The organism is Pseudomonas sp. B16(2017), from assembly GCF_002113205.1.
GTDB classification, from domain to species: Bacteria; Pseudomonadota; Gammaproteobacteria; order Pseudomonadales; family Pseudomonadaceae; genus Aquipseudomonas; species Aquipseudomonas pharyngis.
The window spans coordinates 57672-114188 of the sequence record NZ_NEKA01000012.1 but is presented as its reverse complement, the minus strand read 5'-3'; the positions used below and the strand labels follow the sequence as shown (position 1 = coordinate 114188).

Below are 56517 nucleotides of genomic sequence, written 5' to 3'. Positions count from 1 at the left end.
CCGCAAGGTGTGGCCCGCGCACTGGGCACGCGATTCTGCGTGCGCACCGAAGGTTCGCGCAGCCAGGTGTCGGTGCTCGAAGGCCAGGTTCAGATCACCCCGCAACTGCTCAAGCAGAGTGCGATTCTTCAGGCGGGCGAGCGCCAGCGCTTCAAGCTCAACAGCTTCGACAGCGCCGAAACCTTCGACACCGCCTCCCTGGCCTGGGACAAAGGCATGCTGCTGGCCAGCAACATGCGCCTAGACGAATTGCTCGGCGAGCTGAGCCGCTATCGCCGGGGCGTGCTGCGCTGTCATCCGGACGTCGCGGCGATGCGCGTGTCCGGGGCGTTTTCCCTGCGCGACACCGACGCCAGCCTGCGTTTGCTCAGCGATACCCTGCCACTGAACATCAACAGCCTGACCCGTTATTGGCTGTCGGTGGAACCGCGTGTCTGAGCCCTCGGAAAATATTTTCCGTATTCACTGATACCTTTTCGCGTCTCGTCCGGTGAGTGGATAGACCTTCCGATTCCACGCCCCCGACAGGAACACCGAATGACCGCAATGCCATCGCCCCGCCCCGCCACGTTTGCGCTCAAGGCCCTGAACCTGAGCCTGGCCCTGGCCCTCAGCGCACTGCTGCCGAGCGCCGCCCACGCCGCCGACAGCGTCAGTGAAAGCGCCAGCCGCGCCGTCAACATCGGCCCCGGCCTGCTCAGCCATGTGCTGGCGCAATTTGCGGTCAGCGTCGGCGTGCCGCTGTCGTTCGATCCGGCGCAACTGGGCAATCGCCAGAGCCCGGGCCTGCAAGGCAGCTACACCGCACAGAGCGGTTTTGCCCGGTTGCTGGAAGGCAGCGGTTTCGAGCTGATCAGCACCGGCCACAACGGTTACACCGTGGCGCCGAAAGTCGCGGCGGACGGCGCGCTGGAACTCGGCGCCACCAACGTCAGCGCCCTGCGCGACGACAGCGGTGATACCTACGGCGGCGAACAGGTCGCGCGCCGCGCGCAGATCGGCATGCTCGGCAACCAGGAGGTCAACGACCTGCCCTTCAGCGTCACCAGCTACACCGCCAAGACCATGGCCGACCAACAGGCCCAGACCGTTGGCGATGTGTTGCTCAACGATGCCTCGGTGCGCCAGTCCAACGGCTTCGGCAACTTCTCGCAGATGTTCATGATCCGCGGCCTGCCGCTGGCCTCCGATGACATTTCCTATAACGGCCTCTATGGCGTGCTGCCCCGGCAGATCATTGCCGTCGAAGCGCTGGACCGGGTCGAACTGTTCAAGGGCCCGAATGCATTCGTCAACGGCGTGACCCCGAGCGGCAGCGGCATCGGGGGCGGGATCAACCTGCAACCCAAACGCGCGATGGATACGCCGACCCGCAGCGTCACCCTCGATTACAGCGCCGACGGTCGGGTCGGCGGGCATCTGGATCTGGGCCAGCGTTTTGGCGAGGACAACCGCTTCGGCGCGCGGGTCAACCTGATGCAGCGCGAAGGCGACACCGCCGTCGATGACGAAGACCAGCGCTCGTCGCTGTTCAGCGTCGGCCTGGACTATCGCGGCGATCGCCTGCGGGTCTCGACCGATTTCGGCTATCAGAAGCAGGTCATCAACCAGGGCCGCTCGGTGGTCTATGTCGATTCGAGCCTGACCAAAGCCCCCAAGGTGCCGCACGCCAACGCCAGCTATGCCCAGAGCTGGAGCTATTCGCAACTCGAAGACACCTTCGGCATGGCCCGCGCCGAATATGACCTGAACGACAATTGGACCGCCTACGTGTCCGGCGGCGCCAAGCACACCCGCGAGAACGGGGTTTACTCGTCGCTGACCGTCACCGACCTCAACGGCAGCGCCCGTGGCGGCATGCTCTATTCGCCCCACGACGAGGACAACCAGAGCGCCATGGCCGGGCTCAACGGCCGTTTCGAAACCGGCCCCGTCACGCACCAGTTGAACCTCGGCTGGGCGGGCATCTGGGGCGAGCAGCGCTCGGCGTTCGAAACCATCGGCACCGCCGGGCGCTACAGCACCAACCTGTACAACGTCACCGACAAACCGCGCCCGGCGCCCACCTCGTTCGCCAGCGACATCAACGACCCGCGCATCACCGGCAAGAACACCCTGCGCAGCGAGGCGATTTCCGACACCCTCGGCTTCGTCGATGACCGCATCCTGCTGACCCTCGGCGTGCGTCGCCAAGAGCTGAAAGTCGACGGCTGGAGCACCGCCACCGGCGCCCGCACCTCGAGTTATGAAGAGTCGATCACCACCCCGGTCTACGGCCTGGTGATCAAGCCGTGGGAGCATGTGTCGTTCTATGCCAACCGCATCGAAGGCCTGGCCAAGGGCCCGACGCCGCCGACCACCGCGATCAATCGCGACGAAACCTTCGCCCCGGTGCGCAGCAAACAGATCGAGGCCGGCGTGCGGCTGGACATGGGCAGCTACGGCGCCAACCTCGGCGTCTATCGCATCGAGCAACCGTCGAGCTACACCCAGGACGGGATCTTCCGGGTCGACGGCCAGCAGACCAACAAAGGCGTGGAACTCAACGTCTACGGCGAACCGCTCGACGGCCTGCGCCTGCTCAGCGGCGCAACCGTGATGAAAACTGAACTGGAAGGCAGCAGCAACGGCGTGAATGACGGCAATCGCGCCGTCGGGGTGCCGCGCTTCCAGTTCAACCTCGGCGCTGACTGGGACATTCCGGGTCTCGAAGGTGCCGCACTCAGCGCGCGCATGCTGCGCACCGGCGGCCAGTACCTGAACGCGGCGAACACCCAGAGCATTCCGGCGTGGAACCGCTTCGATCTCGGCTCGCGCTACGCCTTCAAACTGGATGAAAAGCAGATCACCCTGCGCGCCAATCTGGAGAACGTCGCCAACGAAGCTTACTGGGCCTCGGCCAACGGCGGTTACCTGACCCAGGGCACACCGCGCACGCTGAAGGTGTCGGCCACCGTGGACTTCTGACCGCTCGTCATCCGGCCGGCACCAAGGGTTCGGCGCGTTTGACCAATATCAGGTAATCCCCTTTCCGGAGACAGACCATGATGACGCGCAAACTCACCTCGCTGTTGTTGATCGGCCTGCTGGCCACAGGCTCAGCCGCGACATTCGCCGCCAACGACGGCGCCGATGCCACGGGCACCAAATCCGGCACCACCAATGGCTCGCCGATGCCACCGGACAATACGCCGGGCTCGCCGTCCGGCGGCAGCGGCGCGGGGGGCGGCACCGGCACCAACGGCGGTGCCAGCGGTTCAGGCTCGGGAGCAGGAGGTGGCACTGGTTCGGCCGGTGGCGGCACGGGCGGTGCCGGCGGTGGCACTGGCGGCTGAACGAACAAGAGCAGGCCGTGGTGAACGCCATGGCCTGTGTCTGAACCCTATCGTTTTTTGTCAGCGATCCGAACGTAGCAATTCGCCGAAACCGACGTCCATCGACAACACGGCCGCGCGATTGCGGCCGGCGTTTTTGGCCTGATACAGCGCCGCATCGGCGCGCTGGATGAACAGCTCAGGGCTGTCGTTGCCCAGTGGAATAAACGAGTAGCAGCCCAGGCTCACCGTCAGATAACCGGTGGGCGAGCCGCTGTGGGTGATGTGTTTGTCCATGACGCTGCGGCGGATCTGCCCGGCAATCGCCAGCGCGCCGTTGATGTCGGTGTCCGGCAGCAACACCGCGAACTCTTCCCCGCCATAGCGCACCGCCAGATCGGATTTGCGCTGGCAGCAGTTCTTCACCACCTGCGCGACCTGCGTCAGGCAATGGTCGCCGGCCACGTGGCCGTAGGCATCGTTGTAGCTTTTGAAGAAATCGATATCGAGCATGATCAGGCTCACCGGGCTCGACTGCCGCGCGCCCCGGGCAAACTCCACCTCCAGCGAGCGCTCGAACAGACGCCGGTTGGCCAGCCCGGTCAGGCTGTCATGGGTGGCGATCTGCTCCAGCGTCCGCTGGGCCTTGCGCAGGTTTTTCTCGATCCGCTCACCATCGCGCACCTGATGAATGAACACCCAGCCGAACAGCCCGACGCCGAGCATCACCAGCGCCACGATGACGCTGGACTGGAACGCCCGGTCATACCAGCCCTGGAGGATCGTGTCCCGGGACGAAGACGCCGCGACCACCAACGGGTAGCTTTCCAGCTGCCGGTAACCGTAAAGACGGGTGACACCGTCGACCACCGAATCGATCATCGCGGTGCCGGCGGACGCACTGGGCAGCAACTTCTGGTAGATCTCGCCCTTGGCCAGCGAGGTGCCGATCAGGGCCTCGTCGAACGGCCGCCGGGCGAGCAAGGTGCCGTCGGTCAGACCGAGGAACATGGTGCCGTTGTCGTCCAGGCTGAAGCTTTTGAAGAACCGGTCGAAGTAGGACATCTTGATCCCGGCCAGCAATACGCCCTGAAAATTGCCGGCGTGGTCGTTGACCCGTTTCGAGATCGGGATGATCCACTCGCCGTTCTCACGGCTGCGGATCGCCGGGCCGATGTGCGCCACGGCCGAGACGTTCTGCTGGTGAAACTTGAAGTACTCGCGATCGGCCACGCCATGGCCGCGCGGCAGATCCGCGAACGAGGTAATCACCCACTGCCCTTCGCGGTCGAACAGGAACATGCCGTGCAACTGCTCCAGTTGCTGCACCCGCCGCGCGAGGGTTTTCTGCAAACGCGGCTTCTGCTCCGCGCCATAGCCATCGTCCTGAACCCAGTCGACCAGGCTGGTCAGCACCAGATCCGCTGCCAGAAAAGTGTCTTCAGCCTGCTGCGCCATGGCCCGGGTCAGGTTGGCCGACGACACCTGCGCGTTGGCCAGATCCTGGCGCCGCGACTGTTCGATCTGCAAATACAACAGGCCGGACAGGCTCAGACACACAGCCACGATGAACAACACCGCCGCCTTGCGCAGGGGCAAACGCTTGAGGGTGCCGCCGGGGGCCTGGTGCGGATCGTGAATGGGGATAGGCAAAAGCGTGTCCTGGGCAGGTACGACAGGGGCAAAAGCCCGAAACCCTTGTTTTTGTGAGCGTAGCCCACCGGGTTGTGTGGGGCAACCAAGTGCCACCGAGACAATCCCGACCCTGTTGCTATCGGCGCGCAGGGCAATTGGATGACCTGCGACGCGAATTATTTTTGCCTGCCCGTTTTCCTCGCTTTTACCCCCGGCTCGCCAACCGCCGCATTGCACTGTGCAGATGCGCCCGCGCACTTTCCGGATCGCCCTCGCGCATCTGCTCGTAAGCCCGTTGCGCAACCGCGTGCGGCACCGGTTTCAACTCCCGTTGCGTGGCCATCGCCAGCAGTTGCACCTGCGCGGCACGCTCCAGGTAATACAGATCGTCCCAGGCTTCGGCGATGGTCGGCGCCGCGACAATCACTCCGTGGTTCTTCAGGAACAGAATGTCGGCCTCGCCCATCACCTCGGCAATCCGGTCGCCTTCACGCTCATCCAGCGCCAGCCCGTTGTAATGCTCGGCCACCGCCGTGCGCCCGTAGAACTTCAGCGCGGTCTGACTCAGCCACAACAGCGGCGGCCCCTCCAGCAGGCACAACGCTGTCGCGTTCGGCATGTGCGTATGGAACGCGACCTTCACCCGAGGCAGCCGCTGGTGCAGGCGCGCGTGAATATAGAAAGCAGTCGCTTCCGGCTGACCCTCGCCGTCCACCACGTTGCCGGCGAAGTCGCAGACCAGCAGGTTATGCGCCGTCACTTCGGAAAACGCATAGCCGTACGGATTGACCAGAAACAGGTCATCGTGCCCCGGCAACATCGCCGAAAAGTGATTGCAGATCCCCTCCTCCAGCCCGTGCAGCGCCGCCAGTTGAAAGCACGCCGCCAGCTCTTGGCGAGCAGTGATGATGGCTTCGCTGTCGAGGTTCAACGAGCTGGAATGCGCGGGTCGGGTGCTGCCGGTCAGGGTATGGGCCATGGCGAAACTCCTTGATGACGGGCGAGGTTTCTTACCAGCCAAGGGACGAGAACAGCGGGAGCACTTCGTCCAGCGTGTTGAGGATCGCGTCGGGCCGATAGTCCGGCAGCAACTGACGACCGGTGCCGCGATCGATCCAGACGCAACGAAAATGCATATCGCGGGCCGCCGTGTGGTCGAGCATCGGGCTGGCGCAGATGTGCACCACCTGATTGCGGCTGACGCCCAATTGCTCATGAGCGTAGTCGAACAGCCGCGGCGCCGGTTTGTAGGCACCGGCCTGTTGCGCGGTGATCACCCGGTCGATGTGGCCACCGAGTTGAGCGACGTTGCCGGCGATGATGTCGTCATCGGTGTTGGAGACGATGCACAGCTTGAAACCCTGGACCTTGAGCTGCGCGAGGGTCTCAACGACTTCGGGAAACGGCGGCATCTGCGGGATCGCAGCGGCCAGGCGCTGGCTGTCCTGGCTGGCACTCGCCAGGCCCAGTTCTTCCAGGGCCAGTTGCAGGCCGAGAGTGCTCAGCTCGCGGAACGAGCGGTGCGGCGGTGTCTGTTCCAGGCGATGTTCGTGGCGGTCGTAGACCTCGATCAGGCGCCCGGCGTCGACCCGGTGTTCGCCCTTCTCGCTGAGGATCCGCTCGGCCACGGCGCGCAGGCCTTCGTCCCATTGAATCAAGGTGCCGTAGCAATCGAAGGTCAGCCATTGCGGGCGCGGTGTGTTGATCAACGTCATGGGGGCATTCCTCTGCAAGTGAGGGCTTCAGCTTATGAACTCGGGGTGATAGTGTGAAATTAAATAAATAGCCGACCGTCAGTTGCCAAACAAATATCGAGGCCGCCGCCATGCTGGATCTGGAACTGCTGAAAACCTTCGTCTGCGTGGTCGATGAAGGCAGCTTCACCCGCGCCGCCGAACGCGTCCACCGCACCCAATCCACGGTCAGCCAACAGGTGCGCAAACTGGAAGACCTGGTCGGTCACGCCCTGCTGTTGCGCGACCGCACCGGGTTGAACGTCAGCGTCACCGAGCACGGCGAACTGCTGATTCATTACGCCCGCCGCCTGCTGGCCTTGTCCGCCGAGGCCAGCGAAGCCCTGGCCAGCGATCTGGATCTGGAAATCCTGCGCATCGGCATGCCCGAAGACTTCGACGCCCGACGCATGGCGCTGATCCTCGCCGGCTTCACCCGCAGCCACCCGCAAGCGCGACTGGAAACCGTCAGCGGCATGAGCCTCGACCTGCGCCAACGCCTCGACAGCGGCGAAATCGACATCGCCCTGATCAAACGCGAACCCGACAGCGGCCCGGCCTGGGCGACCTGGCCGGAACGACTGGTTTGGGTCAAGGGTGCTGAGTTCGACTCATCCAGTGGCGTGTTACCGCTGGCGCTGTTTCCCCAGGGCTGCCTGTACCGACAACGGGCGATCCGCCTGCTCGACGTGGCGCAACGCCCCTGGCGGGTGGCCTTCGGCAGCCACAGCCTGACCGGCATTCAAGCGGCGGTGGCCTCAGGGCTTGGGGTTTCGGTGCTACCGGCGTCGGCGGTGTTGCCGGAACATCGGGTGTGCACGGACTTGCCGCCGCTGCCACCGACGGAACTGGCGCTGGTCAGTCGCGAGGGGGTGTTGAGTGGATTGCAGCGGGGGCTGGTGGAGTTTTTGCGGGGAGAACTGGGGGTGGATGCGGGGGGATTTGCTTGATCCCCCCGATGGGCGCTGAGCTCAGGGCTTGTTGACTTCGCGCAGCAGGTCTGCGACCGGGAGGTTCATGGTGTTTGAGTAGTAGGGTTTGTAGCCCCAAGCGGTAATGACGACTTTGCAGGGGACCTGGAGCTTTCCGGACAACAGGCCATTCAACTCCTGAGTTGAAAGAAATTCCTGAGTTGAACCGTTATTTACGGTCTGCCTTAAAGTTGCACTCGTCACGTAGTTGTATTTCCCACCTGCCTTGTTGGCCTCATCTACATCAATCAGTCCGTACGCCGAATACCTGAAGCGGTTAGTGATAGAGAAGTCCTGATCGTCACCCAGCGCACATTTCAGAGTTGTCGAAGCGGCGCCTTCCCTCATTCCTCTCCCAAACAGATCCAAAAGATTTACATCAGAGCCGTAGTAAATTTCGTAATACAGGCCGTTGGGCTTTCTCTCTATCGCCAGAAAATTGAGATTTGCAGGCTGGACCGTATGGTTTTTAGCGCAGGCTGAACACAAGGTAATCAGTAGAAGTAAAAGAGCGTTTTTCATATCAGCAAACGTCCTTGTTGATAGCTTCAAACATAAGGTCACTGGCTGACTTTCCCTGAGCGATGGGCCTGGTGAACATCGCTGGGGCATTGGCGTGGTTCGTATCCATATTCACATTGACATTGGGTCCACTGACCACTTGCCACTTCTCTCCAAAGTCGGCTACCGAATCGGACTGATCGGGCCTCGAGGGTGTGGCTTTGATATTGATCCAATAATCGGCCACCGGCGTCGGTTTCTCTCCGTATATATCAGATCCCAGCCACACCAGAGTGCCCTCCCCCACAGGATCCAGCGTTACCAACATATTGATCCTGTATCCCCACTCAGACATGACACGGGTCAAGTGGGCTCCGTTCCATCCACCCAAACTATGGCCCACTATATAGATAGGGCAGGATTTATAAGGAATCAGGTTCAGAACATATTTCTGAATATCCTTCTTCCCCCGAACCTCGTTGTACCCAAGCCACTCGGATTTATACTTGCCCTCTTTTTCCAGCTTACCGTTTCGATCATCAAAGCCAGATTTAGCTTGGTTAACGTTTTCAAAGGGGCCGGAAAAGTAATAGCTCTCCTTGTCACCCGCCCCGCCGATAAAAAAAACAATCGCCTTGGTACTCTCCACCGGAACAGCCTTCACACTGACATCCTTCTTGTCCGTCAGCGTATGTTCCTTGTGCAGCTTGTAATTGTTGCCTTTCTCGCACGTAACCGTTTCCGCACCCATGCCTCATTCCTCCAGAAACAGTTTGATGGTTTCCGGAAGATGCGAACTGATCGTGTGGGTAAAACCGGCGGCGTCAGACATGCCGTGCTCCATCCGACCGTCCGCGCGCTGAATCATGTACGGATGATTCGGCATCGGTTCGCCGGTCGTGTCGTTCACCAACTGCAACTTGTCGGTGAAGTGCACCGGCATTGGCAGCAGGCCGCTGAAGGGAGCGTTCACCACGGTATCGCCGATGATGACGGTCCCGGAGCCGCCCACCACCACATTCCCGTGACCACCGGTGCTGTCCAGGGTTGCGGCGTTCAGGCCATTGATAAAAACCGTCGAGGCAACGCCACCGGTAATCGGACTGCCGCACGCCGACTTGTCGGTCATTCGTGCAGCGGGCAGCCCGTCGAAATTCACATTCGGCGAACCGCTGACAATCGGGTTGGTGCCATGCCCCGGCAATGGGCAAGCCGTCGGGTCGGTCACTCGGGCAGCGGGTTTTCCGCTCATGAAAAAGCTCCTTGCAGTATCGCGTCATCATCCGTGGGGCGCGCAGCATGAACAAAGTCCTTCCATTGATCAAACCCGATTGCAAAAAAAACAGGCGCCTAAAAAGGCGCCTGTTTTTTATGACCGGTAACCGCTCCGGTCAACGCGATGGCGGTACTCGAATATCCCCCGCCCGGCACTGGGTTTTCACGCCCTTGCCGCAGGCGCCGAATTGCAGGTCCTTGCCCATGCACACGCGCACTTCCGAGAGTTCCGGGCCGTTGCAGATGACGGCGATGCCGTCTGACGGGATGCCCGGATTGCTCTTGCGGAACAGATCGGCAATTTCCTGCGCTTCGAAGTAATAAGAGCTACTGAACGGTTGCAACTCTTGCGGGATGTTCACCGCGGCCACGGCCTTGTCCGCTTCGTCCAGATAGCCCATCGCGCCGAGGCCGCTGCAGGTGCCGTGTTTGCTCCATTCGTGATCGAGCAGTTTCTTGGTCGGGAACAGCGTCAGGCCTTTAGCTGTTTCGGCGGCCGACAGGTTGGTCAGCGGTGGGCAGGATTGCGGCCAGCCGCCCTTGGCGTATTGCGGCCACAGGCCATGCAGGACAAAACCGTAACCCTTGCCGGTGCATTGCGGGTCATCCTTGTGGGTCAGGCAAAAGGTCGGCGACCAGGACAACGTCAGGAGGTAGTAATCGAATACCCCCGCCACCGATTCCGCCTTGCTGGCAGACGACTGGCGTGCCGAACTCAGGCCGATGCTACCGACCGTCAGCGCAATCAGCGCCATAATTGTAAAAAGCTTTTTCATGTTCCCGTTCCTTGGGACGCGTGCGTCCGTGGTTTCTGTGGTCTGACCATCACTTGGCCAGACGCTGATTGAGTCATGCCCGTGTTGCAGGCGCATGACGCAGGGCAAAACGTGCATTACTTTGAAAGGACTACGATGAAGTTGAAATCACCACAGGGAACCGACATGAGTAAAGCAGACGAACTCGCCGCGAAACTCAAACAAACCCGGCACACCCATGCTGACGAAATCACCTGCGCCGAACTGGAAATCGATTGCTGGCCGGCTCAGGTCTACGCCTTGTATCACCGTATCGAGGGCTGGTTGCAACCGGTCACCGAAGTAGGACTGAAGATTCGGCGCAATCCTACGCATGTTTGCGAATCTTCTTCGGATGGCGAGACCCACGACTACGCCATCGACCAGTTGATCATCGAAGCCAACCACCACAGCCTGACGTTCGATCCCATCGCCCGCTTCACCGAAGACGGCGCAGGGCGCGTGCAAATCGTCCTGCCGGGGCGCGAAGCATCGCTGCTGCGCACGGTCGATGAGCACGGTGAAAGCCATTGGTGGTTGCAGACGCTCGAAACCGGGCAACAGCTGGATGCGATTGCGTTGACGGAAAACAACCTGCTGCTGGTGGTCCAGGAAGGTCTCGGTTTGTAGGTTGAACCTGACACAACTGTAATCCGCGCCTCAGCCAGCTGAAAGCTGCCGCTGGTTAGCCTCCCCGTCATTGGTCAAACGGGGACTTCCAGCGCATGCCTTCCACCACCTCAAGACGCACCTTCGTCAAAGGCCTCGCCGCCGGCGGTCTGCTCGGCGGCCTCGGTCTGTGGCGCACGCCGGTCTGGGCCTTGAACAGCCCCGGCCAGGTCAACGAGTTAAGCGGCACCGACTTCGAGCTGTTCATCGGCGAAACCCCGGTCAACTTCACCGGCCAGCCTCGCACCGCCCTGACCATCAACGGCAGCCTGCCCGGCCCGCTGCTGCGCTGGCGCGAAGGCGACACCGTGACGCTGCGGGTGCGCAACCGGCTGAAGGACAGCACCTCGATCCACTGGCACGGCATTCTGCTGCCGGCCAACATGGACGGCGTACCGGGCCTGAGTTTCAAGGGCATTGAGCCGGGCGGCGTGTACGTCTACCAGTTCAAGGTTCGCCAGCACGGCACCTACTGGTATCACAGCCATTCCGGCTTGCAGGAACAGGCCGGCGTCTACGGGCCGCTGGTGATCGACGCCCGGGAACCGGAGCCGTTCCAGTACGACCGCGACTACGTGGTGATGCTCAGTGACTGGACCGACGAAGACCCGGCCAGCCTGATGAATACCCTGAAAAAGCAGTCCGACTACTACAACTTCCACAAGCGCACCGTCGGCGACTTCATCCATGACGTCGGCGAAAAAGGCTGGGGCGCCACCGTCGCCGATCGCACGATGTGGGCGCAGATGAAGATGAATCCCACCGACATCGCCGACGTCAGCGGCGCCACGTACACCTTCCTGATGAACGGCCACGCCCCGGATGACAACTGGACCGGCCTGTTCCGTCCCGGCGAAAAACTGCGGCTGCGGCTGATCAACGGCTCGGCCATGACCTACTTCGACGTGCGCATCCCCGGATTGAAAATGACCGTGGTCGCCGCCGACGGCCTGCACGTCAAACCGGTCAGCGTCGACGAGTTGCGCATCGCCGTGGCGGAAACCTACGACGTGATCGTCGAGCCCGCCGCCGACGCCTACACCCTGTTCGCCCAGGCCATGGACCGCACCGGTTATGCCCGAGGCACCCTTGCAGCGCGCGCCGGATTGTCGGCCCCGGTGCCGGCGCTGGACTCGCGCCCGCTGGTGACCATGGACGACATGGGCATGGGCGGCATGGGCTCTGGTGGAATGAATCATGGCTCCATGGACATGGGCAGCATGGATCACTCAAGCATGAACATGGGCCCGATGCAGGCGCACCCCGACAGCGAAAAGGACAACCCGTTGGTGGACATGCAAGCCATGACCACCGCCGCAAAACTCGACGACCCCGGCCTCGGCCTGCGCAACAACGGTCGCCGCGTGCTGACCTACGCCGACCTGCGCAGCACGTTCGAAGACCCGGACGGCCGCGACCCGAGCCGCACCCTCGAGCTGCACCTCACCGGCCACATGGAGAAATTCGCCTGGTCGTTCAACGGCATCAAGTTCTCCGACGCCGAGCCGCTGCTGTTGAAGTACGGCGAGCGAATCCGCCTGGTACTGGTCAACGACACGATGATGACCCACCCCATTCACCTGCACGGCATGTGGAGCGATCTGGAAGACGAAAACGGCAATTTCCAGGTGCGCAAACACACCATCGACATGCCGCCCGGCACCCGTCGCACTTACCGCGTCACCGCCGATGCGCTCGGCCGTTGGGCCTATCACTGCCATCTCCTGTACCACATGGAAATGGGCATGTTCCGCGAAGTGCGGGTGGAAGAATGAGGATGCCGACCATGACTCGATTTGCCGCGCTTTCGTTGTCGCTTCTGTCGATGGCTCCGGCATTCGCCGCCAGCGACATGCAGGGCATGGATCACAGCCGGATGGGCGATCTGCAAAGCATGGACGACGGCATGATGCAGCCCGCCGCGCCGACCGAAAGCCGCACACCGATCCCGGCACTGACCGACGCCGACCGCGCCGCCGTGTTCACCAGCCACGCCGGACATCAGGTCCACGACAGCGCCATCAACACGTACTTCCTCGCCGACAAACTCGAATGGCAGGACGCCGACGACGCCAGCATCCTGGCCTGGGATTTGTCCGGCTGGATCGGCGGCGACATCGATCGGCTGTGGCTGCGCTCCGAGGGCGAACGCAGCAACGGCAAGACCGAAGACGCGGAAGTCCAGGCGCTGTGGGGCCACGCGATTTCGCCGTGGTGGGACGTGGTCAGCGGCGTGCGCCAGGACTTCAAACCCGGTGCTCCGCAAACCTGGGCCGCATTCGGCCTGCAGGGCATGGCGCTGTACAACTTCGAAGCCGAAGCCACGGCGTTCCTCGGCGAAAACGGCCAGAGCGCGCTGCGGCTGGAGGGCGACTACGACATCCTGCTGACCAATCGCCTGATCCTGCAGCCGACCGCCGAACTCAACGTCTACGGCAAAAACGACCCGCAACGCGGGATCGGCTCGGGCCTCGCGAACACCGAAGCCGGGCTGCGCCTGCGCTATGAATTCCGCCGCGAATTCGCGCCCTACATCGGCGTGACCTGGAACCGCACCTACGGCCACACCGCCGATTACGCACGGGAAGAAGGCGAGGATCGCAGCGAAGCGCGACTCGTCCTCGGCGTGCGGCTGTGGTTCTGAATCCCATCAAAAAAACAACACTGAGGTCTTGCATGCGCACATTGGAAATCTCCCTCATCCTCGCCAGCGGTTTGCTCCTGAGCACCCTGGCCCAGGCCCATCCGAAACTGGTGTCGTCGACCCCGGCCGAAGGTGCCGACGGCGCGGCGCCCGGCAAGATCGAACTGCATTTTTCGGAGGATCTGCTGACCCAATTCTCCGGCGCCAAACTGGTGATGACCGAAATGCCCGGCATGGCTCATTCGCCGATGCCGATGAAGGCCAAAGTCAGCGCAGGCAGCGACCCGAAAACCATGCTCGTCACCCCGCTCACGCCCTTGCCGGCCGGCACCTACAAGGTCGAATGGCGCGCGGTGTCGTCGGATACGCACCCGATCACCGGCAACGTCACGTTCAAAGTGAAGTGAGCGATGGCTGAACTGATCAACATCCTCCTGCGTCTGGCGCTGTATGTGGATTTGCTGCTGTTGTTCGGGCTCGCGTTGTTCGGGCTGTACAGCGTTGACGCGGTGCTGCGGTTTCGGCCGCTGCTGCGCGGGATGGCGTTGATCGGGGCACTGCTGTCAGTGGCGGGACTGGTGCTGATGACCCGCGCCATGAGTGGCGAAACGGAGTTCGCGGCGCTGTGGCCGCACCTGCAAATGATGGTGCTGGAAACCGACGTTGGGTTGGCGTGGACGCTGCGGATGATTGCGCTGATCGCCGTGGTGATCTGGCCGGGATTGTGGCTGGCATCGATGGCCGGCGCCGTCGCCCTCGCCTCCCTGGCCTGGAGCGGACACGGGGCGATGGATAACGCGTGGCACCTGCTCAGCGACATCCTGCACCTGCTCGCAGCGGGGGCGTGGCTGGGCGCCATGCTCGCGTTGATCTTGATGTCGCGGCTCGATGCACTGTGCAGCGAAGCGCGCATTCGTTCGCTGGCGGATTCCGTCAAACGCTTCGAAGGCGTCGGCGCGGCAATTGTGCTCATCCTCTCGATCACCGGCGTGGCGAATTACCTGTTCATCGTCGGCCCGACACTGGGCGAAGTCCTGCTCGGCACCTACGGTATTCTGCTGGCGATAAAGGTTGTGTTGTTCGGGGGAATGTTGGTGTTGGCCGCGTTGAACCGCTTCCACCTCGGGCCTTTGCTTGAGCAATCGTTGCGCGCCGGCCAGCATCAAATGGCGGCCAACGCCTTGCGCCGCAGCGTGGCACTGGAGCTGATGATTGCGCTTCTGATCGTGGGACTGGTGGCGTGGCTGGGCACGTTGAGCCCGGAACCGGGGTGACACCCGGCAAACCCATTCACTACACTGGCCCGCACCTCCACTGCACAAGCCCGATCACAATGACAATTCCAAAAAGCACGATGATCTTCTGCGGCCTGCTGGCCATGGCCGGCGGCGCCCAGGCACAAGAACCGGCCTCGCACCTCGACACCATTCAGCAACAAGGCCAGTTGCGCGTCTGCACCACCGGCGACTACAAGCCCTACACCTTCAAACGCCCGGACGGCGGATTCGAAGGCATCGACATCGCCATGGCGCAATCCCTGGCCGACAGCCTCGGCGTCAAGGTCGAATGGGTACAGACCACCTGGAAAACCCTGATGCCGGACATGCAGGCCGGCAAATGCGACATCGGCGTCGGCGGCATCTCGGTGACCCTAGAGCGCCAGAAAAAAGCCTTCTTCAGCAACACCCTCGACGTCGACGGCAAGATCCCGCTGGTGCGCTGCGCCGACCAGTCCAAATACCAGACCATCGACCAGATCAACCAGCCAAACGTGCGCTTGGTCGAACCCGCCGGCGGCACCAACGAAGCCTTCGTCCACGCCTTTCTGCCCAAGGCGCAACTGGCGTTGCACGACAACGTGACCATCTTCGAGCAACTGCTCGACAACAAGGCCGACGTGATGATCACCGACGCCTCCGAAGCCCTCTATCAGCAGAAACTCAAACCCGGCCTGTGCGCCGTCAACCCGAGCCAGTTCATGCAATACGGCGAAAAAGCCTACCTGCTGCCGCGCGACGACATCAGCTGGAAACTCTACGTCGACCAGTGGCTGCACCTGAGCAAAGTCACCGGCAAATACCAGAAAGTCCTGAGCGAATGGATCGCCGTACCAGCAGCTCAGTAACCCTCAATCGTCATGCATCAGGCCGGAGCTGTACTGGTTGAAACTGTTACCGATATTGCTCCCGCCGAACTTCAACGTATTCACGTTCCGCGCCTGCGGCGACTGACAGTCGCTGGAGAAACAACTGGTGGTGGTCAAGCCACCGGAGCCGGAGCAGGCGGTTAGAACCGAGATGGTGGCGACGAGCAGCAGCGCTTTGAGTGGATTGTTCATGGTGGGTGGCGCTCGGGTGGGGTCGGGAACTTGTAGAGGGATCGTAGGCCTGTGTGGGTGGCGGGAAGATGAAACTTGCGGGGGTTTCAGCGTGGGTTCAGGTTCGGCCTTTCACAAAGGTTTACATCGGCTTTTCAGTTCGCTCGGTATAGTTTTTTGCAACTTGAGCAACCCAGAGAACCCGCAATGCCGTCGACCAGCCACTTGGTAAATCCTGACCTGATAAAGATTCGACGGCTGTTCACAACGCCCCTCGCCAGCATCCAGTACCCCGATGCCGCAAAACTTAATTCCCAACTGAAAACCATCATCACAACCCGCATGGCGCAAGATCGCAGCGGCGCCCAGCGCAGCAACGACGGCGGCTGGCAGTCCGCGAACGACTTCCATGAATGGGGCGAAGAAGCCAGCGACGCTCTCGTGAAGTTCGCCAAAGCGTTCGCCGTGCAAATGACCGCAGTGCACAGCGAACAATTCGGACTGACCGAACCGAGTTTCGAATGGAAACTCAACGCCTGGGCCAACGTGAATACCGCAGGCCACAGCAACGCCCTCCACGGACATCCGGGCGCCTTCTGGTCAGGCGTCTACTGGGTGGACGCCGGCGGCCGAGAAGACGACCCGACCGTCGGCGGCGACCTGGAATTCGCCGACCCACGCGGCATGGTCGCCTCCACCTACAACCCCGCACTGCGAATGCGCGTCGAAGACTGCATAACCGCCGGCTTCAGCAGCACCTGCGCCGCCAGCAGCGGCACCTTCATCATGTTTCCGTCGTGGTTGATGCACTCGGTTCGACGGTTTGAAGGGACGAGGCCGAGGATTTCAGTTGCGTTTAACTTTGGTGCCTGAGGCACAGAAAATCAGCCCTCCGCGACAGAGGGCCGCAACGACCTACTTCGGCTCGACGTTATCCAGCGCCTGATTCACCGCCAACGACCCCAACATCACCAACTGCGCAATGCCGATGGCGGTTTTGCGGTGGGCGGGTTCCAGGGTGGCGGCGAAGTTGTTGAGCATTTCGGAGGCTGATCCCAAGGATTCGCTGGCGTTGGCGAGCAGGGATTCGGTGTCGTAAGCCGGGTTGGCGAAGTACATCGGGTCATGTTGGGTGTGGCTGCCCATGATCCGTTGCTGTGGGGTGAGGTAGTGATCGAGGGCGCGCTCGGCGGCTTCGTTCAGGGTTCGTGAATCGGGGAATTTGTAGGGGGAGACTGGATCGGTTTCTGGTGGGTTGGGTGTTGGTTTGAACATGGAGTAACTCCCGACGGATAAGAGGTTAGGAGCCACCACCTTCGCTACCAAACTAGGGTGGAGGCCATACGCAGGTTGGTAGACCGGCCGTCAGGAACCCCGGCGCATCCGAAGATGCCCTGCGCATGACCACCATAAAACGAAGGCGCTGAAAGCCTCCGCAAGACAGTAGTCTTGTGCTTCTGACGGAATCCGGGCTACCAAACCCGATCACTGGATTTCAGTGACCCAGGAACGATAGAACCCCCGTGCTAGAGGCACAAGCCGGCGGATTCTGTCTTAGGTGTAGGGGGTGGCGCAAGGTGGTGTAGGGTTTGGATGACTACGACAAGGCTCATTTAAACGATCGAGTTTTTTGTTTAAAACAATGCTACGAATTTGAGGTCGTCAAATCGCACCCATCCATCGCGCAGTGCCAACTGTAGCGCCGCCAAGTCAAGTTTGCGCTGATCACATGGGATTAACTGTTGAAAATCATCAGGAGAAATAGGCACCCCAATATAAGGTTGAGTGCCAAGTCTCAAAAGGCAGCTTTAGGAGTTCACCTTTCTGATTTAGCAATGTATATAGACATTCATCGGACGAGAGCGGAAGCTGATCATAAAAAATATAGGCCGATGACGAAGGTGGGCGCAGAGAATAACATACCTGCACCCAACTCTAATTAACCGCGAGCAGCCAGCAGTTGAATCACCTTGGCATGCTCACCCCTCGCCCACTCTACGTACGAGTCCACATCATATCTGGCGGACTTCATAAGTCTTACAGATGATGTCAGAGCCTCCTCAAATGCTTCGTCGCTTCTAAGATGCTGATCCACATCGAGAATATTAGATATCGATTCAATGACCGATATCCTGCATTTACTAACAGCGACGGCAGCATCCTCGCTTTGCTGGTTAACACCACCCGCAGCCAGTCCAAAAACGTCAACAGCCTTAGTTGGTATCTTGGAGCACCAAAACCCGAACGATATCATGTCACATGTGGACTTCGGGTCTAGCTTAACATTATAGCCGAACAGCTTAAGCATTTTAGACTTATAGGCCGGAGCCTGAGATGCCAATGCGCTAAGAACCCACTTTCCAATTCCAGCACTCACCAAATTATTAAAAGAAACACTGTCAATTTTTGATGTGTCAATCTTCTGACCAACGAGAACTTCCGCGCCAAAAATATTCAACTCTATACATTTATCATAAACAGCTCTATCTAAATCAAAAATACCTTCTAGAACTTTTACAAACTGCTTAAATGTATCAGCATGCACCATATCCTCATTGGTGCGAGTGGTAATAAAAAACAGCCAATCTTCAGTCCTATTGTCAGCTTGGTACCTCAGGAGCTCAAAAAGCGCTTCATAGTAGTTACTTTGAGATTCCATAGGTGGAGACTCCAAAAAGCTTCCACACAGATCAATATTTATTACATCATAAGTTGGCGCTTGCTTAATAATACTTTGGTACGCAATCGAACTCTTATTTGACAATCTTTCGAGCTTATCTTGATGAACACCAGAAGAGGGATCGACAAATTCTAGTCCACGCAGCTCATCAAGAGATATAAGCTGATCCATTGTCGACTCTTTATCCTCAACCGGAATTGCATTCAGACCGGTGAATCTAATACGCACAGCCTTTTCCGCGCAAGTCGAATACAAAGCTCTTACATCGAGTAAATCAGGACCAGGCAGACTCAGATATTCCAATGAACGAGCTTTTGACTTCAAATCAAGCGAGTCTATCAGGCTAGCGATTACCTTATTCCATTGATTACTACGAATAAATTGTTTGCGTGGTTTATGCCAAGGCAAAAACTTCTTTTTAAGAATCACCTTCGCATGGCTAACATCTTCGTAACCAAGCCCCGAATCCAACTCGTCACCGCGATCCATGCTTATCATTTCTTAACATCCAAAAGAAATATATTACCGATGGCACTGATTAGTTTTTCTACTTCAGTTGAAGTCAAACTTGAAAGGAGACCGTAAGACTCTAGGATATTGGCAACAGCAATAAGCTTATCTTCGTGAAGCGCCATTCGCGCCTTCTCGGTACTGGATACGGGCCGTGCACCCAAAAAAACAACGCCGCGATCAATATTAATAGTGCCGGGAGAGTCTAAGAGAGACGGCTGCTCACCCTTCGAAGACGAATAAAATTTTACCGACTTAGTTTCAGTAAAAACTTGAACTACGGAATTGATATCCTCCTTGATTTTGTCAACCTTCTCTTTATTTTTTACTGCAGCGCTACCCTTACTTAACGACTTATTCTTGCTCATAAATTGACGAAGAGCGTTGTGCATCCACTTCTTCAAATATTGATAGTGTGGATGAGCAACGTTATACGATTCTCGATCGATATTTAGTGCAGGATCCAGCCCCTTAATAGCAAATACTTCACCGGTTAACTGCCGAAGCCGCGTCTGCTCGGAAATCTGATAGTCGAGAAAGCTTGCGTCAAATAGAGTACCCGTTGCCCCGTTGATTCTAATTAAACAGCCATTATGCTCCAACGGTACTACCTTGTGATTCCAGAGCATGTAATACTCAAATTCGAGCTCACCGCCTCGATAGCTTTCTGGAACGCTACTTAACGACGGGCTTGCGCCGCCGACAAACATTAGCTGTCCTTTCTTATTATCAACTTCTCCAGCAATAGAAATTGGCCTACGCAATTCAACATCATCAATAAAAACATCAAAAGGCAAGTCACTTTCGGTACGCTTCGCACACAACTTAAGCTTTGACTCAAGCGTTTCACCAGGCAATAAATCTACCTTAGTAGCAGAGCTTCCTCGCCCTCCATTGCTAATAATATAGACATCAACATTATCAGACGCGCTGACATCAAATGGATGCTTCTCGATATAACGCACTGGAACAGAGAGACTAATTGACCATATCATTCTTAAGTAAGAATCTACGCATTCTTTGAGCTTAACGTTTCCGCGTTTAGCATCTACAGTCAACTCCGATACCTTAGAGACGAATTTCTTAAATTTTTCTAAAGGTGTATCTGTTGGCAACCAAGGCAATACTGCGGTGGTGATAAGCTTTTCACTGTCTGATGGATCTACTTCACCTATGTGAAAGTCGGGAACTCGAGGCAAGTCCTGTAAGTCTTCTTCAAGATCAAACTCGACTTCTTCAGGCTCTTCCTCTGCCTGCCGCTGATACTGAATAGCGTTCCAAGTTAGCTTGGACTGCAAACTTTCTCTTACGAAGGGTCTTACCTTCAGCAACGTAATTTCAGTGCCAGAATAATCCAAATCTTCCGCAGGAACATAAGTAATTTCGGCCCGACCTGTAACATACGTATCCTCATCCACGTCTGCAACCACTTCGGATTGAGGCCTAAGTATAATATCGCAGACCAAACGCTTATTTGCACCCTTAACTTTGGAAACTATCACAATATGGTGGGTGATTTGTGAGACGGAAAAAAGCCCGATACCCAATTTCCCGATTAGACGCCGACCATTTGGACTAAGATTTTTATCAGCCTCGCTTGTAACCTCATGATCCTTACCGTCATTGCTTCTTTTTAGACTTCCACCGATATTACAAATAATATGCGCTAGAGTATTTTCATCTAAACCGTGCCCGTTATCACGGACCACTATTTGGGAAAACCGAGGCGCATCTGTAAAAACTCTTACCTCGGTTGCATCAGCGTCATAGGAGTTCGCGATTAATTCCCGTATCGCAGAAGCGGGTTCGCGATAAATCCCATCTGTAATGCGAGCAAACACACGCTCGTTAGTTTTCAGCGTCGCTACAACGGGCTCATCATAAAGTTTGGTTTTCGATAATTGACTACGAAGAGAAATCTCCTCTTCGGAAAGTTTACTGTTCTCAGCTACGTCTTCCATAACATACTCGCTTTACAGTACTTGTTCGATTATTGATTGTGCGATCCTTTCAGCAACTGGTGGCGGAACCGCATTTGAAACCTGCTTTACTTGTTGACTCATATTCCCCTCAAGCACGTAACTGAAAGGAAAACCTTGTAACTGAAGAGCCTCATAGATGCTCAAGCGGCGTTTGCCATTGGGATGTACGTGTATCTCTCGATTCCCATAAGCAACCGTTCGACTAGGCTTGCACCAATCTAATTGGATAAAGGAACGCCCGCCTGTTGGCATAACCCCCGTCTCAAACCTCTTCGATTTAGGTCGAGATGTCCAATGATTTTGGTGATAAGGAATCGACTCCGCTACTAACTTACTAGAGAGATAGACGGGCTCAGGGAGATCACTTATTACATCTTTGACAACTTTCGCCTCAAGTGGAGATGGGGCGGGAAATTTAAAATCTTCGATGCCCGCATTTTTACAGATGCCGACAATGAATAATCGACGACGCGCCTGAGCCACTTGATAATTACTAGCATTGAGTTCTTGCTCATAAATATCAAAGTGCTTAGATAACTCCGCACGCAGACCACTCAGAAAGCTCTCATTCTTCCGAGCGCGTATTTCAGGAACATTTTCAAAAACAAAGAACTTCAACCCAAACTTATGATAGAAAGAGTTAACTATGGCAGCATATTTTAAAGCCAACTGATTCCGGGGATCGTCTGCATGACGCCCTACGTTGCCACGCGAAAAACCCTGGCAAGGCGGACCGCCAATTATTCCAGTGATCTGCTGGGTCTCACCGCAACTTTCCGAAACAGAGTCACATAGCTGTTCAACACTGGTATCCAGAAGATCGATAACGCGGCCAAGTTTGCCAGAGTGATTTCTGTTATACGTTTTGATTGCTGCGGAGTCATAATCTGCAGCAAAGCAAACCTCAAATCCCGCATTAATGAAGCCTAAGTCAAGACCTCCTGCCCCACAAAACAGACTAACAACTTTGTGATTATTAGATGAAAGGCTATTGCCTTCAGTCTTATTTTTTTCTATAGCCATTGATGAGACTGAAGCCTTCATTAAAAACCTGCCAAAAAAATTACAGCCTTATACCACAAGACGATATATCCCCTCAAACGACATCGCAAAGAAATGGGGACCGAAGGACTGATGTATTCACCAGCCTCAGCACCTGCCAGCCCACTCTTCCGATGCTCCCAAGCCCCTCCTCCTCCCATTCCTGATAAACTCCCCCACCTCCCAGCCACACCGATTCCGTACCCCCAAATGCCCCCAATCACCGCCACACCCGCCCCACTCTCCCGCCGTTTCTCCGTCGCGCCGATGATGGATTGGACTGACCGCCATTGCCGGTTCTTCCTACGCATCCTGTCGAAAAACGCCCTGCTCTACACCGAGATGGTCACCACCGGCGCTCTGCTCAACGGCGATCACGAGCGTTTCCTCCGTCACAACGAAGCCGAGCACCCGCTGGCGTTGCAGTTGGGCGGTAGTGTTCCGCTGGACCTGGCCGCTTGCGCGCGCATGGCGCAGGAGCACGGTTACGACGAGGTGAATCTGAACGTTGGCTGCCCGAGTGATCGGGTGCAGAACAATATGATCGGTGCGTGCCTGATGGGGCATCCGCAGTTGGTGGCGGATTGTGTGAAGGCGATGCGTGATGCGGTGTCGATTCCGGTGACGGTGAAGCATCGGATCGGGATCAATGGGCGGGACAGTTATGGGGAGCTGTGCGATTTCGTCGGCACGGTGCGGGATGCCGGGTGCACCAGTTTTACGGTGCATGCGCGGATTGCGATTCTGGAGGGGTTGTCGCCGAAGGAGAACCGTGACATTCCGCCATTGCGTTATGACGTGGCGGCGCGGTTGAAGGCGGATTTTCCGGAGCTGGAGTTCATTCTGAACGGCGGGATCAAGACGATGGAGGCCTGCCATGAGCATTTGCAGACCTTTGACGGGGTGATGCTGGGACGGGAGGCGTATCACAATCCTTATCTGCTGGCCGAGGTGGATCAGCAGTTGTTCGGCAGCAGCGCGCCGGTGATCAGCCGGGCCGAGGCGCTGGCGCAGTTGCGGCCTTATATAGCCGAGCATTTGCTGGCCGGCGGCGCGATGCATCACATCACCCGGCATGTGCTGGGCCTGGGCACCGGGTTTCCGGGGGCGCGCAAGTTTCGTCAGTTGTTGTCGGTGGATATCCACAAGGCCAAGGATCCGCTGGCGTTGCTGGATCAGGCGGCGGAATTGCTGGCCGGGCGTTGAGGCCCGGCCTGCGTGGCTGAGGGTCAGGCGGCTGCGGCCGCCGTCCAGTTGACCCAACCAAATTGCCAAGTGGCAAGGATCAGCAAGCCGAAGCCGATCCTATACCAGGCGAAAGTGGCGTAGCTGTGGTTCGCAATGAACTTCAGCAGGCCGCGCACGGCGATCATCGCGAAGATGAACGCTACGACGAAGCCCAGGGCGAAGACCGGCAGGTCGCTGCTCTGGAACAGTTCGCGGTACTTGTAGCCGGAATACACTGCGGCACCGACCATGGTCGGCATCGCCAGGAAGAACGAGAACTCCGTGGCGGCTTTGCGTGAAAGGCCGAACAGCAGACCGCCGATGATGGTGGAACCGGAGCGCGACGTGCCTGGAATCATCGCCAGGCACTGTACGCAACCGATCTTCAGCGCGTCGGCCCACTTCATGTCGTCCACATGGTCGACGCTCACTACATGATCGCGCTGCTCGGCCCATAACATCACGATACCGCCTACGACCAATGCAACGGCAACGGTGATCGGGTTGAACAGGTATTCATGAATCGTGTCGGCGAATAACACGCCGAGAATGACCGCCGGGAAAAAGGCGATCAGCAGATTGCGGGTAAAACGCTGGGCATTGCTTTGGGTCGGCAGGCCTTTGACGATCTCGAAGATCTTCGGGCGAAACTCCCAGACCACGGCCAGAATGGCGCCCAGTTGAATGATGATGTTGAACGCCATGGCGCGTTCACCACCGAACTCCAGCAAGTCGGCAACGATAATCTGGTGGCCCGTACTGGAAATGGGCAGGAACTCGGTCAGGCCTTCTACCGCCCCAAGAATCAGCACCTTGAACAAGGTCAGTAAATCCATTAATCCTCCGTCAGAGCGCTCTTTGCGGGCGCCCTGTTAAATGCATTCAGGCATTGAGTATCTGAAGTAAAACAATTGGCAGATGAACACCCATTGCCCGACTCGGGGACGGAGAATATGTCTTATCAAAAGCCACACTCAAGGCATGTTAATAAACGTCCGTGTGTGAACTTGTCGACGTTATAGCCAAAAGACAGGCCTCCCCATAAAATGTGACCCACCTCACACTGCTCTGATACGTATGCAGTTGAGTGATGGCCAAGGGACATAAAAACAGCTCGCGATAATTACAAAATGGTGGCACCATTCCATATTGCCACCATCTAACAGCCTCAATTCCGTTAGTTCACAGCCCCGAAAAAATCAACTAAAAGCTTGAATCGCTTAATTATTGTTAGAAAACTCGGGAGCCACGTCTAAAATTCGTCCAAATGTTACCAATTGTCAGTCACAGATGAGAACCGGTGCTTTAACATCCCGATGTCAGCACCTTTTCGAGTCAATGCATGATGCTCACAGGTAACTTAGCGACTAGAAGCCCGCGCCGCACAAGCGACGAACCAGGTGTTCTCACCCTGGGTCGTACCCGTGGCGTGGCTGAACACTTTAGCGCGCTAATCGCGAAGCATGTGCAGAGCGGTATGGCTGTTGAAGCCGACGCCTACATTAGTTCATATCAGCACAACGAATATCACGGCCTGTATCGGGCGATCTTCATTATCATCGACAGCCCTCAGGCACTCGAAGATAACCTTGCGCTGGTGCAAAACCTGCGCAACGACAACTTGAAGCCGATTATTTGTGCAGTGATCACAGGTCGCGGCGCCCACAACAAGATCAAGTACTTTCTGGCCGGTGCCGACTTCTGTATCAAACTCAATACCTTGTCCGATGAAAGCGCGGAACTGCTGGGTGAGTTCTTCGACAGCGAAGAATGGCAGCGGGATATCAGCCTGGTGCTGGACCCCACCCGCATCTGCCTCTCGGACACCAGCAAGAAACTCGATATCTCCTTTGCCGAAATGAAGATCCTGCAAGCCTTTGCGCAGACCGGCAATCACATTCTCAGCCACGATGAAATCGCCAGCATCATGGGGCTGAACACCCAATTCTACGACCCTCGGGCGCTGGAAAAATCCATCAGCCGCTTGCGTGGGAAAATCAAGGACGTGTACGGTACGAACGCCATACAGAGCATTCGCGGGTATGGCTATCGTCTGATGAGGGGGTTGATCTCAACCCCTTGATTCAGGGAAACACTCTTTTGCAGCATACGAGGGAACGTCTGATGCAACGCTTCAAACATCCGCTTTCTCATAGTTTTAACCGCGTCACATATCTAATAAAAAGCTGTCAATTGCATGAGCGCTGCAACACTTAAACATAACAATAAACCATTACTCTAACGCAGACCGAGTGGAACTTATCGAGGCCATCTTTGGGCCCAGACCCTGCCTGATCGATTAATTCCGAGGAAAACATTGCTCGCCTGCCATTATTTTTTCGCCAAATTTGGTGTGTACTTTAGGAGAGAGACATGGAAACCAGCACGACCCTCCCAAGAAAATACTTTGTTGTCGTGACTAACAGCTCAGCGTCGCAACGCGAACTCGAGAGCATTCTCTCCAGTGAGCGTTTCAATTCGTTTGGCACGTCTCAGGCACAAATGTTTATTGAAGGTGTTGCTTCGCCCTCTTCCACTCCGATGCTGATGGAGTTCACTTACCCACGCGGCACAAGGAAGCATGTCGCACGTAGCATCGAACATGATACCCAGCGCATATTGGCCACCCTCGAATCGGAATGGCTGGCAGCACAATCGGCGCATTCATTCCACAATTCCACGGCCATGTCCGAAAACCCCGCTGATACTTCCCGAACGATCGAATCCGACGCGCCCTGCACCGAAGCCTGGCATCTGGACAATGATCAGGGTGCATTGACGAAAGAAGGCGTCGAAATCAGTCTCACCGGGCTTGAAACCGCACTGGTCCGCAAGATGCTGCACCATGAAGATCGCGTTGTCAGTCGCGACGATCTGATCCTCAGCATCGGCCGCGAGCCGGAGCAATACCGGGGACTGGAAATGTGCCTGAGCCGTCTTCAAGACAAATTCAAGAACGCCAGCAACGGTGAACGATTGTTTCGTGCCGTGCGCAATCGCGGTTATTGCCTGATCCAGGAAGTTGTTGCCTAAACAACATCCCCCACTACAAGACAAACAGATACAAGTGCGATTACAAAAATAAAAAAGCACTCTGTTTGGTTTCACCCCTCCCTGGTTATACCCGCCTCCTGACCCACCTACGATAGCAAACACAATATTGATTATTCACCCCCTGCCTTTCGACCTTTTCTAACGTTTGCATATTGGAAATTTAAATAAGTTGGCACTGTGCCATCTTGTTAGAACTCGTCAGACAGCATCCCCGGCAATAACTTAGTCTATTGACTGACGACAGTTCCGCATTCCGGCGTTGTTACCTCAGGACACTGACTCAAACAACAATAACAAGTCTGCTTAACAACTCGGTTTTCTACTGTCGAAACCTGAACGGACGTCTTTTGGGGATATCGTATGGATCTTTCTCTTCGTATCAATCGAAACACCGGCCTCAAGGGACTGACCTTTTGGGGCCAATGGGCGCTGGCACAGAGTTTCATTGTTTCCCTGTTGTTCATACTGGCCGAACAGCACACGGGCACCGTCGAGTTCTACTATCGGATGTGCACGATCCTGGCCGTACTGGCCTCGGTGCCGGCTTATACCTTCAGCGGCGCGTATCGAAAGCGAGACAATTACCTGACCGGGCTGGGTCGACTGTTCATGGGCTGGTTCATGACCATGGCCGGGCTGGCGTTCATCGCCTTCATCTGCAAGGCCGATGCGCTGTTCTCCCGCCAGGTCATTCTTGAATGGGCGGTGTACGGTTTCCTCGGTCAGGCGCTGTTGTACGCACCGCTGCATGCGTTCTCGAAGTTCTACCAGCGGTCGCGCAAAAGCGAACACAAGACCCTGATCGTCGGCACCGGCGAACTGGCTCTGGGCCTGGCAAAGAAGTTGAGCCAGCATGAAAACCTGCCGCTGGTTGGTCTGGTCAGCAACGGCGATACCCCGTCGCTGGAAGCGGACGCCCCGCGCGTTGTCGGCGCTCAGGACGAACTGCTTGAGCTGATCCAGAACCACGACATCCGCCGCCTGTACATCACGCTGCCGCTGTCGGAAGCCGCCAAGATCGAGGCGATGTATGTGGACTTGCTGGATGCCAACGTTGACGTGGTCTGGGTGCCGGATCTGAACAGCCTGACGCTGCTTAATCACTCGGTAAAAGTCGTGGACGGTCTGCCGGCGATCTACCTCAACGAAAGCCCGCTGACCAGCCGCCCGACCGCTGCGCTGAGCAAGAGCCTGGTGGAAAAAGCCGTCGCCCTGCTGGCCATCATCCTGTTGAGCCCGGTGCTGCTGGCCGTGGCCCTGGCGGTGAAACTCAACTCGCCGGGCCCGGTGTTCTTCAAGCAGGATCGCCACGGCTGGAACGGCAAGGTGATCAAGGTCTGGAAATTCCGCTCGATGCGCGTTCACGATGACCGTGACGTCAAGCAGGCCAGCCGCAACGATTCGCGCATTACCGCGGTCGGTCGCTTCATCCGTCGCACTTCGCTGGATGAGCTGCCGCAACTGTTCAACGTGCTGCAAGGGCACATGGCACTGGTCGGCCCACGTCCGCACGCCGTGGCGCACAACAACTACTACTCGGGCAAGATCCTCGCCTACATGGCCCGTCACCGAATCAAACCGGGCATCACTGGCCTGGCGCAGATCAGCGGTTGCCGGGGTGAGACAGACACCCTCGACAAGATGGAAAAGCGTGTTGAGATCGACCTGAAGTACATCAATAACTGGTCGCTGTGGCTGGATCTGAAAATTCTGGTGAAGACGCCGTTTACGCTGTTGTCGAAGGATATTTACTGAGACGCAGGGCTTGAGAAGGCAACACCGCAAGGGGACGAAAGTCCCCTTTTTTGTGGGCGGGGTTTGGGGGTTGGCGGAGGGCTCTGCGGCCGAGGAGAGTCTGATGTTTTGATGTCGGCTGAGCGGACGCCTTCGCGGGCAAGCCCGCTCCCACAGGTTTTTAGGTGATGCCGTAATCTTCGCCACTCCTCGAAACTTGTGGGAGCGGGCTTGCCCGCGAAGGCGCCGGATCATTCACCATCAGGTATGAACCTGGAACACACCGACTCCCACAGCAATCATGGCTGGATCAAGATCCCCCTTCACCACAAACAAAAACGGGAGCCATCAGGCTCCCGCTTTTTCTTCCCGCTCTTCCGAACCTACTCGGTAATCTTCCCGAAGTTGCGGTAGAACATGTCCCCTTCACGGCTGTCGGTCATGGAGTGCAGTTGGAAGCTGCGGTTGAGCCGCGCGCCGCCGTCACGGGTCAGCGGTGCCCACACCAGGTTGGCGCGGCGCATGGTCGACATGCTCATCATTTCGTCGAACGGGATCGACAGGTACAGCCCCTTGTCGAAACTACCCTCGCCATACTCGGCGCTGCCGGCGGTGGTGATGGTCGCCCAGGCGCCAAAGCGCACGCCGTTGAAGAACTCGCGGGAGATGTCCACCGTGCCGCCAAAGTCGCCCGCCAGGTAACGCCCGACGCTGACTGCGGCCAGCGTGTCGAATGGCAGGTCGGTGTAGCCGGTGATGTGGCCAGTCCAGACCGAGTAATCCTGCAGGCCGAAACCCTGGTCGAACTCACGCTGACGCACGTAGTTCAGGTCCGCACCGATCGACCAGCGCTTGCCGGTCGGACGAAACAGCACCTCGCCCCCGACCCCGGCGAACATCGATTCCAGATAACCGCCGTAGACCATGCCGTACAAATCCTTGTCCAGTTGCTCGGCGTGGCTGACCTGGAACAGCGGCATGGTGGTGTCCGACGTGGTCAGGTACTGACGCAAGTCGGTGCGCACACGCGGCAGGCCGCTGGGGGCGTCGTAGGTGAATTTGTCGAAGTTGTTGATCAGGTTCTGACTGAGCAGACCGTTCCACCAGGTGTTGCGGTTGAAGCGGTACTCGGCGTCCAGATCCGCCGTGAACTGATAGAGCAAACCATCGGGGCCGCCGACGTTCTGTTTGAAGCCCAGGCCGACGCCGTAATTGAAGTGCTGCGGCGCTTCGGTGTAGAGGGTTTTCTCGTTGCGCGGCATCGCCGGGTTGATCTCGGTGGTGCGGTGCAGCGATTCCAGCGGCTCTTCGTTGTTGATCACTTCGCGGAAGGTCTGCCGGGGCACGCTGGTTTCTTCCAGCGGCAGGTCGTAGCGCTTGTTGACCACGGTAAACCAGTCGATGTCGTCGTTGACGCTGTTGTCGAGAATCCGGCTCGCACGGCCGACGGCCTTGGGCGAATGGAAATAGCGCTGCTGCTCGCCGTACACGATCAGTTCGGAATCGCGCTGGGTGATGCGCTCGACCTTGTAGCCGGCGTTCTGCTGCAAGCGGCGGGATACGTCGGCCCAGTTGACCTCCTCCATCGTCGTGCTCGGCGCCTTCGCCGGCAGCGGTTCGGCCGGTGGGTCGAAGGTCTTGGCCGGGGCCTTGCGACTGACGAAATTGGTGTGGAACGTGATGCCGAACATCGCCGTGTTGCCGCGCTCCCAGGCCGCACTCACATCGACGGAATCGGTCACCTTGAACACCGCGCCAAGGTTGATCGGCGAGTCCTGCTTGATGATGTTGTCCTTGGGCTCGTGCTTGTAGTCGTTGCCTTCGTATTCGAGTTTCAGGCTGAGGCGGTCCCAGGGCGTCTGGTAACTCACGCCGCCGAAAAACGACGGCTTGCCGCGAAAGTACGAGCCGGCGTTGACGTCACCGGTGCCTTCCAGGTCAGGGCGGGTGTTGAAGCGGTCACTGATCGAACCCAACGGGTTGTCGACATCGCCGCGATTACCGATGTAACCCCAGGCGATGCCGGCACTGAAATCAAAGTTGTCATAACGCTTGTTGGCCACGAAGAATTCACTGGCAAACAAACCGGTACCGCCGATGTCTCGAAAGCCCAGCGCCACTTCCGGCGCCCAGTGGCTTTCCTGCCACAGCCGGACCTTGGCGTCGACCGCCTTGTCCTTATAACTCTGGCTGCCGCTCAGCGCTTCGGAACCGTACGGACGGTTGGTGATGGCGGTGTAGCGAAACGAACCTTCCAGCCAGTCGAGCGGCTGCAACGAAACGCTGTATCGGCTGTACGGTTCGGTGCGGTTGGCGTTGACGCTCAACTCACCGGCGGGCGACATGCGCGCGGTCGGGGTCTGCAACAGACCGACGCCGCCGAAGTCATTCTGGGTAATCCGTGGCTCGGCATGCACCAGGCCACACGGCAATAACAACACAGCTGCAAAACGCAAATTCAACGAACCACCTCAGCCAACTGCGTGGCAATCAATTCGGCCAACTGCTGATTCAGTTCAGGGACAGGCGGATCCAGATCATCGTTTTTCACCGGCACCAGAATCTTGCTGCCGGCCACCGGCATCTGTCCGCTCTCGCGGTTCCAGTGGGCGATGCCGACCCGCCGCGATTCGCCGTTGGGCTGGATCAGCCACAGGTAATCGGCATCGGCGTCGGCCTCCAGCAACGTGCAGCCCTGCAGGTATTCGCGGGCCTCCTGCAACGGCTGGTAAGGCAAACGGCACGGCTCGGCGACCGCGCCCAACACTTCGACTTCGTCGACCCGTTTCGGGTAGATCAGTTGATCGCCATCGTCGAGACGGATGTTGCGGGCGAAACCGACTTCCACCGCCACCGGATCGAGATCGGCGATCTGCCGCCCGGTCACCGGCATCTGCCGGACCTGCTCGGCCAGTCGTTGTGCCAGCGCCGCACGACTCGGCTTGTCGAACAGCATCGCCATGCGTTGCAGCACATCCAGATCGAACAGCACGCCGACCTTCAGCCGCGTCTGTTCCTCCAGCAACGATTGACGCAACAGCACACCCGCCAGCCAGTAGCCTTCGGCATTCGGCACGGCCTCGCCGATCACATCGCGCAAACGTCCGCCCGCCGGCAATTCGATCGGGCCCGGGTTGGCGACATCACCGCTGACGATGACCGCGGCCTCGCTGGCACCGGCAAGCAACAACAGGCACGCCGAGAGCGCTCTGAGCCGCTTCACGGGACATGCCTGCGGTCAGGGGTGAGTTGCACGATCCTGACCCGCAACTGCGAAGTCAGTTGCTGTTCACTTTGCACAATGAAACCGTCCACCGGATCGACCCAGTAACGGTTGGTTGCGCGCAGACCGATAGCCGGCGCGTCAATCTGCTCATCGACGCGCAGCACGGAGTATTCCTTGTCGAGAATGTCGAGGGTTTCCAGGGATTTTCGGGAGAAGCGGCTGTTGACGATGATCCCGACTTCCTGGCCCTTGTAGAGATCGATCCAGCGGCGGCTGGTGTAGCCGTCGGTGATGCGATGCAGGCCCTGTTTGAACGGCGAGTCATCGGACAGGCGCGTGCCGTCCAGATCACCCTCCACGCCCAGGCCCACAGTGCGCATGGCCAGGCCGTCGCGCATCAGCAGCACCTGCTTGCCGGAGGCGACCCAGAACTGCAGGTCCTCGCGCTCGCGCACCAGCGCCAACACCCCGGACCCGGACGGCGTGGTCAGTTTGAGTTGGGGATACTTGACCCCCGCGACCTGCTCCGCCGACACGTCCAGTTCATCCGGCCCGATGACGGCGGACTTGAGGTTGTTCAACGAAGCGCTCATCAGCGGATTGCAGCCACTGAGCAACACGGCCGCCATCAGGCACACGCCCACTTTCAACGTTTTCACAGTCGGCGGCCTTATTTGCTGTTGTTACTGTATTCGCTCCAGTTCTTCGCAGCGGAAGCCCCCGTCCCGACAATCGATGCCGACGGCACCAACTGGCTGATCAGGCGGTTCCAGCGAGTCACGTTGGCAGGCCCGACGTAGACCACGTCCTGAGGCCGCACTTCGAAGTGCGAGGCGAGCGCCATGGCGGTCGGCGATTCGGCTTCCAGCTGATAGATTTTCGCCGGCTCCACGTCGAGGTTTTCCACCCCGCGAATCACATACACGGCGTTGCCGTTGGAGGTGGTCTGGCTCAAGCCGCCGACCGAGCCGAGCACGTCGGACAGGTTCATGGTGGCGGTCTTGAAGCTCAGCGCACGGGGTTGGTTGACCTCGCCCATCACGTAGATGCGCTTGTTGTCGTTGTACGGCAGATACAGCTGATCGCCTCCCTTGAGGTAGACGTTCTGCAATTCGGAATCCTGCTGATTGAGAGCGTCGAGATTGAGCGGATAGACCCGCCCGTTGCGCGTCAGCATCAGCCCGGACAAGTCGGCATTGTTGGTATCGACACCAGCCGAACCGAGGGCCTCGACCACGCTCAGCGGGTTGGTCGAAATCGCCTGGGGGCCGGCCTTGGTGACGGCGCCCGAGACCACGACTTTCTGGCTGGCGAAACGCAGCACCGCGACATCCACTTGCGGCTCGGCAATGAACGCCGAGAGGCGTTGCTCGATGTCCGAACGCAGTTGCTGGATGGTTTTGCCGGCGGCCTGGACTTCCTTGATGTACGGGTAATACAAGGTGCCGTCGGAACGCACCAGACGACCGTTGGCGTCGATCTGCTGTTGCGCACCCGAAGGGGCGGTCAGCTCGGGGTGATCCCAGACCGTGATGTACAGCACATCGTTGCTGCCGATGCGGTATTCGGCCGGGGTCGCCAACAACTCCGCCGGCACCGACTCACGTTTGTACGTGGCGCGGTTCATGGCGATGAGCTTGGGGGTGATCGGAATGAGCTCGACCCGGCTGCTTTCGCTGGCGCCCTGGCGCGTGATGCTACTGGTGCTCAGGTACTGGCCGGGGGAGAACATGCAACCTTGCAAAGCGATACTTGCCAACAATAAAAGAGAAAAACGACGGGTCATAATGGCACTACGCTATTCAAGGGCGAATCCAAAAACAAAGTCACCCGACTTTCGTCGGGCGACCCTGTACTGCACCAACAGATACTTCAGTTAGTTGTGCGTGCCGGTTGTACCCGTGGTACCGGTGGTACCCGTTGTACCGCCGTTGGCACTTCCACCACTGTTGGACGCCGCGACAGCACTGGCGACCATGGCAGTACTGGCAGCAGGCGCTGTAGAAGCCGCGACACTGCCAGATACATTGGTCACTGCTGTAAGCGGCGCTTCAGCTGCGGAGGCCCAGTTGCTCAACATCGTCAACAGGGCGATCGCCATCACTTTCTTCATATCAACTCCTTTCTAACATCGCACCTGAACATCGGGTGTTGGTTAGAGGTGGTAGAGTTCAAGTCGCAAAAAGCGCGAACAAGATCCGTTGTTCTTTCACAGTCTTACGCAACTGATAAAAGTCGAACGGCAGGTTTATATCTACGGACTTGCAAAAGGCATTGCCAGTCTAATTTCCCGACGATATCTAACAACCTGACTGAAACTAACATTGCACTAAAACGCCATCATCCCTGATAACCCCGGGGATGATTCGATTGCCAGCGCCAGGTGTCGGTGACCATGTCCTGCAAGTTGCGTGTGGCTTTCCAGCCGAGTTCCTTGGCGGCCTTGGAGGCGTCGGCCCAGCTCTCGGCAATATCCCCGGAACGCCGTGGCATTACCCGGTAAGGCACCGGCTGCCCGCAGGCCTGTTCGAAAGCCCGCAGCACCTGCAACACGCTGTAGCCGTCGCCGGTGCCGAGGTTCCAGGTATGAATGCCAGTGCGGTCGGCGATGGTTTGCAGGGCTTTCAAGTGCCCGTCCGCCAGATCGACGACGTGGATGTAATCACGCACGCCGGTGCCGTCGACCGTCGGGTAATCGTCGCCGAAGATCGACAACTCCTTCAGGCTGCCGACCGCCACCTGGCTGATGTAAGGCACCAGATTGTTCGGAATGCCGTTGGGGTCTTCGCCCATCTGCCCGCTGTGATGCGCGCCGATCGGGTTGAAGTAGCGCAGCAGCGCGATGCTCCAGCGCGGTTCGGACTGGCACAGGTCGCGCAGCACGTTCTCGACGATCAGCTTGGACTGGCCGTAGGGATTGGTCGGAGTGCCGGTCGGGAAATCCTCGCGGATCGGCATCTGCGCCGGCTCGCCGTAGACCGTGGCGGACGAGCTGAACACCAGCCGGAACACCCCCGCCGCTGCCATTGCCTGGCACAGCGTGATGCTGCCGCTGACATTGGTTTCGTAGTATTGGAGCGGCTTGCGCACGCTCTCGCCGACAGCCTTGAGCCCGGCGAAATGCAGTACGGCGTCGATAGCGTGCTGCTGGAAAATCCGGTCCAGCAAGGCCCGGTCACAAACATCCCCGCGAATCATCAGCGCACTTTTGCCGCAAATGGCTTCCACCGCGTGCAAGGCGGCGTCGCTGCTGTTGCAAAGATTATCCAGAACTACAACTTCATAACCTGCTTCAAGTAGTGCAAGTGTGGTGTGCGAGCCGATATAGCCGGCGCCCCCCGTTACCAGAATCTTCATAGCGCGGTCCATAAGTGGGAAAAGTGCCAACTCGCGTGTCAAGCGCTGTTTGTTTAATGTGTGTCTTGATTCACACAAACAGCGCGACAACAACCAGAAACAAAAACAGTTCAATCACTGGCTATAAATATTTTTACAAGCCAAACTGTATTGCCTGGTACTTATTAGCACTCCCGCGCATTCATCACTATCAACGGATGCCGACTAAAAATAACCAATAACTGTCAAACCGACATCTCATAACATTGTCGTGTTTTACACTCATTGCTATTTGCCACTCATCTCCCGAGTCAGGTATTAAAGTACAGCTTCAATAACTTGCAACCTTCGTTATTGCAATAAACGATGGCAGTGCGCCATGAATGACCAGGAAACTTTTATGATCCGTAAATGTTTGTTCCCCGCTGCCGGTTATGGCACGCGTTTCTTGCCGGCCACCAAAGCCATGCCCAAGGAAATGCTGCCGATCGTCAACAAGCCGTTGATCGAATACGCCGTTGAAGAAGCACGGGACGCCGGCCTGCAACACATGGCCATCGTCACCGGACGGGGCAAGCGCGCACTGGAAGACCACTTCGACATCAGCTACGAACTCGAACACCAGATTCGTGGCACCGAGAAAGAGAAGTTCCTGGCCGGTACTCGCGAGCTGATCGACACCTGCACGTTCTCCTACACCCGTCAGGTGGAAATGAAAGGCCTCGGCCACGCGATTCTCAGCGGCCGCCCGTTGATCGGCGACGAGCCTTTCGCCGTGGTACTGGCGGACGACCTGTGCCTGAACCTCGAAGGCGACGGCGTACTCACGCAGATGATCGAGCTCTACAGGAAATTCCGCTGCTCGATCGTCGCCATCCAGGAAGTGCCGCGCGACCAGACCCACAAGTACGGCGTGATCGCCGGCGAGGCTATTTCCGAGGGCATCTACCGGGTCAACCACATGGTGGAAAAACCGGCCCCGCAAGACGCACCGTCGAACCTGGCGATCATCGGCCGCTACATCCTCACGCCGGACATCTTCGACCTGATCGCCGACACCGAGCCGGGCAAGGGCGGCGAAATCCAGATCACCGACGCCCTGATGAAACAGGCGCAGAACGGCTGCGTGCTGGCCTACAAATTCAAGGGTCTGCGCTTCGACTGCGGCGACGCCGAGGGTTACCTACAGGCGACCAACTTCTGCTACGACAACGTCTACCTGAAGGGCCGCTGAGCGGCCCCCACTGATTCATTGCAGCACGCACATCCAACGAGGCAACCATGAACATTGCACAACATTCCGCAGAGATTGAACGTGAGGTGGACAACCTCGGGGTGATGAGCTGGTTATCCCGCCATCAGCCATTGCCCAGCGCCAATGGCCCGTGGCTGGGCACCCTGCTGCTGGTCGACCGCCTCGGCGTGTTTCCCTCGTCCGGGGACATACGCCGACCGATCCGCGATCCCTATCCCCTGCTCGCCCACCTGAAACGGATCTACGGCGAACAGGCGCTGGAGGTCGATGACCGCGACGGCCTGAAGATGATCTTCAGCGACTGGCGTTTTCGGGTGCGGATCTGCTGCAACGACCCGGCGATCATCATCAACGTGGAAACCCGTTGCGTGACGCAGTTGATGCCGCAGAAAACCGCAGAGCTGCTGAGCCATCTGGATCTGTTCGACAACTGACGGCTACTTCGAAGTCTCGCCACAGTTGTCCTGTGGCGAGACTTTTTGTTGCCCGCCCACGACCCACCGGTAGAAATAATCGGCAATCACCCGCCCGCCCGTGGCCGGCACCGGATGAATCTTGTCCGGTCCGATCATGGCCGCCGCGTAGCGTTTGACGTCGGTGCCGAACGCGCATTGCAGATTGGCATAACCCAGTTGCTGCTCACGGGCCCAGGGCTCAATGACCTGCGCATAAGCCGACATCGGATACGCACTGGAGCGGGTGGTGTCCTGACGCAGGATCAGGTTGATGCTCGCCGCCGGTTGAATCTCGCGGAGCATGCCGACCAGACCCTGAACGTTATGCAGATACTGCTCGGGCTTCACGCCAAAACCCTGATCGTTGCCACCGAGCATGATCAGGTAAATGTCTGCGGGGATCTTCGAAACCACGGCTTTCCACTGCGCCTGCCAGCGGGCATCGTCGTGGTAGAAATCAGCGGACGCCGCGCCGGACGCCGCCAGTTTCGAGACCCGAACCCCGTTTTGATCGTTGCTCAGCCACAGACCGAACAGGGTCGGCGCGCCTTTCACCACTTCCAGCCTGAAGGCCCAATCGGTCGCGGCCGACGTACCGGGCAGCGGAACTTCCTGTACGCCCTCGCCCGCGAGTTTCAACGGCTGCCAGTCGGCGGAGGGTGACCAGCGATAACGCAACTCACTGGACTCGCCGTTGCCGAGGTAGAGCAGTTTCGCCTGAGTGACTGCGGTGTTGATGGCAGGCGTCGGGCTGGCCTCGACTTGCAGCCAGGCGCCGGGGTGGCCGGTCACCGTGCGGCTGTCGGGGCTGGCCTGGCCGAGGCCGGAGACCTGCCAGTCGCCGCCGAAGTATTTTTCGCTGCTGCGGGTGTACTTGAAATGCGTGCCGCCGAGCGCTGCGCCGTGGTTGAACCCGACATAACCCGGCCCGGCGAACCCGACCTCCCCGGCCACGCGCTGCACCAGTTTGTTCAGGTAGAAATCCTGCCCCGCGCTGTAGCTGTCACCGATCACCGAGATCGACAACACCTTGCCGGCCTTGCCTTCACGCCACTGGCCAAACCGCTCGCGAGCGTCGCCGACCTGCACCACCGACGCCGCCACCGGCGGCACATCATCAACAGCCAGCATGAATCGCTTCCTTCATCGGGTCTGCGCCACCGGAGCGATCGTCGCCGCCGGTTTCTTTTTCGTCGCCGCACGTTCGCCGAGAAACAGCACGGAAGTGAAGTTGAACCGACTGAAAATCATCGACAACACCACAGGCCCGAGCAAGCCACACGTCAAACCGCAGAACACCAGCACGCTTTCGTCCTTCACACCCAGGCGGCCGAGGATCGAACGCGACGTAGCGGCGAACAATACGTGAAAGAGGAAAATCGCGTAGGAGTAACCGCCAAGCCAGGTCAGCGTCTTCGAGCGCATGTCACTCGACAGTAACGCGATGCAGGATACGCAGCCCACCGTCAGGCCGATCAGGCTGCGGCGGTCGACAATCAGCTCGCGATCCACCGCCGCCACGTACAGCAGCGTCAGCGAGATCAGCACAAACACCAGCGGTCCGATCACCTTGAACGTCTGCTTAAGCTCGCTGACTTTCTCCTGGCCGATCATGCCCGCCACGAAGAACGGCAGCAGATAAATCGCCCCGTTGATGCCGAACGCGTCCACGGGAAACGGCGGCAACAGGAACACCGCCGCCGCGAAGGCGAACAACAGGTACAGGCGCGTCGGTGTACGCAACAAACCGCGCCACTCCAGCAGGCCGACGAACATGAAAATGATGAACACCGCCTGCAGAAACCAGAAGTGGTTGATCGGCACGTAGAACGACAACAGCGCATCCATCACGCTGACGTCCTTGTTCACGCCCGGCCCCACCGCCTGCAATACCGAGAACGGCACCCCCACGCAAAACAGCGGCACGATCAGCCGCCGCACCTTGCCGCTGAAGAACGCGGAAAAATCATTGCCGCGAATCTTGTAGAGGGAATAGATGTAGCCGGAGATGAAGGTGAACAGCGGCATGCGCACGTACACCATCGAATCGGCGATCACCCGGAACGGCGAGCCGAGGTCGATTTTCAAACCACCGCCCAACGGTCCGATCACGTGATAGAGCACCAGCAACAGGCACGCCAGGCCACGCAGGGTTTCGATCTCCAGGGACTTTTTCTTGCTCGACATAAAGCACCCGCCTCAATTCAGAATTCTTGATTCAACCTTCACCGGTTTGTTCGCCCGCAACATCAACCCCAGGCCCACGAACAGCACCGGTACCACCATCGAAAAGTGCCGGGCGAACGAACCGAAGTCCGGCTCGAACAAGCCTTGAACCAGCAGAAACGCCAGCGGAATCGCGATCAGTTCCTTGGGTTTGGTCTGGATCGGTGCGCCCTTGTAATCGGTCGAGGTGATGACTTTGAACAGCAGCAGCGCGGTCATGATCATCAACGCGACGAAGATCACCTGACCCGGCCCGGACAGCAGAATCAGCTCTACGGGGAACGACAAGCGGAAGAAAATGATCATCGAGTCCAGGGCCTGCGAGACGAAGTCGCTGCCGCTGAGCCACGAGACGATCAGCGATTTGGACCCCTCCTCGCCCGCCGTGCGCAGTTCGTTGTTGCTGGCACGAATCGACGACACCGGAAAGCCCAGCGCCAATTGGATCGCCATTGCAACTGCGAGATAGAACAGGAACAGCATCAGGAAGAAGGTGGTGCGCGAGACGTATTTCTTCATCACGCAGACGCCGACCCAGGACAGCGAAAACAAAATCCAGTAGGGCCGGATCAGCACGCCGTAGATCACCGCCGAGAGGAAAAAACCGCCGCGATATTTGCGCGTCAGCGAGCTGAACAGAATGCTCAGCACCGCCACCGACACGATGATTTCCTTGGTCAGGTTTTCCAGGAAAAACGAACGCACGATGCCCCACAGGCACAGGGTGCCGAAGATGGTCAGCGGCATGCGCCGGAACACCACCACGGGAATCGCCGTGAGGAAAAAGTTGCAGAACATCCCGTAGGCCCAGGCGTTGGTCAGGTTGATCCCGGTGGGCCGCAGCAGGAACGCCGAACACTCGTAGGACGAGCGATCCGGCGAGAACGGGTTCCAGAAATTACAATTGTCGGCCCGGGCATAGGACGACCACAGGGTCATCGCGTCCGGGCCCGGATCGCGCGGCACCAGCAGCGGCATCGCCACCGACAGAAACAGCCCGGTGAACAGGATCAGGAACGACAGCGAGGAATCGAGACGCCGACCACGAAACTCGATGCACGGCAGTTTCAGGCCCATGACACGACAGCCTTTTTCGCCCGCGTGGCACGGGTCAGCAGCGCGATCACGGCGAGCTGCACGGTGATCCCGAAGACACTGCCCCAAGCCGCTCCGTAAATCGAATAATGCTTGATCAACACGTAACTGACCGGCACCGACACCAGCAGGCAAATGGCCGCGCTGGCAAGGGAAACCCGGCTGTTTTTCGAAGCGATCAGCCCCCCCCAGACGATGTCGCCAATGGCGCGCAGAGCGAAGGAAAAGATCAGCACACCGAGGACTCCATTGTCCGGGCGTGGCACCGATGTCGCGACGTAATCGAGAACGATGTTGAAGAACAGATAAATCCCTGCCGCCACTGAGGCTGACACGAGCAGCGAACGCATGACCCATTTGTTGATAAACAAGTGCCTGACCGTGAACGCTTGCTGATCACCCTGAAAACGCTTGGCGAGCACCGGAATACCGACCACTGCCACCACCGCGTAGGACAACGCCTGCAACGTATTGGCCGCCGACCAGGCGTACACATACTTACCGAGACTGGCGTAAGGTTCGAGGTCGACGATCAGAAAGCGCTCGACACATTGACTGAGCGCAACCAGACCCGTGCCCAGGTAAAACGGCAAACCTGCCTTCCACACGGTCGACGTCGCCAGTTCCCCTTCCTCACGCCCGCGGTGAGCGCTCACCACTATGAGGTAACCGGCTACGATCACCGACACGTTGGCGATGACCCACAGCCACAGTACGCTGGCAATGCCCGAGACCCAGCCGAGCATCATTCCACCTACGGCCAACAGTGCCCAGAGGCCGCTTTTGATGAAAAACAGCAAGGCACCCGGTGTAGCTTTCTGCGCGGAAAACACGAACGAGTTGATCTCGAATGACAGGTGTTCGGTGAGCAGCACCAGCGTCACGCAGGCGATCAGCGCGGTGGTCGCTTCCACCGACTGGAACAGTGAATAAATCACCACCGTCAGCACCGACAACGCCAGGCCCACGGCCAGGTACAGCAGCAGCACCTTGTCCACGACCCGGCGCGAACTGCCGCCCACGCTGATCAGCCGGTTGATCTCGGAACTGAAACCGACGCTGTAGAATTTCGACGCGATCAACGACGCCGCGACCACCACGCCGTAAAAACCCAGCGCCTCGTAACCGAGGTAATGGGTGATGGCGAGCACCAGCAAGAACTTCGCGCCCAGTGCTCCGCCGCGCAGCAACAGCCGGAATATCATCGAATGACGCCCTTGATGATGTCGTCCATGGCCACGGTTTTCGCCTCGATCTCGCGGCAGGTGTCGGTCAGGCGTTTGCCGAAATTCGACAGGGCGTCCGGTGCGTAAACCGTGTCGATGATGGTGTCGACATTGATGTCGCCGCCGTTGATGACCCAGTCTTCGACGCCCATGTCCTGATAGGCGCCAAAGCCTTTGCGCTCGTAGCTGATGTGATACGCCGGGACACCCGAGAGCAGCGATTCGATCGCGCCGTGCAGGCGTACGGAAATCACCAGGTCCGGTTGGTATTTGGCCAGTGTCGCCTTCAACGGCAACAGGTCCTCGGTGATGCCCAGTTCGCGATAGAACGCGCCGTCATCGTTACCACGCACGGCGCTCTGCACCGCACAGACCACTTTGCTTTTGTTCTTCAAGCGCTGCAGCAGCACTTTCAGGTTGGCCACGTAGTCCAGCTTCTTTTCCTTGCTCCACGCCGGCGGTTTGCGCAGCACCACGCACACCGTGGCCGGCGTCGAAGCGCAGCGGGTGAACTTGGGTTGCTGAAGGATCTTGCCGGCCAGGGCCTGCACTGCGAGGTCCGGTGCGCGGTAGACATTTTCACAGGCATCGAACAATGCCGAGGAGCGGTTATCGCGTACGAACACCGCGTCGGCGCTGGCGTAGTGGCCGACGATCTTGTCGCTGTCGCCGTGGAACGGCCCGATGCTTTGCGGCAGGTACACCGACGGCACTTTGCTGAGGATCGCGGTTTCCAGCTGCTTGGCGTGGCCGAGTTTCAGCTTGATGTGCTCGAAGGCGCTCTTCGAACGCATGTAGCCGCCGCCGACGCCGACGATCAGATCGGTTTTCTTCAACAGATCCGCCAGCCCCGCGTAGGACTGATTGAGGAACACCGCCTGCTTGACCCGGCCCAGGCCCTTGGCCGCCATGACTGGCGCATCGAAGCGCGGGTGCGGCAGGTACTTGAAAGAGTCCGGGTCGGAAGCCACCACACTGATCGCGGTGTCTTCGCCAAAGTTGCGCTGCACCAGCGCAATGGCCAGATCGACCAGCAGACCATCACCGGAGTTGGAGGCACTGTAGCCATGCAAAATCGTTACGTTCATGAGCGGAGTTCTACTTAATAAGAGGGAGCGGAATACACGTCGTAGGTCTGGCGGATCATCAACGCGGCGCTGAAACGCTCGCGGACGATGCGCCGACCTTCGATGCCGAGGGCCGACAACGCAGGCTTCTGGATTTTCTTCAGGCGATCGGCCAGCGCCTGGTGATCACCGGCAGGGAACACGTAACCGGACACACCATGGGTGACCAGTTCGGGCAACGACGTGCAGTCGCTGGCAATCACCGGCAGGCCCAGCGCCATGCCTTCCAGCGGCACCATGGCAAAGCCTTCCCAGCGGCTCGGCACGATCAGCGCATCGGCTTTCTGATACAGCGCGTGCACTTCGGTTGGGGTCACCCAGGGCAGGTATTCCACCCCGTCCAGCGGCGGACATTCGACCACGTCCTCGTTCACTGCACTGCCCACCACCGTCAGTTTCAGGTCGCTGCGCTTTGCTTCGCTGTAAGCCTTGAGCAATACGTCGAAGCCTTTCTGGTAGTCGAGGCGACCGACGAACAGCAGATGAATCGGTGCCGGATCGTTGGCCTTGCGTTCTTCATGCTTGTGATCGATGCCGTTGTAGATCAGCGTCATGCGCTTGCGCTCGATGCCAAACTTCGCGGCCTTGTCCAGCTCGAACTGGCTGACGCAGATGATCGTGTCCGTGACCTTCTGCAGCACCCGTTCGATCCCCGCATAGACTTTCTGCTTGATCGGCGAACTTTCCATCAGGAACGAGAACGCATGCGGGCAGTAGACGATTTTCGGCTTGCGCCACGGCCGCAGGAGCACGCACACGCAACGGCCGATCACCCCGGAAAAGGTGCTGTGCAAATGCACCACGTCGGGTTTTTCCTTGAGCAGGACCCGCGCCAGTTGCCAGGCAAAACGCAGCAGCGACCGCACATTCCGCCCACTTCGGGCGAAGGTGCGGATCTGCTGTGGATCGATGCCGTGCAGTTCTTTCTTCTGGTCGAGCGGGACCAGATACACCAGCTCATAGCGCCCGTCTTCCGGAGCCGCCGAAATCGTGCGGATGACCGTCGCCACCCCACCTTTGATCGTTTCCGCCACGTGCAGTATTTTTTTCACAACTCACCCACTTTCATGCCTGTAAGAACCGTCGCTGAATTTCAGGACTGGTCGGACGCGTATTCGTAGTTGTAATAGCTGCCGTTGCCGTAATAGCTGGCCGCGCGCTTCTCGACGCCGTTGAACACCGCGCCTTTCAACTCGATACCGTTCTGGGCGAAACGCCGGATCGTCATCTCGATTTCCTTGGCCGGGTTCACCCCGAACCGGGCGACGATCAGGCTGATGCCGGCTTCGCGACCGACAATCGCCGCATCGGTCACCGCCAGCAGCGGTGGCGTGTCGATGATCACCACGTCATAGCGCTCGCTGAGTTGCGCCAGCAGGTCGCGGAAATTGGCGTGCATCAACAGTTCGGAAGGGTTGGGCGGGACTTGGCCACGGCTGATGAAGTGCAGGTTGTCGACTTCAACCTTGTTGATCGCCTGTTCGAGGGTGCAGCGCTTGACCAGCAGATCGGACAAGCCGTTGGTGATCGGCGTGTTCAGCGTCTTGTGCAGATGCCCCTTGCGCATGTCGGCGTCGATCAGCACCACGCGCTGTCCGCTTTGCGCCATGACCGCTGCGAGGTTGGAAGAGACGAAGGTCTTGCCGACCTGCGGGCTCGGGCCGGAAATCATGATGCGGTTGTTGGTCGAATCCAGTGCGGCGAAGTGCAGGCAGGTGCGCAGGCTGCGGATCGATTCGATAGACAGGTCCGTCGGGTTGCGCAGGGCCAGCAGATACGCCGGCGTGTCCGCCGCGACTTTGGCCCGGACTTTTTTGCTGTCCTCTTCCTGTTGCAGGGCGCTGTAGGGAATCGACGCGTAGACCGGCAAGCCGAGCTGCTCGATGCCTTCCGGCCCCTCCAGGCCCTTGCTCAGGGATTTGCGCAACAGCACCAGCGCTACGCCGACGAAGGCGCCGAGGAAGGTGGCGATCAACACGATCAGGGCTTTTTTCGGTTTGACCGGGCTGGTCAGGTCGACATCCGCCGTATCCACCAGACGCACGTTACCCACAGCGCCCGCGCGAACGATGTCCAGCTCCTGGGATTTGTTCAGCAACTGGGTGTAGATCTGCGAGGCGACTTCGACATCGCGGGTCAGGTTGAGCAGTTCCTGCTGCGTGGCTGGCAGGTCCTGAACCTTGCCTTCCAGCGAGCGCTGTTGCTGGGTCAATTCGCCAATCTGGGTCATCAGCGCGCGGTAGGCCGGGTGCTGTTTGGTGAACTTGCGATCCATCTCCGCCTGTTGCAGTTTCAGCTCGGAAATCCGCGTTTCGAGCGCCACGGACTGGCCGAGCACCGATTGGGTTTCCATGGAGATGTTCACGGTCTTGCCGTGGGTCTGGTAGGCGTTGAGCGCATCGCTGGCCTTGGCCAGGTCACGCTTGACCTGCGGCAACTGGCTTTGCAGGAAGGCCAGGCTTTGCGCCGCTTCGGCGGAGGTGCGGCGCACGTTCTGATCGACGTACAGCGCGGCGATCTTGTTGAGGATCTTCACCGCTTCGGCGGCGTCGCTGCTGGCCAGGGCCAGACGGATGATGCCGGACTCCTTGCCTTGCTCGGAGATGTCCAGCGCGTCCTGATAACCCTGGATGGTCACGATTCGTGGGTTGCGCACCACTTCGAAACGGGTCCCGGGATTGGCCAACAGTTGCGCGACCTGCCCTTCTACGCCGTCCTGCGCGAAGGCTTCGCCCGCCACGCCTTCGACCAGCAGGTTGTCGTTGTCGTCCAACAGCTGAAAGCGATGTTGTTCGCCGGCAATCAGGGTGAGTTTCTTGCCCAGCAGTTCCTTGGGCAGATTGAGCTTCGCAAACTCCAGGCGTTCACCGCCCCAGGCGTAGCTGCTCAGGCCGAAACGCGGCGGCGCGACGCTGAGTTCGGTCTCACCGCGATAGCGCCGGGAAAGAAAGCCGCCGATCAGCGGGAAGGTGTTGGGGGTGACGTCGATGTCCAGGCGCAGATCGTCGACCGTTTTGCCGATTACCGCGCGGGATTTGATGATGCCGATTTCGGTCACCGACGGCGATTGCCCGCCGAGCATGCTGTTGAGGTCGGAAAAACCGAGCATGTCGTTCTTTTTCGGTTCGACCTGCACCAGCGCGTTGGCCAGGTACACCGGCGTGGCCAAAATCGCATAGGCCACACCGGTCATCATGAACGCGCCGGTGAACGCACCGATCAACCATTTCTGATCGATCAGGCTGCCGAAGATGCCGAGAAGATCAATACTGTCTTGATCGTTGTCGCGGGTGCCTATTACTGACGGTAACTGCATAAGTCTTTCTTACCATTCACTGAACTGAAGAATATTCATCAACGCGCCAGGCGTTGCGCCCATGAGCTAACAGCATCTTCAATCAATGCATGGGCATGAATAAAAGCGGCTTGCCCCTGACGGTACGGGTCCTGTATTTCTCGTTCGCTCTGCCACTTGCCCAGCAGAAACACTTTGCCCCTGGCGTGAGAGGCAATCTTCAGTACTTGATTAACATGTTGTTTTTCCATGACCAGAATCAGGTCTGATTCATTGACGATGTCTGCTGTCAGTTGCCGCGCCTTGAACCCTTCGGCACTGTGCCCGCGGTCTTCCAGCACCCGGCGCGCGGTCGACTCCATGCCTTCGCCGACCCGTGCAGACAGGCCTGCGGAGGTCACGCTGATCGCCGAGGGTGTCAGTGCATTGCGCAACAGAAGTTCCGCTGTCGGACTTCGGCAGATATTGCCTACGCAAACGACAAGAATCTTTTTGAACAAGGTTTACTTTCCCGTGTAATGTCAATCGGCCAACATGCCTTGCAAATTCGAATGAACCCGCAAGACCTTCCTTCACTCGGAAATAGATTCACCCTTAATACCGATGCATTAAGTACCACGGCCTCTAAAAGTCCCCCAACCAGAATTACCGGACTAAAAATAACTGTGATTTTCAGGCGAAAGTTTTCCGACAAAAAATAACATTCGTGCACTTAGCATCCTTATTGCCCTCGAAACCTGTGTAACGAGATAACCCTTCGCTAGATGTCATTCTCATCAGGAGAGCCGACATGAAATCAGCACATCTCAAACATCTGGGTGCCGCCGCCCTGTTGACGCTCAGTGCCACCGCGCAGGTTCACGCCAGTACGCTGTTCCCGTCATTGCCCACCCGAACCATTGGCGTTCAGGTCAAGATCCAGAACTTCACCCCGGCGGACGCCGAGCAGATCAAAGCGGCCGGATTCAGCTTTGTGCGCTTCGGCGTCTGGAGCGACAGCCTCGGCGGCAAGGCCTACCAGAAACAGATCAGCGATGCGTTTGCGACGGCGCGGTCCGCCGGGTTGCCGGTCTTGATGACCGTTCGCGCCACCAAACCCTTGACCGGTGACCTGACCACCGCCGGTGAAGCCTTTGCCAACGCGGTGAGCGGGCTTGAGCAAGCCTGGAGCGCGCAACTGGTGGGGATCGAAATCTGGAATGAGCCGGACCTCGACACCTACTGGCCCACTGGAGACTTCAAGAACACCTTCGTGCCGTTCATGACGGCCATGTGCAAGACGCTGCAGGGCAAACCGCAATCGACGCCTCTGGTGGGCTTCGGTTTTGCCCGTCCGCCAACGGCCGGCTCCGCCTCGACCGTGGCCCTCAACAGCATCCTCGGCACTTATCCTGAGTGCCTGGACGCCATTTCCTATCACCCCTACGGCATGACCGCGACGCAGATCAGTAACGCGCAGACCTTCATCCAGCAAAACTTCCGTCTGCCGGGCGTTATCAGTGAATGGGGCGTCTCGGCGCTCGCCTCCAACGGCGGGCCGGAAGGGCAAGCCACTAAAATCTCTGCGTTCATCGCCGATGTTAAAAAACTCAACATTCCACTGACGTCGATTTACGAATGGAAGAACAGCGAGTCGGGCAGCAACGACCGGGAGAAGAATTTCGGCCTGCTGACCTCCGACGGCCAGCCGAAACCGGCACAGACGGCGGTCTCGACGCATTTGAATGCCGATTAAGCCGTACAGCGGGTCAGTTGCTTTGAACCTGTGGTTCTTTTTGACATCGTATTGATCGATACGCGCCCCGCCTTTCAAACAGCCGTTTTCAGGTTGTTGCCGCCGGGGCGCTCGATACGCCGACATGCCCTTGAGTGGCTGTCGACGCTCGGGTAATGTCACCAGACCCATAGGACAGAGCACGCTCATGACTTCCAAGCTGGAACAACTCAAACAGTTCACCACCGTCGTGGCCGACACCGGCGACTTCGAAGCGATTGCCCGGGTCAAACCGGTCGACGCCACCACCAACCCTTCCCTGCTGCTCAAGGCAGCGGCCATCCCGGCTTACGCTGAACTGCTGAACGCCAGCGTCGGCGACTGCAAGGGCGATGTCGGCCTGGCCAGCGACCGTTTCGGCGTCGCGGTCGGCCAGGAAATCCTCAAGGTCATTCCGGGCCGCATTTCCACCGAAGTGGATGCGCGCCTGTCGTTCGACAAGGACGCAGTGCTCAAACGCGCCCACCGCCTGATCGAGCTGTACGACAAGGCCGGCGTTGGCCGTGACCGCGTACTGATCAAGATCGCCTCGACCTGGGAAGGCATCCGCGCCGCCGAGATCCTGGAAAAGGAAGGCATCCAGACCAACCTGACCCTGCTGTTCTCCTTCGCTCAGGCCGCTGCCTGCGCCGATGCCGGCGTGTTCCTGATCTCGCCGTTCGTGGGCCGCATCTATGACTGGTACAAGAAGGCCAACGGCAACGACTACACCGGTGCCGACGATCCGGGCGTGCAGTCCGTGACGCGCATCTACAACTACTACAAGGCCAATGACTACAAGACCGTGGTCATGGGCGCGAGCTTCCGCAATCTGAGTCAGATCGAGCAACTGGCCGGCTGCGACCGCCTGACCATCAGCCCGGACCTGATCGAGAAACTGGCAGCCGACACCGGCAAGCTGGAACGCAAACTCGCTCCGGGCCACGCTGGCGAGGCGCGTCTAAGCCTCAACGAAGCGCAATTCCGCTGGTTGTCCAACGAAGACGCGATGGCCACCGAGAAACTGGCCGAAGGCATCCGTCAGTTTGCCCGTGACCAGGAAAAACTCGAGGCGCTGCTGCAAGCCAAGCTGTAATCGGCCGAGCGCAAACGCAAAAAGGGCGAACCCTCACAGGTTCGCCCTTTTTTGTGCATTGCGGTCTGGCTGATCAGTGCCGTTCGAGGGCATTCACCAGGTCATGGAAGGCTTCGCGGTTGGAGTCGTTCAGGCCCATGAGGATCTTGTGCGCTTCGAGCACCTTGATCCGCACCACCTCTTCCGACTGGTCCTGATCCGGCAGGTCATCAAGGCATTCCGGGCACGGCACGGGATGATTGACGATATTGAACACCTGCTCGAAACCCATCGACTGCAGCAGACGGGTGATGTCCTCGTGGGTGGTGACCACGGTCGGCAGCAGGCCGACCTTCTGCCGCGACAGGATCGACAGCTTGGCCAGCAGGCCCAGGGTGGTGCTGTCGATGCTGCGGGTTTCGGTCAAATCGATCACGATCGCGTTGAAATTCAGCGCGGTGAAGATTTTTTCAATAGTCGCATCCAACGCCGAACACAGGGTCAGGCGAACTTCACCGACGAACTTCAGGACGAAGGTGCCGTCCTGCTCGGCGAACTGGATTCTACCGGTACTCATCAAAGATTCCTGCTCAACACCAACAGGGCGATATCATCCGGCATCTCCCCTAGCGTGGCCAATCCAAAAACCTGCCGCAGACCATCCAGGCTGCCGCCCGCCGACTTCACCTTTTGCGGTAAAGCGGCTTCTTTCTCTTTGAGTGTGGGCTCTGGCAAAAGATCCAGAATGCCATCAGACATCAGCGTCAGGCTGAACGTCGGTGGCAGCTCGAGCACGTGGTCTTCGTAGGTAGCTTCGTTGAAAAGCCCCACCGGCAGACCGCGCCCCTCGAGGTAGCGAACACTGTCAGGCGTGTACAACACAGGCAACGGCAGATGGCCGCCGATGCTATAGGTCAACAAACCGGTCTCCTCGTCGATGACTCCACCGACCATTGTGACGTGTTTACCCAGCTTACAACTGATCAGCCCCCGGTTGATATGACCGAGGACTTCCGAAGGCTTGAATTCCGGCAGCGTGCCGTTGCGCTTGGATTCGAACAGCAGGCGCGTGGTCATGAACTTCAACAGCACGGTGACGAACGCCGAAGAGGCGCCATGACCGGACACGTCCGCCAGGTAGAACGCCACCCGGCGCTCGTCGACCCGGAAGTAGTCGACAAAATCACCCGACAGGTACAGCGACGGGATGATCTGGTGCGCAAACCTGAATTCGTCGATGGCCCACGGACTTTCCGGCAGCATGTTCATCTGCACCTGGCGACCGGCGTTCTGGTCTTCCTGGAGCAGGTTCAGGCTGGCTTCGAGTTCGCGGTTGGCCTTTTCCAGTTTCTCGCGGTAGCGCTGGTTTTCCAGCAGCAGACGCGCACGATCCAGGGCCCGGCGCACGGAGTGCTCGAGCACGGCCAGATCTTCGAGAGGCTTGATCAGGTAATCCGCCGCGCCCAGGCGCAGGGCCTCGACCGCGTCGTTCATCACGCCGGCGCCCGAGACCACGATCACCGGTGTCTGCGGCGACCGCTCAGTGACCTGACGGATGAGTTCGAGACCGCCCATCTGCGGCATGCGCAGATCGCAGATGACCAAGTCGGGCGTGTCTTGCTCGAATACCTGAAGACCCTGCTGGCCGTTACTGGCCTGCAAGACGCTGAAACCACTGTCTTCCAAATAGGCCGCGAGGCTCGCGCGCACTACTTCGTCATCATCGATTATCAGCAGCGTGGCACTGGTTTTTGGCATGTGGGCAAACGGCGCCAGAATTAGGTTGGCGTAGCAGGCGGGGCAACGGCCCGGCGCAGACTACTGGATTCGCTTTCTAGCCTCTCTGCTGCACCGCTTCGGAGCATTCGCGCCGCACACGGTTGCACCAGAGGTGCCCTTCTAAGGCGCAGACGGTACTCCCATCCTTCGAGCGTTTCAAGCATGCGCCGATGGTCGCTTGGAGACTTTGTTTGTCAAATCACTCGCAGTTATAAGAACGGCTTCTACCGTAACCCGATCATTGGACGCGCCCACAAAAAAGGCGACCTCGCGGTCGCCCTTTCATACCGATCAATCGAGATCAGAAATCGTCTTCAACCTGCCCGTCCTTGACCTTGAACTCGCGGTTCTGCAGGTAGGCGTTGCGGATGAAAGTGTACTTGTCGCCGCTGATCAGCTTCTCGCTGGACAACAGGCTGGCACGGGTGTCGACGATGTTCAGGCCGAAAATCGAGTTACGCACCGGCACATCGTTGATGTAGCGGTACGGGCCGGTGAAGCTGTCGACGTATTTGGACGGTGCATCGCGCAGGGTGCTCGGGCCCATCAGCGGCAGCATCACGTAAGGACCGCTACCCACGCCCCAGTAGCCGAGGGTCTGGCCGAAGTCTTCGTCACTGCGGTTCAGGCCCATTTTGGTGCCGACGTCGAAGAAACCGAGCAGGCCGAACGTGGTGTTGAAGATCAGGCGCGCGGTGTCGACGCCAGCCGCAGCCGGTTTGGCCTGAAGAATGTTGTTCGCCAGGTTGGTGACATCACCGACGTTGCGGAACATGTTGTGGATGCCGTCTTCCAGGAATTGCGGAGTAACAAATTCGTAGCCCTGCGCCAGCGGCTTCAGCGCATAGGTGTCGACGAAATCGTTGAACTGGAAAATCGGACGGTTGACGCTTTCCCAAGGGTCTTCTTCCGTTGCGGCCTGAGCGGCGAACGGCACCAGCATCACGCTGGCACATACACAAAGCTGAGCAAGAGGATGGCTCCAGCGCATAGAAAACTCCTTGGATAGTACGGACGCAGCACCTGGGCCGCGGCGATTAGTGCGTCAGTATAAGACGGAAACGGCGCTTTAGGCAGTTCCCCGGTGAAACCCTCTGTAGGACGCTTCGTCATTGGCCTGTCATGCAACTGTCACCGATGTTGCCTAGCCTGATCGCTATTTCAGGGACGTTTTCCATGCCTCAAGCCGAAGCCTCGCCCCTCGCGGCACCGACGCTGACCGCCGTGCTGTTCGGACTCAGCGGCTGTCTGGTGGACTTCGGCGCCCGCGCCCGCCATCAGACCAGCATCGGCCCGGAACACGCCGACGTGACACCCGGCGCCCTCGACAGCCTGCGCAGCCTGCAGCGCCAGCAAATTCCCTGCGCCTGGCTGGATGAGTTGTCCACCGCGAGCACTCAGGTACTGGCATCGGCGCTGCCAGACTGGATCAAACCATCGCAATATTCGGCAACAATCAATCCTTGGCCAGCGCCCAACGCCTGCTGGCAAGCGTTGATGGGATTGAATGTCGATCGCCTCGACGGTTGCGTACTGGTCAGCGGCGAACCGCGCCTGCTGCAATCGGGCCTCAATGCCGGGTTGTGGACCATTGGCCTGGCGTCCTGCGGTTCACTGTGCGGCCTGGCGCCGAGTGAATGGCAGGCCCTGAGCCAGAAGGAGCGCGAACAACTGCGCGGCAAGGCGACCGTACAACTGTTCAGCCTCGGCGTGCACTCGGTGATCGATCATCTGGGCGAGCTCGACACTTGCCTCGCGGACATCAACCTGCGTCGCCTCAAAGGCGAAAAGCCCTGACCGGGATCATGCAGGTTGGCCAAGAGTGGATTAGTCTTAGGAGAGCCATAGACCTTTGGCGCACAGCTGCGGTCTATGCAAGTGCCTCTCGATAAAAGGAAACAACCATGCCCGCTCAAGAACTGCAGAAACAGCTCAATGCCCTGCGCGAGCAACTGGATCAAAATCCTCCGCTGACCGAAGCCGAGCGCGCTGATCTACATGCCCTGATGGAACAGATCGAACTGGAACTTGAACTGGAAACCAAAACCAAGGACTCCAACATTGCCGATGGCGTGAACCTGGCCGTTGAGCGCTTTGAAGTTGATCACCCCACCATCGCCGGCACACTGCGCAACATCATGAATTCCCTGGTCAGCATGGGCATCTGAGACCCCGCGAATGCAAAAAAGCCCTGCCATCACTGGCAGGGCTTTTTCATGTCCGCGAGGCGGGTTACTGACGAACCAGACGATGGTTCGGCAGTTGCACGCTTTCAGTGCTGCGGTACGGGTTGATGTCCAGCCCACCACGGCGTACGTAACGCGCAAACACCGTGAGTTTTTCCGGTTTCAGCAGGCGCTGCAGGTCGAGGAAGATCCGCTCCACGCACTGCTCGTGGAAGTCCGAGTGCTGACGGAAGCTGACGATGTATTCCAGCAGGCTGGCGTGATCCAGCGCCGCGCCACGGTATTCCACCACCACGCTGCCCCAGTCCGGCTGACTGGTCACCGGGCAGTTCGATTTGAGCAGATGACTGTGCACGCTCTCCTCCACTACGCGCGAATCGTCGCAGCGCAGCAGTTCAGGACGCGGGTGTTCGTAGTTGCTGACGCTGATGTCCAGATCGTCGATGCACACGCCCGGCAGCGCGACAACGCCTTCGGCTTCGACGTCTTTCAGGCTGCGGACCCGCACGCCCACCGGTTTGCCGGCAGCGGCAGACAAGTCCTTGACCAGCGTCGCTTCCAGGCTCGCGATATCGGCGAACGGCGTCTGGTTCAGCGAGTTCAGGTACAGCTTGAACGACTTGGATTCGATGATGTTCGGCGAATCCGCCGGAATGCTGAATTCACCGATCGCCACCACCGGTTTGCCCGACGGCAGCAGCCACGACAGCTCGAAGCAGTTCCAGAAATCCACGCCTTTGTACGGCAGGGTTTCGGCGGTCAGGCCCAGCTCGGCCCATTTCGCAGTGCGCGGAATCGGGAACAGCAGGGATGGCGTGTACGTGGCGATGTATTCGCTGGATTTGCCCAGCGGCGAATGTTCGGCTGCGGGATGCATGGCGGAAACCTGACTGAAGAATCAGCGGATTCTACCAGCCTTTGCTCCCGCCTTTGAGTGCTTACTGACTGACAGTCAGTTTGCCGACCATTCCGGCCTGGTAGTGGCCGGGAATGTTGCAGGCAAATTCCAGGTTCACCGCTTTGCTGAAGGTCCAGGTCAACTCGGCGGTCTTGCCCGGCTCCACCAGCACGCTGTTGGGGTCGTCATGCTTCATGCCATGCCCCATCGAGCCGTGATCCATGCCCGCCATGTCGTGGGACATTTCCTTCATGCCGGTCGGCGTCAGCATGCCGCTTTGCTGCATCTGCAACATTTCCTGCTGATGTTTTGCATGCATCGCCGCGTCGCCAAGGTTGAATTCATGCAGCAACCGGCCTTTATTCACCAGCACAAAACGAACGGTCTCACCGGCCTTGATCTCGATCGCCTTCGGATCGAAGCTCATGTCGCCCATCACCACTTCAATGCTGCGGCTGGCCTTGGCCGCCGGGGCCGGCTGGCCGAAGTCATAGGTGTGCGCCGGCGCTGCCCACAGCGGCGAATTGAGCGCCAGCAGACACGCGGCAAGGGCCAGACGGTTGCGCAAAAACATAGTCGTACTCCAACAAATCAAGGTTCAGCCTGTGGGAAACTCTAGCCCGCCTGCGCTGGCAGCGACCTGACAGGCAGATTACAACTTTGTCAGGTTGGCGCTCACCGCGTTTGCCCACGGTATAACGTCCTCGTTCCCGCTACCCGAGTCGCCCATGAAACTGCTGATCGTCGAAGACCAACCCAAAACCGGCCAGTACCTGCGCCAGGGCCTGACCGAGGCCGGTTTCAACACCGAACTGGTGGCCGACGGCACCACCGGCCAGCAATTGGCGTTGAGTGGCGACTATGCGCTGCTGATCCTCGACGTGATGCTGCCCGGACGCAATGGCTGGCAAATCCTGCAAGCGGTGCGCAGCGCCGGTCTGGAAACGCCGATCCTGTTTTTGACCGCAAAGGACACCGTTGAAGACCGTGTGCATGGTCTCGAACTGGGCGCCGACGATTATCTGGTCAAACCGTTCGCCTTCTCCGAACTGCTCGCGCGGGTGCGCAGCCTGTTGCGTCGCGGCAGTTCCACGCCCCAGGAAACCAGCCTGCGCCTGGCCGATCTGAGCCTGGACCTGATTCGCCGCCGGGTCGAACGCAGCGGTCAACGCATCGACCTCACCGCCAAGGAGTTCGCCCTGCTGGAAATGCTCCTGCGCCGCCAGGGCGAAGTGCTGCCCAAATCGCTGATCGCTTCACAGGTCTGGGACATGAACTTCGACAGCGACACCAACGTCATCGAAGTAGCGATTCGCCGACTGCGCCTGAAGATCGACGACGACTTCCCCAACAAGCTGATTCACACCGTTCGCGGCATGGGTTACGTCCTTGAAGAGCGTGCCGACTGATGCGCAGACTGTCCTTGAGCGGCCGGCTGGCACTGTTGTTTGCAGGCTGTACCGCCGTGGTTTCGCTGGTCGCCGGGGTCGTTTTCAATCGGGCCAGCGAGGGCCACTTCATCGAGCTCGACCAGCAACTGCTCGAAGGAAAACTGCTCAGCGTGCGTCAGACACTGCTGAGTGGTAGCGACGCAGCGCACATCACCGACGAGTTGAGCCAGCAGGGCGATATCACGTTGCGCGTCAGCGGCCCTGAGGGCCAGCGCTGGTTTGGGCGCTCGTTGCATACCCCCGCAAACCTGCCGCAACAGCCCGGCCTGGCCACCATCAGCGACAACGGCACCGACTATCGCCTGCTCAACGCCGCGCTTGAACCGGGAAAATCCGATTCCCCGCAATTGACCTTGCTGCTGGACATCACCCACCACCAGCACTTCCTGCAACGCATGCAGCATCTGATCTGGCTAACTGTCGGCCTCTCCGCGCTGGCCACCGCGCTGCTCGGCGCCTGGGCTGCCCGCAGCGGTCTTCGCCCGTTACGGCGCATGAGTGCCGTGGCCCGTGGGATTTCGGCGCAATCGCTGAATGCCCGACTGCCGGAAGCGCGGATGCCTGCAGAGCTCGCGGAATTGGCCCACAGCTTCAACGCCATGCTCGGACGCCTCGACGATTCTTTTCAGCGGCTTTCAGCGTTCTCCGCCGACATCGCCCATGAGCTGCGCACACCACTTTCCAATCTGCTGACCCACACCCAGGTCACCCTGACCCGCCCTCGCCCTCTCGAAGACTATCGCGAGGCACTGCACAGCAACCTCGAAGAGCTGCAGTGGATGGCGCAGTTGGTCAACGACATGCTTTATCTGGCCAAGGCTGACCACGGTTTGCTGGTGCCCAAGCGTGAACCGCTGGAGCTGGCTGAAGAAGCCGATGCGTTGCTGGAGTTTTTTGCGCCGCTGGCCGAAGACGCTCAGGTCATCCTGAGCCGTGACGGTGCGGGGCAGCTCGAGGGGGATCGCGCGATGTTGCGCCGGGCGCTATCGAATCTGCTGGATAACGCGTTGCGCTTTACCCCTGCAAACGGCGAGGTGCGCATTCGGGTCACCGAGCAGGCGAAATCCTTGAGGGTGACCGTGGAGAACAGTGGCGAAGGGATTTCTGCGGACTTGTTGCCGCGTTTGTTTGACCGGTTCTACCGGGCGGATCCGGCGCGCCAGGAAGGCAGCAGCGAGCATGCGGGATTGGGGCTGGCGATTACTCAGTCGATCATCCGGGCTCATGGCGGGCAGATTCATTGCGAATCGGCTCAGGGCTGGACGCGGTTTGTGATTGAGTTGCCGAAAAGCGACTGAGGCCGGCAATGCCGGCCTCAATGGGGGAACTTACGAATAGCGCAACGCGTGCGCCGGTTCGATCTTTGCCGCTCGCCAGGCCGGGTAAACCGTGGCCAGGAAGCTGAGGATGAAGCCCGCCGAGCAGATCAGCAGCACGTCGCCGCCCTGCAATTCCGATGGCAGGTTGCTGACGAAATACACGTCCGAACTGAAGATGTGCTGCCCGGTCACCCGCTCGACCCAGCCCACCATCTCACTGACGTTCAGCGCCGCAATCACACCCAGCACGCCACCAATGATGGTGCCGACGATGCCGATCACCGTGCCCTGCACCATGAAGATCGCCATGATCTGCCGTGGCGTGGCGCCGATGGTGCGCAGGATCGCGATGTCCGCGCCTTTGTCGTTCACCACCATGATCAGGGTCGCGATGATGTTGAACGCCGCCACCGCGACGATCATCAGCAGCAACAGGCCGATCATGGTTTTTTCCATCTTCATCGCGCTGAACAGACTGCCCTGGGTGTGGGTCCAGTCGTCAGCCTTGAAATCGGCGCCGAGGCCGCTGGCAATGTCCGAGGAAACCTTCGGCGCGGCGTACAGATCCTTCACCGCCAGACGCACGCTCTGCACCTGATTCGGCTCCCAGTGCTGCATGGTCGCGGCGTCGGAGACGTGGATCAGGCCCATGGAACCGTCGAGTTCGGCGCCAACCTTGAACACGCCGACCACGTTCAGACGCTGCATGCGCGGGGTGATGCCGCCCGGTGCAG

The 56517-nt window shown here is 58.8% G+C and carries 57 protein-coding genes (2 of these 57 running past the window's edge); 24 read left to right on the top strand and 33 right to left on the bottom strand.

The window, feature by feature from the left end; translation table 11 throughout:
* The 3 genes from CAG25_RS20765 to CAG25_RS20755 all read left to right on the top strand — a co-directional run.
* Positions 1 to 438: the final stretch of a FecR domain-containing protein gene (locus CAG25_RS20765; RefSeq protein ID WP_085613165.1), read on the top strand. Its footprint begins 522 nt before the window's first position; only the last 438 of its 960 coding nucleotides appear in the window; its start codon lies off the left edge, out of view; its stop codon occupies positions 436 to 438.
* Between the two features lie 99 nt (positions 439 to 537).
* Entirely contained in the window at positions 538 to 2967 is a 2430-nt protein-coding gene (locus CAG25_RS20760) for a TonB-dependent receptor (protein ID WP_085613164.1), read from the top strand.
* A 77-nt stretch (positions 2968 to 3044) separates the two neighbouring features.
* Positions 3045 to 3335, top strand: coding sequence for a hypothetical protein (locus CAG25_RS20755; protein ID WP_085613163.1), 291 nt, complete (start codon positions 3045 to 3047; stop codon positions 3333 to 3335).
* Between the two features lie 60 nt (positions 3336 to 3395).
* On the opposite strand, the gene CAG25_RS20750 is transcribed toward CAG25_RS20755, so the two are convergent.
* The 3 genes from CAG25_RS20750 to CAG25_RS20740 all read right to left on the bottom strand — a co-directional run bounded on the left by CAG25_RS20750 (position 3396) and on the right by CAG25_RS20740 (position 6664).
* Positions 3396 to 4967: a GGDEF domain-containing protein gene (locus tag CAG25_RS20750; RefSeq protein WP_085613162.1), complete on the bottom strand. Its 1572-nt coding sequence runs from the start codon at positions 4965 to 4967 to the stop codon at positions 3396 to 3398.
* Positions 4968 to 5154: 187 nt separating this feature from the next.
* Positions 5155 to 5928, bottom strand: a complete 774-nt coding sequence (locus tag CAG25_RS20745) for an aldolase (RefSeq protein ID WP_085613161.1) — start codon at positions 5926 to 5928, stop codon at positions 5155 to 5157.
* 31 nt (positions 5929 to 5959) lie between these two features.
* Complete coding sequence (locus CAG25_RS20740) at positions 5960 to 6664, bottom strand: haloacid dehalogenase type II (protein WP_085613160.1); 705 nt, start codon at positions 6662 to 6664, stop codon at positions 5960 to 5962.
* Between the two features lie 110 nt (positions 6665 to 6774).
* On the opposite strand from CAG25_RS20740, the gene CAG25_RS20735 reads away from it, so the two are divergent.
* Complete coding sequence (locus CAG25_RS20735) at positions 6775 to 7632, top strand: LysR substrate-binding domain-containing protein (protein WP_085613159.1); 858 nt, start codon at positions 6775 to 6777, stop codon at positions 7630 to 7632.
* A gap of 21 nt (positions 7633 to 7653) precedes the next feature.
* Here CAG25_RS20735 and CAG25_RS20730 read toward each other — a convergent pair whose 3' ends face one another.
* The 4 genes from CAG25_RS20730 to CAG25_RS20715 all read right to left on the bottom strand — a co-directional run bounded on the left by CAG25_RS20730 (position 7654) and on the right by CAG25_RS20715 (position 10205).
* Positions 7654 to 8175, bottom strand: a complete 522-nt coding sequence (locus tag CAG25_RS20730) for a hypothetical protein (protein WP_085613158.1) — start codon at positions 8173 to 8175, stop codon at positions 7654 to 7656.
* Between the two features lies 1 nt (position 8176).
* Positions 8177 to 8905, bottom strand: coding sequence for an alpha/beta hydrolase (locus tag CAG25_RS20725; protein ID WP_085613157.1), 729 nt, complete (start codon positions 8903 to 8905; stop codon positions 8177 to 8179).
* Between the two features lie 3 nt (positions 8906 to 8908).
* Positions 8909 to 9406, bottom strand: a complete 498-nt coding sequence (locus CAG25_RS20720) for a PAAR domain-containing protein (protein WP_085613156.1) — start codon at positions 9404 to 9406, stop codon at positions 8909 to 8911.
* Between the two features lie 139 nt (positions 9407 to 9545).
* The gene (locus CAG25_RS20715; protein ID WP_085613155.1) at positions 9546 to 10205 is read right to left on the bottom strand and encodes a ribonuclease T2; all 660 of its coding nucleotides are present in this window, start codon (positions 10203 to 10205) and stop codon (positions 9546 to 9548) included.
* Between the two features lie 165 nt (positions 10206 to 10370).
* Between CAG25_RS20715 and CAG25_RS20710 the strand changes: the two genes are divergently transcribed.
* The 6 genes from CAG25_RS20710 to CAG25_RS20685 all read left to right on the top strand — a co-directional run bounded on the left by CAG25_RS20710 (position 10371) and on the right by CAG25_RS20685 (position 15661).
* Complete coding sequence (locus tag CAG25_RS20710; protein ID WP_064598036.1) at positions 10371 to 10853, top strand: hypothetical protein; 483 nt, start codon at positions 10371 to 10373, stop codon at positions 10851 to 10853.
* A gap of 95 nt (positions 10854 to 10948) precedes the next feature.
* A complete protein-coding gene (locus tag CAG25_RS20705) occupies positions 10949 to 12667 on the top strand; it encodes a copper resistance system multicopper oxidase (protein ID WP_085613154.1) in 1719 nt (572 codons plus the stop codon).
* Between the two features lie 11 nt (positions 12668 to 12678).
* Positions 12679 to 13536 (top strand): copper resistance protein B, encoded by an 858-nt coding sequence (locus CAG25_RS20700; RefSeq protein ID WP_085613183.1) that lies wholly within the window; start codon positions 12679 to 12681, stop codon positions 13534 to 13536.
* Positions 13537 to 13568: 32 nt separating this feature from the next.
* The gene (gene copC / locus CAG25_RS20695; protein ID WP_085613153.1) at positions 13569 to 13943 is read left to right on the top strand and encodes a copper homeostasis periplasmic binding protein CopC; all 375 of its coding nucleotides are present in this window, start codon (positions 13569 to 13571) and stop codon (positions 13941 to 13943) included.
* A 3-nt stretch (positions 13944 to 13946) separates the two neighbouring features.
* Positions 13947 to 14810 carry a copper homeostasis membrane protein CopD gene (gene copD, locus CAG25_RS20690; RefSeq protein WP_085613152.1) on the top strand — a complete coding sequence of 288 codons (864 nt, stop codon included), beginning with the start codon at positions 13947 to 13949 and terminating at the stop codon, positions 14808 to 14810.
* A gap of 59 nt (positions 14811 to 14869) precedes the next feature.
* Positions 14870 to 15661, top strand: a complete 792-nt coding sequence (locus CAG25_RS20685; protein WP_178076496.1) for a transporter substrate-binding domain-containing protein — start codon at positions 14870 to 14872, stop codon at positions 15659 to 15661.
* Between the two features lie 3 nt (positions 15662 to 15664).
* On the opposite strand, the gene CAG25_RS20680 is transcribed toward CAG25_RS20685, so the two are convergent.
* Positions 15665 to 15874 (bottom strand): hypothetical protein, encoded by a 210-nt coding sequence (locus CAG25_RS20680; protein ID WP_064598047.1) that lies wholly within the window; start codon positions 15872 to 15874, stop codon positions 15665 to 15667.
* A 186-nt stretch (positions 15875 to 16060) separates the two neighbouring features.
* Between CAG25_RS20680 and CAG25_RS20675 the strand changes: the two genes are divergently transcribed.
* Positions 16061 to 16726 (top strand): TIGR02466 family protein, encoded by a 666-nt coding sequence (locus CAG25_RS20675; RefSeq protein ID WP_085613150.1) that lies wholly within the window; start codon positions 16061 to 16063, stop codon positions 16724 to 16726.
* 42 nt (positions 16727 to 16768) lie between these two features.
* On the opposite strand, the gene CAG25_RS20670 is transcribed toward CAG25_RS20675, so the two are convergent.
* Entirely contained in the window at positions 16769 to 17128 is a 360-nt protein-coding gene (locus CAG25_RS20670) for a DUF6124 family protein (protein WP_007955862.1), read from the bottom strand.
* Positions 17129 to 17595: 467 nt separating this feature from the next.
* On the opposite strand from CAG25_RS20670, the gene CAG25_RS28475 reads away from it, so the two are divergent.
* Positions 17596 to 17796 carry a pyocin activator PrtN family protein gene (locus CAG25_RS28475; protein WP_371857734.1) on the top strand — a complete coding sequence of 67 codons (201 nt, stop codon included), beginning with the start codon at positions 17596 to 17598 and terminating at the stop codon, positions 17794 to 17796.
* Here the strand turns inward: CAG25_RS28475 and CAG25_RS20660 are convergent.
* From CAG25_RS20660 to CAG25_RS20650, 3 genes are read right to left on the bottom strand one after another with little or no spacing between them, the layout of a single operon-like run.
* Positions 17793 to 19022 carry a hypothetical protein gene (locus tag CAG25_RS20660; RefSeq protein WP_143492982.1) on the bottom strand — a complete coding sequence of 410 codons (1230 nt, stop codon included), beginning with the start codon at positions 19020 to 19022 and terminating at the stop codon, positions 17793 to 17795. The genes CAG25_RS28475 and CAG25_RS20660 overlap by 4 nt on opposite strands.
* A gap of 5 nt (positions 19023 to 19027) precedes the next feature.
* Positions 19028 to 21004 carry an ATP-binding protein gene (locus CAG25_RS20655; RefSeq protein ID WP_085613148.1) on the bottom strand — a complete coding sequence of 659 codons (1977 nt, stop codon included), beginning with the start codon at positions 21002 to 21004 and terminating at the stop codon, positions 19028 to 19030.
* Between the two features lie 12 nt (positions 21005 to 21016).
* Positions 21017 to 22069 carry a DNA cytosine methyltransferase gene (locus CAG25_RS20650; RefSeq protein WP_085613147.1) on the bottom strand — a complete coding sequence of 351 codons (1053 nt, stop codon included), beginning with the start codon at positions 22067 to 22069 and terminating at the stop codon, positions 21017 to 21019.
* Positions 22070 to 22276: 207 nt separating this feature from the next.
* On the opposite strand from CAG25_RS20650, the gene dusA reads away from it, so the two are divergent.
* A complete protein-coding gene (dusA, locus tag CAG25_RS20645; protein ID WP_085613146.1) occupies positions 22277 to 23272 on the top strand; it encodes a tRNA dihydrouridine(20/20a) synthase DusA in 996 nt (331 codons plus the stop codon).
* Positions 23273 to 23295: 23 nt separating this feature from the next.
* On the opposite strand, the gene CAG25_RS20640 is transcribed toward dusA, so the two are convergent.
* Positions 23296 to 24129, bottom strand: a complete 834-nt coding sequence (locus CAG25_RS20640; protein ID WP_085613145.1) for an undecaprenyl-diphosphate phosphatase — start codon at positions 24127 to 24129, stop codon at positions 23296 to 23298.
* A 506-nt stretch (positions 24130 to 24635) separates the two neighbouring features.
* Here CAG25_RS20640 and CAG25_RS20635 point away from each other — a divergent pair.
* From CAG25_RS20635 to CAG25_RS20625, 3 genes are all read left to right on the top strand, one after another.
* Positions 24636 to 25376, top strand: coding sequence for a winged helix-turn-helix domain-containing protein (locus CAG25_RS20635; protein ID WP_085613144.1), 741 nt, complete (start codon positions 24636 to 24638; stop codon positions 25374 to 25376).
* 290 nt (positions 25377 to 25666) lie between these two features.
* Positions 25667 to 26326, top strand: a complete 660-nt coding sequence (locus tag CAG25_RS20630) for a helix-turn-helix domain-containing protein (RefSeq protein ID WP_085613143.1) — start codon at positions 25667 to 25669, stop codon at positions 26324 to 26326.
* Between the two features lie 381 nt (positions 26327 to 26707).
* Positions 26708 to 28102: an undecaprenyl-phosphate glucose phosphotransferase gene (locus CAG25_RS20625; protein WP_064598067.1), complete on the top strand. Its 1395-nt coding sequence runs from the start codon at positions 26708 to 26710 to the stop codon at positions 28100 to 28102.
* 362 nt (positions 28103 to 28464) lie between these two features.
* Here the strand turns inward: CAG25_RS20625 and CAG25_RS20620 are convergent, their stop codons facing one another.
* The 6 genes from CAG25_RS20620 to galE all read right to left on the bottom strand — a co-directional run bounded on the left by CAG25_RS20620 (position 28465) and on the right by galE (position 34664).
* Positions 28465 to 30543, bottom strand: a complete 2079-nt coding sequence (locus CAG25_RS20620) for a YjbH domain-containing protein (RefSeq protein WP_085613142.1) — start codon at positions 30541 to 30543, stop codon at positions 28465 to 28467.
* The gene (locus CAG25_RS20615; RefSeq protein ID WP_085613141.1) at positions 30540 to 31304 is read right to left on the bottom strand and encodes a capsule biosynthesis GfcC family protein; all 765 of its coding nucleotides are present in this window, start codon (positions 31302 to 31304) and stop codon (positions 30540 to 30542) included. Before CAG25_RS20615 ends, CAG25_RS20620 begins: the two co-directional genes overlap by 4 nt.
* A complete protein-coding gene (locus tag CAG25_RS20610; RefSeq protein WP_080770671.1) occupies positions 31301 to 31966 on the bottom strand; it encodes a YjbF family lipoprotein in 666 nt (221 codons plus the stop codon). Before CAG25_RS20610 ends, CAG25_RS20615 begins: the two co-directional genes overlap by 4 nt.
* 11 nt (positions 31967 to 31977) lie before the next feature.
* Positions 31978 to 33093, bottom strand: a complete 1116-nt coding sequence (locus tag CAG25_RS20605; protein WP_172829496.1) for a polysaccharide biosynthesis/export family protein — start codon at positions 33091 to 33093, stop codon at positions 31978 to 31980.
* Between the two features lie 90 nt (positions 33094 to 33183).
* Positions 33184 to 33420 (bottom strand): hypothetical protein, encoded by a 237-nt coding sequence (locus CAG25_RS20600; protein ID WP_003226528.1) that lies wholly within the window; start codon positions 33418 to 33420, stop codon positions 33184 to 33186.
* 227 nt (positions 33421 to 33647) lie between these two features.
* Positions 33648 to 34664: a UDP-glucose 4-epimerase GalE gene (gene galE, locus CAG25_RS20595; RefSeq protein WP_085613140.1), complete on the bottom strand. Its 1017-nt coding sequence runs from the start codon at positions 34662 to 34664 to the stop codon at positions 33648 to 33650.
* Positions 34665 to 35043: 379 nt separating this feature from the next.
* Between galE and galU the strand changes: the two genes are divergently transcribed.
* Both galU and CAG25_RS20585 read left to right on the top strand, forming a co-directional pair.
* On the top strand, positions 35044 to 35877 hold the full coding sequence (gene galU, locus CAG25_RS20590; protein ID WP_085613139.1) for a UTP--glucose-1-phosphate uridylyltransferase GalU: 834 nt from the start codon (positions 35044 to 35046) through the stop codon (positions 35875 to 35877).
* A gap of 47 nt (positions 35878 to 35924) precedes the next feature.
* Positions 35925 to 36332 (top strand): mannose-1-phosphate guanylyltransferase, encoded by a 408-nt coding sequence (locus tag CAG25_RS20585; RefSeq protein WP_085613138.1) that lies wholly within the window; start codon positions 35925 to 35927, stop codon positions 36330 to 36332.
* A gap of 3 nt (positions 36333 to 36335) precedes the next feature.
* Here CAG25_RS20585 and CAG25_RS20580 read toward each other — a convergent pair whose 3' ends face one another.
* From CAG25_RS20580 to CAG25_RS20545, 8 genes are read right to left on the bottom strand one after another with little or no spacing between them, the layout of a single operon-like run.
* Positions 36336 to 37484, bottom strand: coding sequence for a GDSL-type esterase/lipase family protein (locus tag CAG25_RS20580; RefSeq protein ID WP_085613137.1), 1149 nt, complete (start codon positions 37482 to 37484; stop codon positions 36336 to 36338).
* Between the two features lie 12 nt (positions 37485 to 37496).
* A complete protein-coding gene (locus CAG25_RS20575; protein ID WP_085613136.1) occupies positions 37497 to 38540 on the bottom strand; it encodes an acyltransferase family protein in 1044 nt (347 codons plus the stop codon).
* Between the two features lie 12 nt (positions 38541 to 38552).
* Positions 38553 to 39656: a hypothetical protein gene (locus CAG25_RS20570; RefSeq protein ID WP_011335164.1), complete on the bottom strand. Its 1104-nt coding sequence runs from the start codon at positions 39654 to 39656 to the stop codon at positions 38553 to 38555.
* Positions 39647 to 40879 carry a polysaccharide biosynthesis C-terminal domain-containing protein gene (locus CAG25_RS20565; RefSeq protein WP_085613135.1) on the bottom strand — a complete coding sequence of 411 codons (1233 nt, stop codon included), beginning with the start codon at positions 40877 to 40879 and terminating at the stop codon, positions 39647 to 39649. Before CAG25_RS20565 ends, CAG25_RS20570 begins: the two co-directional genes overlap by 10 nt.
* A complete protein-coding gene (locus CAG25_RS20560; protein ID WP_085613134.1) occupies positions 40876 to 41988 on the bottom strand; it encodes a polysaccharide pyruvyl transferase family protein in 1113 nt (370 codons plus the stop codon). The genes CAG25_RS20565 and CAG25_RS20560 overlap by 4 nt, the downstream gene beginning before the upstream one ends.
* Positions 41989 to 42002: 14 nt before the next feature.
* Complete coding sequence (locus tag CAG25_RS20555) at positions 42003 to 43079, bottom strand: glycosyltransferase (RefSeq protein WP_085613133.1); 1077 nt, start codon at positions 43077 to 43079, stop codon at positions 42003 to 42005.
* A gap of 41 nt (positions 43080 to 43120) precedes the next feature.
* Positions 43121 to 45343, bottom strand: a complete 2223-nt coding sequence (locus CAG25_RS20550; protein WP_074689229.1) for a polysaccharide biosynthesis tyrosine autokinase — start codon at positions 45341 to 45343, stop codon at positions 43121 to 43123.
* A 38-nt stretch (positions 45344 to 45381) separates the two neighbouring features.
* Positions 45382 to 45822 carry a low molecular weight protein-tyrosine-phosphatase gene (locus CAG25_RS20545; RefSeq protein WP_064598094.1) on the bottom strand — a complete coding sequence of 147 codons (441 nt, stop codon included), beginning with the start codon at positions 45820 to 45822 and terminating at the stop codon, positions 45382 to 45384.
* A 290-nt stretch (positions 45823 to 46112) separates the two neighbouring features.
* Between CAG25_RS20545 and CAG25_RS20540 the strand changes: the two genes are divergently transcribed.
* Together CAG25_RS20540 and tal are read left to right on the top strand one after the other, a co-directional pair.
* Positions 46113 to 47057 carry a glycosyl hydrolase family 5 gene (locus tag CAG25_RS20540; protein ID WP_085613132.1) on the top strand — a complete coding sequence of 315 codons (945 nt, stop codon included), beginning with the start codon at positions 46113 to 46115 and terminating at the stop codon, positions 47055 to 47057.
* 187 nt (positions 47058 to 47244) lie between these two features.
* Complete coding sequence (gene tal, locus CAG25_RS20535; protein ID WP_039772777.1) at positions 47245 to 48171, top strand: transaldolase; 927 nt, start codon at positions 47245 to 47247, stop codon at positions 48169 to 48171.
* A gap of 73 nt (positions 48172 to 48244) precedes the next feature.
* Here the strand turns inward: tal and rssC are convergent, their stop codons facing one another.
* From rssC to CAG25_RS20520, 3 genes are all read right to left on the bottom strand, one after another.
* On the bottom strand, positions 48245 to 48727 hold the full coding sequence (gene rssC, locus CAG25_RS20530; protein ID WP_003226553.1) for an anti-sigma factor antagonist RssC: 483 nt from the start codon (positions 48725 to 48727) through the stop codon (positions 48245 to 48247).
* The gene (rssB, locus tag CAG25_RS20525) at positions 48727 to 49908 is read right to left on the bottom strand and encodes a two-component system response regulator RssB (protein WP_041475374.1); all 1182 of its coding nucleotides are present in this window, start codon (positions 49906 to 49908) and stop codon (positions 48727 to 48729) included. Before rssB ends, rssC begins: the two co-directional genes overlap by 1 nt.
* 322 nt (positions 49909 to 50230) lie before the next feature.
* Positions 50231 to 50920 carry a VacJ family lipoprotein gene (locus tag CAG25_RS20520; protein WP_011335174.1) on the bottom strand — a complete coding sequence of 230 codons (690 nt, stop codon included), beginning with the start codon at positions 50918 to 50920 and terminating at the stop codon, positions 50231 to 50233.
* Positions 50921 to 51105: 185 nt separating this feature from the next.
* Between CAG25_RS20520 and CAG25_RS20515 the strand changes: the two genes are divergently transcribed.
* Both CAG25_RS20515 and CAG25_RS20510 read left to right on the top strand, forming a co-directional pair.
* Entirely contained in the window at positions 51106 to 51726 is a 621-nt protein-coding gene (locus CAG25_RS20515) for a phosphatase (protein WP_085613131.1), read from the top strand.
* A 107-nt stretch (positions 51727 to 51833) separates the two neighbouring features.
* Positions 51834 to 52097 carry a DUF4404 family protein gene (locus tag CAG25_RS20510; RefSeq protein ID WP_039772780.1) on the top strand — a complete coding sequence of 88 codons (264 nt, stop codon included), beginning with the start codon at positions 51834 to 51836 and terminating at the stop codon, positions 52095 to 52097.
* A 64-nt stretch (positions 52098 to 52161) separates the two neighbouring features.
* On the opposite strand, the gene queF is transcribed toward CAG25_RS20510, so the two are convergent.
* Positions 52162 to 52992: an NADPH-dependent 7-cyano-7-deazaguanine reductase QueF gene (gene queF, locus CAG25_RS20505; protein WP_085608218.1), complete on the bottom strand. Its 831-nt coding sequence runs from the start codon at positions 52990 to 52992 to the stop codon at positions 52162 to 52164.
* Positions 52993 to 53053: 61 nt separating this feature from the next.
* Positions 53054 to 53587, bottom strand: coding sequence for a plastocyanin/azurin family copper-binding protein (locus CAG25_RS20500; RefSeq protein ID WP_085613130.1), 534 nt, complete (start codon positions 53585 to 53587; stop codon positions 53054 to 53056).
* Positions 53588 to 53741: 154 nt separating this feature from the next.
* Here CAG25_RS20500 and CAG25_RS20495 point away from each other — a divergent pair, with 154 nt between their 5' ends.
* Both CAG25_RS20495 and CAG25_RS20490 read left to right on the top strand, forming a co-directional pair.
* Positions 53742 to 54422: a heavy metal response regulator transcription factor gene (locus CAG25_RS20495; protein ID WP_011335179.1), complete on the top strand. Its 681-nt coding sequence runs from the start codon at positions 53742 to 53744 to the stop codon at positions 54420 to 54422.
* Complete coding sequence (locus CAG25_RS20490; RefSeq protein WP_085613129.1) at positions 54422 to 55762, top strand: heavy metal sensor histidine kinase; 1341 nt, start codon at positions 54422 to 54424, stop codon at positions 55760 to 55762. Before CAG25_RS20495 ends, CAG25_RS20490 begins: the two co-directional genes overlap by 1 nt.
* Before the next feature lie 30 nt (positions 55763 to 55792).
* Here CAG25_RS20490 and CAG25_RS20485 read toward each other — a convergent pair whose 3' ends face one another.
* On the bottom strand, positions 55793 to 56517 hold the 3' portion of the coding sequence (locus CAG25_RS20485) for a lipoprotein-releasing ABC transporter permease subunit (protein WP_011335181.1). Its footprint extends 520 nt past the window's final position; 725 of the gene's 1245 nt are visible here — the last part of the coding sequence; its start codon lies off the right edge, out of view — the gene reads right to left on this strand; the stop codon is at positions 55793 to 55795.

Bases quoted from the DNA above. Each gene is read 5' to 3' on its own strand.
- galU (WP_085613139.1), top strand. From the start codon at position 35,044: ATGATCCGTAAATGTTTGTTCCCCGCTGCCGGTTATGGCACGCGTTTC.
- CAG25_RS20585 (WP_085613138.1), top strand. From the start codon at position 35,925: ATGAACATTGCACAACATTCCGCAGAGATTGAACGTGAGGTGGACAAC.
- CAG25_RS20635 (WP_085613144.1), top strand. From the start codon at position 24,636: ATGATGCTCACAGGTAACTTAGCGACTAGAAGCCCGCGCCGCACAAGC.
- CAG25_RS20600 (WP_003226528.1), bottom strand. From the start codon at position 33,420: ATGAAGAAAGTGATGGCGATCGCCCTGTTGACGATGTTGAGCAACTGG.
- CAG25_RS20680 (WP_064598047.1), bottom strand. From the start codon at position 15,874: ATGAACAATCCACTCAAAGCGCTGCTGCTCGTCGCCACCATCTCGGTT.
- CAG25_RS20670 (WP_007955862.1), bottom strand. From the start codon at position 17,128: ATGTTCAAACCAACACCCAACCCACCAGAAACCGATCCAGTCTCCCCC.
- CAG25_RS20550 (WP_074689229.1), bottom strand. From the start codon at position 45,343: ATGCAGTTACCGTCAGTAATAGGCACCCGCGACAACGATCAAGACAGT.
- CAG25_RS20735 (WP_085613159.1), top strand. From the start codon at position 6,775: ATGCTGGATCTGGAACTGCTGAAAACCTTCGTCTGCGTGGTCGATGAA.
- CAG25_RS20565 (WP_085613135.1), bottom strand. From the start codon at position 40,879: ATGATATTCCGGCTGTTGCTGCGCGGCGGAGCACTGGGCGCGAAGTTC.
- CAG25_RS20720 (WP_085613156.1), bottom strand. From the start codon at position 9,406: ATGAGCGGAAAACCCGCTGCCCGAGTGACCGACCCGACGGCTTGCCCA.
- CAG25_RS20740 (WP_085613160.1), bottom strand. From the start codon at position 6,664: ATGACGTTGATCAACACACCGCGCCCGCAATGGCTGACCTTCGATTGC.
- CAG25_RS20640 (WP_085613145.1), bottom strand. From the start codon at position 24,129: ATGGATTTACTGACCTTGTTCAAGGTGCTGATTCTTGGGGCGGTAGAA.
- CAG25_RS20560 (WP_085613134.1), bottom strand. From the start codon at position 41,988: ATGAACGTAACGATTTTGCATGGCTACAGTGCCTCCAACTCCGGTGAT.
- CAG25_RS20495 (WP_011335179.1), top strand. From the start codon at position 53,742: ATGAAACTGCTGATCGTCGAAGACCAACCCAAAACCGGCCAGTACCTG.
- CAG25_RS20630 (WP_085613143.1), top strand. From the start codon at position 25,667: ATGGAAACCAGCACGACCCTCCCAAGAAAATACTTTGTTGTCGTGACT.
- CAG25_RS20655 (WP_085613148.1), bottom strand. From the start codon at position 21,004: ATGGAAGACGTAGCTGAGAACAGTAAACTTTCCGAAGAGGAGATTTCT.
- CAG25_RS20710 (WP_064598036.1), top strand. From the start codon at position 10,371: ATGAGTAAAGCAGACGAACTCGCCGCGAAACTCAAACAAACCCGGCAC.
- CAG25_RS20755 (WP_085613163.1), top strand. From the start codon at position 3,045: ATGATGACGCGCAAACTCACCTCGCTGTTGTTGATCGGCCTGCTGGCC.
- CAG25_RS20490 (WP_085613129.1), top strand. From the start codon at position 54,422: ATGCGCAGACTGTCCTTGAGCGGCCGGCTGGCACTGTTGTTTGCAGGC.
- CAG25_RS20570 (WP_011335164.1), bottom strand. From the start codon at position 39,656: ATGGGCCTGAAACTGCCGTGCATCGAGTTTCGTGGTCGGCGTCTCGAT.
- tal (WP_039772777.1), top strand. From the start codon at position 47,245: ATGACTTCCAAGCTGGAACAACTCAAACAGTTCACCACCGTCGTGGCC.
- CAG25_RS20650 (WP_085613147.1), bottom strand. From the start codon at position 22,069: ATGAAGGCTTCAGTCTCATCAATGGCTATAGAAAAAAATAAGACTGAA.
- CAG25_RS20540 (WP_085613132.1), top strand. From the start codon at position 46,113: ATGAAATCAGCACATCTCAAACATCTGGGTGCCGCCGCCCTGTTGACG.
- CAG25_RS20580 (WP_085613137.1), bottom strand. From the start codon at position 37,484: ATGCTGGCTGTTGATGATGTGCCGCCGGTGGCGGCGTCGGTGGTGCAG.
- rssC (WP_003226553.1), bottom strand. From the start codon at position 48,727: ATGAGTACCGGTAGAATCCAGTTCGCCGAGCAGGACGGCACCTTCGTC.
- CAG25_RS20745 (WP_085613161.1), bottom strand. From the start codon at position 5,928: ATGGCCCATACCCTGACCGGCAGCACCCGACCCGCGCATTCCAGCTCG.
- dusA (WP_085613146.1), top strand. From the start codon at position 22,277: ATGCCCCCAATCACCGCCACACCCGCCCCACTCTCCCGCCGTTTCTCC.
- CAG25_RS20675 (WP_085613150.1), top strand. From the start codon at position 16,061: ATGCCGTCGACCAGCCACTTGGTAAATCCTGACCTGATAAAGATTCGA.
- copC (WP_085613153.1), top strand. From the start codon at position 13,569: ATGCGCACATTGGAAATCTCCCTCATCCTCGCCAGCGGTTTGCTCCTG.
- CAG25_RS20700 (WP_085613183.1), top strand. From the start codon at position 12,679: ATGACTCGATTTGCCGCGCTTTCGTTGTCGCTTCTGTCGATGGCTCCG.
- CAG25_RS20705 (WP_085613154.1), top strand. From the start codon at position 10,949: ATGCCTTCCACCACCTCAAGACGCACCTTCGTCAAAGGCCTCGCCGCC.
- CAG25_RS20725 (WP_085613157.1), bottom strand. From the start codon at position 8,905: ATGGGTGCGGAAACGGTTACGTGCGAGAAAGGCAACAATTACAAGCTG.
- CAG25_RS20515 (WP_085613131.1), top strand. From the start codon at position 51,106: ATGCCTCAAGCCGAAGCCTCGCCCCTCGCGGCACCGACGCTGACCGCC.
- rssB (WP_041475374.1), bottom strand. From the start codon at position 49,908: ATGCCAAAAACCAGTGCCACGCTGCTGATAATCGATGATGACGAAGTA.
- CAG25_RS20605 (WP_172829496.1), bottom strand. From the start codon at position 33,093: ATGACCCGTCGTTTTTCTCTTTTATTGTTGGCAAGTATCGCTTTGCAA.
- CAG25_RS20730 (WP_085613158.1), bottom strand. From the start codon at position 8,175: ATGAAAAACGCTCTTTTACTTCTACTGATTACCTTGTGTTCAGCCTGC.
- CAG25_RS20520 (WP_011335174.1), bottom strand. From the start codon at position 50,920: ATGCGCTGGAGCCATCCTCTTGCTCAGCTTTGTGTATGTGCCAGCGTG.
- CAG25_RS20500 (WP_085613130.1), bottom strand. From the start codon at position 53,587: ATGTTTTTGCGCAACCGTCTGGCCCTTGCCGCGTGTCTGCTGGCGCTC.
- CAG25_RS20715 (WP_085613155.1), bottom strand. From the start codon at position 10,205: ATGAAAAAGCTTTTTACAATTATGGCGCTGATTGCGCTGACGGTCGGT.
- CAG25_RS20685 (WP_178076496.1), top strand. From the start codon at position 14,870: ATGACAATTCCAAAAAGCACGATGATCTTCTGCGGCCTGCTGGCCATG.
- CAG25_RS20660 (WP_143492982.1), bottom strand. From the start codon at position 19,022: ATGGATCGCGGTGACGAGTTGGATTCGGGGCTTGGTTACGAAGATGTT.
- copD (WP_085613152.1), top strand. From the start codon at position 13,947: ATGGCTGAACTGATCAACATCCTCCTGCGTCTGGCGCTGTATGTGGAT.
- CAG25_RS20575 (WP_085613136.1), bottom strand. From the start codon at position 38,540: ATGTCGAGCAAGAAAAAGTCCCTGGAGATCGAAACCCTGCGTGGCCTG.
- CAG25_RS20625 (WP_064598067.1), top strand. From the start codon at position 26,708: ATGGATCTTTCTCTTCGTATCAATCGAAACACCGGCCTCAAGGGACTG.
- queF (WP_085608218.1), bottom strand. From the start codon at position 52,992: ATGCATCCCGCAGCCGAACATTCGCCGCTGGGCAAATCCAGCGAATAC.
- galE (WP_085613140.1), bottom strand. From the start codon at position 34,664: ATGAAGATTCTGGTAACGGGGGGCGCCGGCTATATCGGCTCGCACACC.
- CAG25_RS20510 (WP_039772780.1), top strand. From the start codon at position 51,834: ATGCCCGCTCAAGAACTGCAGAAACAGCTCAATGCCCTGCGCGAGCAA.
- CAG25_RS20760 (WP_085613164.1), top strand. From the start codon at position 538: ATGACCGCAATGCCATCGCCCCGCCCCGCCACGTTTGCGCTCAAGGCC.